At 35.9% G+C, this 42,241-nt stretch carries 40 protein-coding genes (1 of these 40 running past the window's edge); all 40 read left to right on the top strand.

Annotated features, from left to right (window positions below; translation table 11 throughout):
* Positions 1–141: hypothetical protein (locus tag BM157_RS13190; RefSeq protein WP_456361686.1), on the top strand; the 141-nt coding region annotated here is incomplete at its 5' end.
* Between the two features lie 600 nt (positions 142–741).
* Entirely contained in the window at positions 742–1,854 is a 1,113-nt protein-coding gene (glf, locus tag BM157_RS02360) for a UDP-galactopyranose mutase (protein WP_090139807.1), read from the top strand.
* Between the two features lie 69 nt (positions 1,855–1,923).
* Entirely contained in the window at positions 1,924–3,213 is a 1,290-nt protein-coding gene (locus BM157_RS02355; RefSeq protein WP_055174176.1) for an AAA family ATPase, read from the top strand.
* A 12-nt stretch (positions 3,214–3,225) separates the two neighbouring features.
* Complete coding sequence (locus BM157_RS02350) at positions 3,226–3,798, top strand: hypothetical protein (RefSeq protein ID WP_055174177.1); 573 nt, start codon at positions 3,226–3,228, stop codon at positions 3,796–3,798.
* Positions 3,799–3,915: 117 nt separating this feature from the next.
* Positions 3,916–5,145, top strand: a complete 1,230-nt coding sequence (locus BM157_RS02345) for a UTP--glucose-1-phosphate uridylyltransferase (RefSeq protein WP_055306098.1) — start codon at positions 3,916–3,918, stop codon at positions 5,143–5,145.
* 112 nt (positions 5,146–5,257) lie between these two features.
* Complete coding sequence (locus BM157_RS02340) at positions 5,258–6,058, top strand: zinc ribbon domain-containing protein (RefSeq protein ID WP_022502158.1); 801 nt, start codon at positions 5,258–5,260, stop codon at positions 6,056–6,058.
* On the top strand, positions 6,055–6,807 hold the full coding sequence (locus BM157_RS02335; protein ID WP_022502157.1) for a zinc ribbon domain-containing protein: 753 nt from the start codon (positions 6,055–6,057) through the stop codon (positions 6,805–6,807). The genes BM157_RS02340 and BM157_RS02335 overlap by 4 nt, the downstream gene beginning before the upstream one ends.
* Entirely contained in the window at positions 6,807–7,232 is a 426-nt protein-coding gene (locus tag BM157_RS02330; RefSeq protein ID WP_022502156.1) for a hypothetical protein, read from the top strand. The genes BM157_RS02335 and BM157_RS02330 overlap by 1 nt, the downstream gene beginning before the upstream one ends.
* Positions 7,233–7,290: 58 nt before the next feature.
* Positions 7,291–8,304, top strand: coding sequence for a UDP-glucose 4-epimerase GalE (gene galE, locus BM157_RS02325; protein WP_055306095.1), 1,014 nt, complete (start codon positions 7,291–7,293; stop codon positions 8,302–8,304).
* 174 nt (positions 8,305–8,478) lie between these two features.
* Positions 8,479–9,990: a DNA/RNA helicase domain-containing protein gene (locus BM157_RS02320; protein WP_318255754.1), complete on the top strand. Its 1,512-nt coding sequence runs from the start codon at positions 8,479–8,481 to the stop codon at positions 9,988–9,990.
* A 118-nt stretch (positions 9,991–10,108) separates the two neighbouring features.
* A complete protein-coding gene (locus BM157_RS02315) occupies positions 10,109–11,416 on the top strand; it encodes a GH25 family lysozyme (protein WP_318255753.1) in 1,308 nt (435 codons plus the stop codon).
* A gap of 132 nt (positions 11,417–11,548) precedes the next feature.
* Positions 11,549–12,238 carry an ATP-dependent Clp protease proteolytic subunit gene (locus BM157_RS02310; protein ID WP_090139801.1) on the top strand — a complete coding sequence of 230 codons (690 nt, stop codon included), beginning with the start codon at positions 11,549–11,551 and terminating at the stop codon, positions 12,236–12,238.
* Between the two features lie 54 nt (positions 12,239–12,292).
* Complete coding sequence (locus BM157_RS02305; protein ID WP_318255752.1) at positions 12,293–13,240, top strand: radical SAM protein; 948 nt, start codon at positions 12,293–12,295, stop codon at positions 13,238–13,240.
* 33 nt (positions 13,241–13,273) lie between these two features.
* Positions 13,274–15,172, top strand: coding sequence for a hypothetical protein (locus BM157_RS02300; RefSeq protein WP_090139798.1), 1,899 nt, complete (start codon positions 13,274–13,276; stop codon positions 15,170–15,172).
* Between the two features lie 32 nt (positions 15,173–15,204).
* The gene (locus tag BM157_RS02295) at positions 15,205–16,113 is read left to right on the top strand and encodes a hypothetical protein (RefSeq protein ID WP_055174186.1); all 909 of its coding nucleotides are present in this window, start codon (positions 15,205–15,207) and stop codon (positions 16,111–16,113) included.
* A 55-nt stretch (positions 16,114–16,168) separates the two neighbouring features.
* On the top strand, positions 16,169–16,840 hold the full coding sequence (locus tag BM157_RS02290) for an HAD family hydrolase (protein WP_318255751.1): 672 nt from the start codon (positions 16,169–16,171) through the stop codon (positions 16,838–16,840).
* 379 nt (positions 16,841–17,219) lie between these two features.
* Positions 17,220–17,912, top strand: a complete 693-nt coding sequence (locus tag BM157_RS02285) for a hypothetical protein (RefSeq protein WP_055174187.1) — start codon at positions 17,220–17,222, stop codon at positions 17,910–17,912.
* Positions 17,913–18,576: 664 nt separating this feature from the next.
* The gene (gene trpE, locus BM157_RS02280) at positions 18,577–19,992 is read left to right on the top strand and encodes an anthranilate synthase component I (RefSeq protein ID WP_090139796.1); all 1,416 of its coding nucleotides are present in this window, start codon (positions 18,577–18,579) and stop codon (positions 19,990–19,992) included.
* Positions 19,989–20,558 (top strand): anthranilate synthase component II, encoded by a 570-nt coding sequence (locus BM157_RS02275; protein ID WP_090139794.1) that lies wholly within the window; start codon positions 19,989–19,991, stop codon positions 20,556–20,558. The genes trpE and BM157_RS02275 overlap by 4 nt, the downstream gene beginning before the upstream one ends.
* 28 nt (positions 20,559–20,586) lie before the next feature.
* Positions 20,587–21,405 (top strand): indole-3-glycerol phosphate synthase TrpC, encoded by an 819-nt coding sequence (gene trpC / locus BM157_RS02270; RefSeq protein WP_090139793.1) that lies wholly within the window; start codon positions 20,587–20,589, stop codon positions 21,403–21,405.
* Positions 21,406–21,419: 14 nt separating this feature from the next.
* The gene (locus BM157_RS02265) at positions 21,420–22,067 is read left to right on the top strand and encodes a phosphoribosylanthranilate isomerase (protein ID WP_090139791.1); all 648 of its coding nucleotides are present in this window, start codon (positions 21,420–21,422) and stop codon (positions 22,065–22,067) included.
* 85 nt (positions 22,068–22,152) lie between these two features.
* On the top strand, positions 22,153–23,340 hold the full coding sequence (gene trpB / locus BM157_RS02260) for a tryptophan synthase subunit beta (RefSeq protein WP_090139788.1): 1,188 nt from the start codon (positions 22,153–22,155) through the stop codon (positions 23,338–23,340).
* Positions 23,340–24,134, top strand: coding sequence for a tryptophan synthase subunit alpha (trpA, locus tag BM157_RS02255; protein ID WP_090139786.1), 795 nt, complete (start codon positions 23,340–23,342; stop codon positions 24,132–24,134). The genes trpB and trpA overlap by 1 nt, the downstream gene beginning before the upstream one ends.
* 2 nt (positions 24,135–24,136) lie before the next feature.
* The gene (locus BM157_RS02250) at positions 24,137–24,448 is read left to right on the top strand and encodes a DUF3837 family protein (protein ID WP_055174192.1); all 312 of its coding nucleotides are present in this window, start codon (positions 24,137–24,139) and stop codon (positions 24,446–24,448) included.
* 79 nt (positions 24,449–24,527) lie between these two features.
* On the top strand, positions 24,528–24,782 hold the full coding sequence (locus tag BM157_RS02245; RefSeq protein ID WP_090139820.1) for an HPr family phosphocarrier protein: 255 nt from the start codon (positions 24,528–24,530) through the stop codon (positions 24,780–24,782).
* Between the two features lie 18 nt (positions 24,783–24,800).
* Positions 24,801–25,394: a DUF6465 family protein gene (locus BM157_RS02240; protein ID WP_055306086.1), complete on the top strand. Its 594-nt coding sequence runs from the start codon at positions 24,801–24,803 to the stop codon at positions 25,392–25,394.
* A 167-nt stretch (positions 25,395–25,561) separates the two neighbouring features.
* Positions 25,562–26,059, top strand: a complete 498-nt coding sequence (locus tag BM157_RS02235) for a CarD family transcriptional regulator (protein WP_022502137.1) — start codon at positions 25,562–25,564, stop codon at positions 26,057–26,059.
* Between the two features lie 357 nt (positions 26,060–26,416).
* Complete coding sequence (hypB, locus tag BM157_RS02230) at positions 26,417–27,088, top strand: hydrogenase nickel incorporation protein HypB (RefSeq protein ID WP_022502136.1); 672 nt, start codon at positions 26,417–26,419, stop codon at positions 27,086–27,088.
* Positions 27,089–27,158: 70 nt separating this feature from the next.
* Positions 27,159–29,906: an FAD-dependent oxidoreductase gene (locus BM157_RS02225; protein WP_022502135.1), complete on the top strand. Its 2,748-nt coding sequence runs from the start codon at positions 27,159–27,161 to the stop codon at positions 29,904–29,906.
* A 230-nt stretch (positions 29,907–30,136) separates the two neighbouring features.
* Positions 30,137–30,481 carry a hydrogenase maturation nickel metallochaperone HypA gene (locus BM157_RS02220; RefSeq protein WP_055306085.1) on the top strand — a complete coding sequence of 115 codons (345 nt, stop codon included), beginning with the start codon at positions 30,137–30,139 and terminating at the stop codon, positions 30,479–30,481.
* Positions 30,482–30,631: 150 nt separating this feature from the next.
* On the top strand, positions 30,632–33,283 hold the full coding sequence (locus BM157_RS02215) for a valine--tRNA ligase (protein WP_055174197.1): 2,652 nt from the start codon (positions 30,632–30,634) through the stop codon (positions 33,281–33,283).
* Between the two features lie 110 nt (positions 33,284–33,393).
* The gene (locus BM157_RS02210) at positions 33,394–33,747 is read left to right on the top strand and encodes a PAS domain-containing protein (RefSeq protein WP_022502132.1); all 354 of its coding nucleotides are present in this window, start codon (positions 33,394–33,396) and stop codon (positions 33,745–33,747) included.
* Positions 33,748–33,791: 44 nt separating this feature from the next.
* Complete coding sequence (locus tag BM157_RS02205; RefSeq protein WP_318255750.1) at positions 33,792–34,520, top strand: ECF transporter S component; 729 nt, start codon at positions 33,792–33,794, stop codon at positions 34,518–34,520.
* A gap of 153 nt (positions 34,521–34,673) precedes the next feature.
* Complete coding sequence (locus tag BM157_RS02200; RefSeq protein WP_022502130.1) at positions 34,674–34,949, top strand: hypothetical protein; 276 nt, start codon at positions 34,674–34,676, stop codon at positions 34,947–34,949.
* 133 nt (positions 34,950–35,082) lie between these two features.
* Positions 35,083–37,035 carry an NAD(+) synthase gene (locus BM157_RS02195; RefSeq protein WP_090139784.1) on the top strand — a complete coding sequence of 651 codons (1,953 nt, stop codon included), beginning with the start codon at positions 35,083–35,085 and terminating at the stop codon, positions 37,033–37,035.
* Positions 37,036–37,087: 52 nt separating this feature from the next.
* Positions 37,088–38,254 (top strand): peptidyl-prolyl cis-trans isomerase, encoded by a 1,167-nt coding sequence (locus BM157_RS02190; RefSeq protein ID WP_090139782.1) that lies wholly within the window; start codon positions 37,088–37,090, stop codon positions 38,252–38,254.
* A 162-nt stretch (positions 38,255–38,416) separates the two neighbouring features.
* Positions 38,417–38,983 carry a hypothetical protein gene (locus BM157_RS02185; RefSeq protein WP_090139780.1) on the top strand — a complete coding sequence of 189 codons (567 nt, stop codon included), beginning with the start codon at positions 38,417–38,419 and terminating at the stop codon, positions 38,981–38,983.
* A 33-nt stretch (positions 38,984–39,016) separates the two neighbouring features.
* Entirely contained in the window at positions 39,017–40,594 is a 1,578-nt protein-coding gene (locus BM157_RS02180) for a flotillin family protein (RefSeq protein WP_022502126.1), read from the top strand.
* Positions 40,595–40,689: 95 nt separating this feature from the next.
* Positions 40,690–41,424: an HAD hydrolase-like protein gene (locus BM157_RS02175; protein ID WP_055174202.1), complete on the top strand. Its 735-nt coding sequence runs from the start codon at positions 40,690–40,692 to the stop codon at positions 41,422–41,424.
* Between the two features lie 41 nt (positions 41,425–41,465).
* Positions 41,466–42,241, top strand: the start of a protein-coding gene (locus BM157_RS02170; protein ID WP_090139778.1) for an acyl-CoA dehydratase activase. Its footprint extends 3,610 nt past the window's final position; the window shows 776 of its 4,386 coding nt (coding positions 1–776); its start codon is at positions 41,466–41,468; its stop codon lies off the right edge, out of view.

Raw genomic sequence — 42,241 nt, 5'->3', positions numbered from 1 at the left:
TTTGACTTTACAGGAGTAGCCAGTAATGAGAACGGAGAATTCTATATTGAGAATGGAAAAGTAGATTTCTCAAAAAATGGCTCATATGTATACAATGGTGTAAGATATAATATTGTAAATGGACGGGCATACAGAGTATAATAATATATATATTTAAGTTCTGTATTTTTATAATATGTAAATATTAAGTCAGAGTGGATTAAATTATGCCAATATGACAATGAAACAACAGTTCTTCAAATTAATTGAGATGTGGATTTGTATTTGACATTTATAAAAAATAAATTGCTCAAATAATATAATCTAAAGATATAAGGCGAAATTTATCGGGTATTATATATGTTTATAATGCCCGATAAATTTTTAATATTTTTTAGCAGAATAATATTCAATTCAAATCAAGTGAATCTAATAGGCATATGTTTATTGGAACTGTAATAAGAGTTTTTTGTATATTATATTTTAATTTGTACTTTTGATAGGATGTAAAACATAAGAGTTATTATTTACGATTGAATAAAAAATATGCTATTATAACATAAAATGTATAAAGCTGTGCATATAATGGAGATTAATTTAGGCATGCTAAGAAAATTAAGAATTATAAAAGATGGAAAGATGCGGGGATGATAGAGTTCGTACCAGTTACGGTATTATAAAGGTATTCTTCAATGTAATAAGTTAGGAAATAACTGATAAATAAATGTCAATTGGGTTATTTAATGATAAGGAGATAATTATATGTACGATTATTTAGTAGTAGGTTCAGGTTTATACGGGGCTATTTTTGCACACGAGGCAAAGAAGGCAGGAAAGTCAGTGCTTGTAGTAGATAAAAGACCTAATATAGCAGGTAATATCTATACAGAGAAGCAGGAAGGCATTAATGTACATAAGTATGGTGCACATATATTCCATACTAATAATAAGAAAGTATGGGAGTATATCACACAGTTTGCTGAATTTAACAGATTTACTAACAGCCCTGTAGCTAATTATAAGGGTGAATTATATTCAATGCCTTTTAATATGTATACATTTAATAAAATGTGGGGCGTTGTTACTCCAGAGGAAGCTGCTGCAAAGATCGAAGAGCAGAAGAAAGAGATAACAGGCGAGCCTAAGAATCTTGAAGAACAGGCTATATCACTTGTTGGCCGTGATATATATGAAAAGCTTGTAAAGGGTTATACAGAGAAGCAGTGGGGAAGGGACTGCAAGGATTTACCAGCGTTTATTATTAAAAGACTTCCGGTAAGACTTACATTTGATAACAATTATTTTAATGCTTTATATCAGGGAATTCCAATGGGTGGATATACAAAGATGGTTGAGAATATACTTGATGGCATTGAAGTAAGATTAAATACAGATTATCTTGAGCATAAGGAAGAACTTGATGCACTTGCAGATAAGGTTGTATACACAGGTCCTATTGATGCTTATTTTGATTATAAGCTTGGAACACTTGAGTACCGTTCAGTAAGATTTGAGAATGAGACACTTGATAAGCCTAACTTCCAGGGAAATGCAGCTGTTAATTATACAGACAGGCAGACACCTTGGACACGTATTATTGAGCATAAGTGGTTTGAATTCGGCAAGGATGAAGCTGGCAATGACCTTCCAAAGACAATAATCAGCCGGGAATATTCATCAGAATGGAAGCCAGGTGATGAACCTTATTATCCAGTAAATGATGAGAAGAACGGAAAGTTATACGAGGAATATAAGAAGCTTGCTGATGCAGAGAATAAGGTTATATTCGGTGGAAGACTTGGCGAATATAAGTACTATGATATGGATGCTACAATTGCCTCTGTACTTAATAAATGTGAGAGTATTTTTGGATAAAAGTTGTTTGAATATATAAAACATATGTTATAATAAATAATATATTTTATTATTGAGAGGATATATTTAATGAAACTTAACATTAGTAATTTTGCTAAAATAGATAATGCGGATATTATTATAGATGGAATAACTGTTATTGCAGGAGAGAATAATACAGGAAAAAGTACAATAGGTAAAATATTATTTTCAATTTTCAATTCATTGTATGATATTAACGAGCAAATTCAAGGACAAAGAATATCGGAAATAAATGCCAATAATAGAAAAATAATTCAAAATCATATCAATGTACAAATGGATTTTAAAACATATAGACAGTATACATTATACGTTGAAAGGTATGTTAACAATATAATTTTTAATAATGAAACATTTAATAAAGATGAAATAGCAGCTGAATTAAATGAACAGTTTAAAGATAAGAATAATAGCATTTTTGACGATTATGATATAATGTTAGAAGAAATTGCTGATAATATAATTCGTGTTATGAATATATCTAATGACGTAATAAGAAAAGAAATAATATCACGTTATTTCAATAGTGTTTTTAATAGACAGATTAATTCATTATCTTCAGATAGAGATATTAATTTAGCAGATATTGATTTGCAGATAAAGGATAAGCATAATAAATTATCATTTTCTAATAATGAATGTAATGATTTTTTAGGAGAAATAAATATACTGCATAAGGCGGTATATATAGATAACCCGTTTATAATTGATGAATTGTCGAAATATCAGGATCTTAATATTATTAATGAAACATTAAAGGCACTTTTGCTTAATAAAAAGAACGATATATTCGATGGAGTTATAGGTGCAGTTATGGCAAAAGAAAAGATAAATGATATAATGATACTTTTGCGTAAGGTTGTTGATGGTGATATTACAAACGATCAAATGACCGGTGAATTTTATTTGCAGCTTAATGGATATAATGAACCAGTTGCGTTGTCGAATTTGTCGACAGGAATGAAATCATTTGTTATTTTAAAAATGCTGCTGGAAAAAGGAAGTTTGAGTGAGAAAGATGTGGTTATATTAGATGAACCAGAAATTCATCTTCATCCGCAATGGCAGATAGCATATGCCGAGTTATTAGTTTTACTTCAAAAGCAATTTGATTTGTCAGTGGTAGTTACAACACATAGTCCATATTTTGTTGATGCAATTAATTTATTTTCTTGTAAATATGCTACAGATAGTAGTGTTAATTATTATATATCTTCAGTTGATAATAATAGAGTGAATATGAAGAATGTGACAGATAATATTGAAGAGATATACAAAAAGATGGTTTCACCAATAGAGGCTCTAGATACATTAAGATATGAGCTGAATAATGGTTAAGGAAGAAAGTTTATGACAGATAAAGTGATAAAAGAGTTGCCAGATATTTTTATTGATAATATATGTACAATGAAAAAAGCTTCAACAGATTCTACGAACAAAGAAACTATGACAGAAAGTCTTATTAAAGTTATTAATTTTGATAAAATCCCTAATATTTATGCAAAAGGGAGAGGTTGGAAAGCAGTACCAAAGTCTAACGATGCGTTATATAAGGATATAAATGGCAGATGGTATTTCATTGAGTTTAAGAATGGCAGTTTTAAACAGAATGATATGTATAGAAAAATATATGATAGTTTGATTATGCTTATTGATATGAAAATAATTAACACATTTGAAGATATAAGAAATAATTTTTGTTATATATTTGTATACAATGATGAAAAGAATAATAAAGCACAAAAGACAGAGAGTTTAGGAAAGATTTATGCTAGTATTCAAAAAAATGCACAGCAGGAAGCGAAAATTATGGGGATTGGTAACTTAGAGGGGTATCTTTTTAAAGAAACTCATACATACTCGAAGGAACAATTTGAAAATAAGTTCATTCATCTGATGGAAAATCAAGAAACATGTAGTTAATTTTCATCAAGCAATTAGGTGATAAATAATAATTAACATTAGACAAATTTGAATAAATTATTAAAAAGTTGTATAATTAATAAGAATAATATTATGTACTGTATGAGGAGAATTACAATGAATAAGCAGGAAGCAATTAATGCGTTAAAAGAACACAATCAGGAGCATGTAATTAAAAGACTTGAGGCTCTTGATGAAGTTTCAGCTAAGAAGCTTATTGCACAGGTTGCAAGCATAGACTGGAGTGTTGTTGAAAGCATTAATCACAAAGCAGAGGACAATTCATCTGATAGAAAAGTAGAGCCTTTGGAAGCTGTTGAGATAAAGGATATTAAAGCTAATAAGGATAAATATACTGCTAAAGGTATAGAGGCTATCAAGGCTGGCAAGGTTGCCGCAGTATTACTTGCAGGTGGACAGGGTACAAGACTTGGACTTGATAAGCCAAAGGGAACCCTTAATGTAGGTATTAATAAGGATTTATTCCTTTTCGAGCAGTTGATTAATAACTTATTAGATGTAGTTAACCAGTCAGGTGCATATGTGCCACTTTATATTATGACAAGTGATAAGAACAATAATGATACAGTAGCATTTTTTGAAGAACACAACTTCTTTGGATATGATAAAGACTATGTTAAGTTCTTTATTCAGAGTATGGCACCATCTGTTGATTATAATGGTAAGCTTTATATGGAAAGCACTGACAGTCTTGCAATGTCACCTAATGGCAATGGCGGCTGGTTTACATCACTTATTGATGCAGGACTTGATAAGGATATGGAAAGCAAGGGCATTGAATTGGTAAATGTATTTGCTGTAGATAATATTTTACAGAGAATTGCAGACCCATCATTTGTAGGTGCAACAATACTTTCAGGTGCAGATTGTGGTTCAAAGGTTGTTAGAAAATGTGCACCAGACGAGAAGGTTGGTGTAATGTGTAAGGTGAACGGACATCCTTCAATTATTGAGTATTATGAGATGTCAGAAGAACTGGCCAATATGAGAAGAGAAGATGGCGAGCTTACATATGGATTTGGAGTTATTCTTAATTATTTATTCAGCTTTAACAAGCTTGTTGAGATAGCTAACAGAAAGCTTCCATTACATATAGTAGAAAAGAAGATACCTTATATAGATGAGAATGATAACCTTGTTAAGCCAGAAACACCTAATGGCTATAAGTTTGAAAAGCTTGTTCTTGATATGGTTGAGATGATGGACAATTGTGTTCCATATGAAGTTGAACGTAATTACGAATTTGCACCTATTAAGAATAAGACAGGTAAGGATTCACTTGAAAGTGCAAGGGAATTACTTAAGGTTAATGGAATAGAATTTTAAAAGGTTTCTATCTGTACATATATTAAATGAGGCTTCCGTATAATAGGGAGGCCTCATTTATTAATATTAACCTACACCCAGCTGACATTATTCTAATATAAGGGGGATATGTATGATATGCAGTAATTGTGGAGCAGATATTAGCAGTAAGGATATTAAGTGTCCGTATTGTGGTGCTATGCAGTACGAGGCTTCAGAGAAGAAGTATATGAACGACTTATATAAGATTAACAGTGATATGGATAATCTTGATAAGAATGTAAGAAGATATGCTTTATTAAGCATAGCCAAAAGTATAGGATATGTATTGATTGGAACGGCTGCTGCTTTAGTAATAGGAGTAGCTATAGGACGTTTTGATTATAAGCAGTATAACGATTCAAGAAAAGAACGTAATGAGATTCATAAAGCTATGGATTGGTACGATGACAATTCTGCTAAACTTGATGAATTGTATACACTTCAAAGATATTCAGAAGCCAGAGATATAATAAGAAATTATGATGGGAATACAAGCCTTATGGCAAGCTGGGAACATTATAATTTTATACAGCTATATGACTGGTATTATGATGCTTTTTCAAAGGTATACGAGAATGTTAAAGGACAGGATAAAGCAGAGGTAATGGAATACCAGTTTAAGAATGGCTATAGGCATGCTCTTGACCTTGTAAATATGAAAGAAAATAAAGGCTCATATGCTAATAGAAATTATATGACTTGTTCTAAAGAGGACAGACAGATAATAGATATGTGGGTAGAGAATGCCAGAGACTACCTGGTTAATTATGCTGGATTATCAGAAGATGATATAAGGCAGCAGATAGATGAATTATATCCAGATGGTTATTATGATTATAAGCTTGGACAATCATATGAAGATAAGTATTATGAAGAATGGAGTAGAAGATGAAATGTAATAATTGTGGTGCGCCGCTTCAGCTTAATCAAAAGTTCTGTCCTAATTGTGGTTCTCCTAATGAGCAGGCTTTAAAGCATGTCAATGATATGGAGAACTATGACAAGAAGTTTAATAGAACCAGAAGCAAAGTAATAAGCAATAGTAAGTGGTTTGTGAAGAATATAACACCAATTGCGGTTGTTATGTTATCTGCAATAGTTCTTGCAGCAGCTCTTATAGCTAATAATTCAATGCTGGGATATAGATTGGCGGAGAATTCCAACAAAAAGTATAACAAAGAACATAATGATGAAATTCAGATACAGCTTAGAGAGCTGCTTGATAATGAAGATTATGGAACACTTTATGAGCTGTATGAAACGGCAGACCGTATTATTATAACAGATGATTATAAATATGGCTGGAGCAGCTTCTATAGCATTTTATATGATTATCTTGAAATAAGAAGGGCAATATGTGGGATAAAAGAAGCAGAAGGCGATTCATCATCTTATTCGTGGGACGATAGTCTTAACAGAGCTGCAAGATCAATAGTGGATTTAGAGGACACCATGAACAGGCTGGTTTCTTTTGATACGAGCAGAAGTAAAGAAAGTCAGTCTTATGCAGAGAATATACTTGATAAGGCGCACTTATTTATCAAAGCTTACTGCGATTTCACAGATGACGATATTGCGAAATTGCCGGATATGAATCAGACAGAGGTGCTTACACTTCTAACAAGGAGGATATACGGATAATGAGAAAGAAAAAGTTTAATCCATTTGTGTTGTTATATATTATATCTGCAATATTGCTCATAATATCCATTGCTCCGATAGCAGATACAGCAGCCGAGATATATAGAGTCAAGGGAAGATATGCCGGATATGAAGAAGAGAGTCTGTTTAATGATTTTATAGAAAAAGATTATGCGGGACTTTCTAAGAAGGTTAATTATAATAAGGGGATTGGTAAAAGTATATCTGAAGATGAGAAGGATTATTATACGTTTGTAGAATGTTATAATATTGCAGTTGATTATAATATGTATGTCAGGCTGGGAGATATTAATAAGGCAGATGAACTGAAAGAGCAGTTTGAGGATAATACAAGGCTGCTTCAAAGAAAGATATTTAAAGAAGCATTAGAAACAGTAAAAAATACATATATAGTTGTTTCTTGACATTGATTACTGGCTTAGGTATGTTATAATAATTACAAAGAAAGATTGGGAGGTACATATGGTTGTTTTATTAGCAGGTGGAGCTGGATATATAGGTTCACATACAGCAGTTGAATTACTTAATGCAGGACATGATGTTGTTATAGTTGATGATTACAGTAACAGTTGTCCTGAATCTATAAAGAGAGTGGAAGAGATAACTGGAAAAAGTATTGTATCTTATGAGGCTGATGTTAAAGACAAAGAAGCTATGACTAAGATATTTGCTGATAATAAGATTGATTGTGTAATACATTTTGCTGGACTTAAGGCAGTTGGTGAGTCAACAAGACTTCCAGCCAAGTATTACCGTAACAATATTGATACAACACTTACACTTCTTGAGTGTATGAAAGAAGCAGGAGTTAAGAAGATTGTATTCTCATCTTCAGCGACAGTATATGGAGAACAGAAGCCTCCATATGTTGAAACTATGCCAAGAGGTGCATGCTCTAATCCATATGGATGGACTAAGGCTATGATGGAGCAGATTCTTACAGATTGTGCTAATGCAGATTCAGAGCTTACAGTTATACTTCTTCGTTATTTCAATCCAATTGGAGCACATCCATCAGGTAAGATTGGAGAAGACCCACAGGGAATTCCTAATAATCTTATGCCTTATGTATCACAGGTTGCGGCAGGAAGAAGAGAGCAGCTTACAATATTTGGCGGAGATTACGATACACCAGACGGTACTTGTAGAAGAGATTATATACACGTTGTAGATCTTGCCTGCGGACATCTTAAGGCTGTTGAATATGCACAGTCACATAAGGGTGTTGAGATATTTAACTTAGGAACGGGAACTCCTTACAGTGTACTTGAGATAGTTAATGCGTTTGAAAGTTCAACAGGTGTTAAGATTAATTATGTGATTGGTGACAGAAGACCGGGAGATTTACCTGATTCGTGGGCTGATGCCTCTAAAGCGGCTAAGGTTCTAGGCTGGGAAGCTAAGAAGACACTTGAAGATATGTGTAAAGACAGTTGGAACTGGCAGAGCCATAATCCTAACGGATACAGACAGTAGAATATATAGCGGCGTAATATAGTGTTAATATTAATATTGCTATTACAATATCGCGATAGTTATATAATTATTGGATATTGGAGAGTGTTAATATATACTATGTGCCGGAGTTGATAGAGCATACATATTATAAAGTATAGTATGCTCTATTTTACTATAAAGGCAGGTGAGTGTATGAACTCGATTAATATTTATAATCTCACAAGAGTTAGTGATAATGAGGATTTTGCTGAGTATGAATATATTTTGTCGGGGAGAAAAGATTTTCAGAGGACAAGGATAAGAGAGAAAGAGTCACTTATTATTCTTGTAAGGGAATTGATTAAAGCTGGTGCAAGGTTAGAGGATCTGGATAACTATTTCTATTCATATACGATTGCACATATAAGCAAGGAATTTGATTTATTAAGGATTTCATCTAACAGAAAATGTATTCTTAATATAGAGCTTAAAAGTGAAGATGTAGGAGAGGACAGAATAAAGCAGCAGCTTGTAAGAAACAGATATTACCTTAGTCCAGTAACTACTAATATATATTCGTATACATTTATTCTAAATACCAATACATTATATAGATTAGAACTTAGTGATGGTACATATACACTTGTTATGGCTGATTTTACAGAGCTTGTGGCTGATATAAGAATGATAAAGAAGTGTATGAAATACAATATCGAAAGTCTGTTCAAAGCTAAAGACTATCTTATATCGCCAGTTAATGCACCAGAAAGGTTTGCAAGACACCAGTATTTTCTTACGAACCAGCAGGAGGCTATGAGCAGGAAGTTCCTTAACAGCCTTATTAATAATAGTGAAGTAAGATATTATTCAATAAAGGGTGAAGCTGGAACAGGAAAGACACTTCTTCTGTATGATACAGTGCGTAAGCTTCCAAAAGAACTATCTAAATGTATAATACACTTTGGCAGAAGGACACCTAATATAGATATATTGCAGAATACCATTAGTAACACTACAATAATAACCTCTAAAGAATTTGTCAATGAAGATAATATCAAAGATTATGATTATGTGCTTGTAGATGAAACACAGCGAATGCACGATGACCAGTTTGAGTGGCTTAAGGAATGTAATGCCAGCAGGATTATTATGTTCTATGACTGTGACCAGGTATTATCAAGACATGAACAGTTAAGGGCAATGGACAAAAGAATAGAAGAATTATCAGAAGTGAAATATTTTCTTTCAGATAAGATAAGAACCAATCCAGAACTTGCGGAATTTGTGCGTAATTTATTTGATCTTACCAAGCACGGCAGGGGCTATGAGTATGATTGTGTAACAATTGCCTATGCCAACAGTATTAATGAATTTAAAAAGCTTAAAGCATATTACAGGGCAAAGCAGTACATTTACATAGATTATGAGAAGTCATATAAAGATATTAATGAAAGATATAAGACAAGGCAGTTCAATGCCTACCGTTATATAGGAAAAGAATTCGATAAGGTGCTTACAGTTATAGATGGCAAATTCCGTTATAACGAGTACGGGGAATTAGTTGCTGATGTAGAAGACAATACTGATGATATATTAGAAAAGCTTCTGTATCAGGGGGTTACAAGAGCAAGAGATAAGCTGTGCATAATTGTACTTGATAATAAAGAAGTATTTGAGAAGCTGCTTGAGATAAAGAGTGGAATTAACAGAGAATATATAGACTGATTAACAGGCACGAAGCCTTCCTTTAAGAATAACATATATTAAGGATATATCTTGCTTAAAGATGTATTCTTACACAAGGTATATCCTTTATATGTATATAAAGGAGGTGGTATGTCTTATGATAAAAAGTCCGAAATTTACACATAGCAAGAAGGACAATAATAAAGCACAGGGCAGAAGTACACATTTAACAGCTATTGTTGTATCGCTTGTTCTTAGTATAATAATGATTACCATAAGCGTGTTTAATGTAAGTGCAGTTGTGATAGATGTAAGCAGTCACGATGGTCTGATAGACTGGAACAGGATAGAGGAGCATATAGAAGGTGTCATAATAAGAATTGGTTATGGTAATGATATTGAAGGACAAGATGATAAGCAGGCAATCCGTAATATGAATGAATGTGAGCGGCTTGGAATACCTTATGGTGTGTATATATACAGTTATGCACTTACAAGTGATGAAGTTACATCGGAGATTAATCATACACTAAGAATGTTGCAGGGGCGAAGTCCTGTCCGTGGCGTATGGTTTGATATGGAAGATGCAGACGGATACAAGGAGCGTAATGGACTTGATGTATACAAAGATGGTGAGCTTTTAACGGATTTTTGTATACAATTTATTGAAGCTATGGATAAAGAAGGCTATACGACAGGCGTATATGCTAACTATAATTATTATAAAAATGTACTGAATCTTGAGCGGCTTGCGAATACCAGAGGTTTTAATATGTGGCTTGCACATTGGGGTATAGAAGAACCTGGTATGGATTGTATGATGTGGCAGTTTGGAGCATACTTAATAGATGGGCACAAATTTGATGGCAATATATTTTATGCAGATTACAGCTCACCATTTAAAGATAGACCAGATACAGACGATAACGGAGAGAATATAGAACGTATAGATAAAGCTGCTGGAAGTTCTGCAATTGAAGCAGTAAATGTTGATACCAATGTAAATGTAATCTACAGGGCACAGATTAGAGGCAGTTACTGGCTTCCTGAGGTAGTTAATGATGAAGATTATGCAGGAATACAGGGGACTGGAATAACTGGAATAACCTTATCAACTGATAAAGGTTATGCTGTATACAGAGTATATGCCGGTGGCAGGTGGCTTTCATATGTTGACAGCAGAAATTCAGATATTAATGACTATTATAATGGTTATGCAGGAAATGGAGCTGAGATTGAGGCGGTTGAAGTGTATTATTATACACCGGCATCATTGCTTATAAATGAAGCGACACCATATGCAACATTAAAAGACGGAAGATATCATTATGCGTACTACAGGGTAAGCAGAAAGAATATGGATTATTATTCTTATCAGACAGACAATGAAACAGACAATGGACAGGACGGTTATGCAGGCATTATAGGCAGGAAGATAGACCGGTTCCAGATAATTATAAAATAAATATTTGAGGATACAGAATATTTGGCATAATATTTACAATATTGGCAATATTATAAGATGATAAGTCAGTACATTCTTTAACAGAAGTGTTCTGGGGTGTGCTGACATAGTATTGTACAGGCCAGGATTTTTATGAAAGGTCAGGAATATTGTAAAGGAGTCAGCACATATATGAGTGAAGATAGTGATAATAAAGATGGACAGGTTGTGCTTGAGGATAAAAATGGAAAGAAGATTAAGCTAATTACAATAATAGGTGAGATAGAAGGACACGATAATCTTCCAGCTGCAAGCAAGACAACCAAGTATGAACATCTGCTTCCACAGCTTGCTGCGGTGGAAAATGATGATGCAATAGGTGGAGTATTATTTTTAATGAATACGGTCGGAGGAGATGTAAGTGCAGGGCTTGCATTGTCCGAAATGATTGCGTCAATGCACAAGCCAACGGTATCTCTTGTTATAGGAGATTCCCACAGTATAGGTGTTCCTCTTGCTGTAAGCACAGATTATTCATTTATTGTTCCAACAGCTACAATGATAGTACATCCGGTGAGAATGAATGGAAATATAATAGGTGCAAGACAGACTTATGATTATTTTGAACGCATACAGAAAAGAATTGTCTCATTTATTGCAAGAAAAAGCGACACAAAAGAAAAAGAAGTAGAGAATATGATGATGAATACAGAAATGCTTACAAAGGATTTAGGAACAATTCTTGTAGGAGAAGATGCAGTCAAAGCCGGGCTTATTAATGAAGTAGGCGGAATAAGCCACGCATTCAATAAGATAAAAGAGCTTATGAATAAAGAAGAGTAAATAGAAGAACAATAAAGATATGCAGAATAGTAAACATATGCAGAAATGAGGATTATGATGACACTAAGCACACAGCCAGATAACAAATGCAATATATGCCCAAGGCGTTGTAATATTGACAGAACACATAATAAAGGTTATTGTCTTATGAATGATAAAATTATGGCGGCAAGGGCTGCACTTCATATGTGGGAAGAACCCTGCATATCAGGAGAGCGTGGAAGTGGTGCTATATTCTTTTCGGGCTGTACATTAAGATGTGTATTCTGTCAGAATCACGATATAGCTTCTGCAAAGGTTGGAAAGGAATTATCTGTAGATGAGCTGAGCGATGTTATGCTTCGTCTGCAGGATAATAAGGCTGATAATATTAATCTTGTAACGCCAACACATTTTACAATTCCAATAATAAAGGCAATAGAAAAGGCAAGAAATAAAGGACTTAGAATACCGGTTGTATACAATACAAGTGCATATGAAAATGTTGAAACATTAAGAATGTTAGATGGCATAGTGGATGTATATCTGCCGGATTTTAAATATATGGACAGCAGGCTTTCACAGCAGTATTCATATGCTGCAGATTATACAGAAACTGCGAAGAAAGCATTAGAAGAAATGATAAGACAGACAGGTAAGCCGGTATTCTTTACAGCAGAAGATGAACTCGTAAAAGAGGGGTATGTTGAAGAGCAGATTATGAAGAGAGGTGTCATAGTAAGACATCTTCTTCTGCCTGCGTGTGTGAAAGACTCCAAGGCTGTAATCAAGTACCTGTATGATACATATAAAGATGACATATACATAAGCATTATGAACCAGTACACACCGATAAACAGAATTAAGGAATACGATAATCTTAACAGGAGGGTCACTAAGAAAGAATATGATGAGGTTGTAGATTATGCCATTGAATTAGGTGTTGTCAACGGCTTTATACAAGAGGGCGGTACAGCAGATGAAAGCTTTATTCCAGAATTTGATTATACTGGATTATTATGATAAAGTATAAGACAGTTGAAATGGAGGCATATTATGCGATGTGAGAGTGGTAACCCTTGTATTATGGGGTGTAACAGGATAGAAAATGGATATAATTTTGCTTATGATTGTAGTACGGATACGGATATAAAACTATGCTTTTTTGATAGGGATACTCTTGAATTAAAAGAGGAAATTCCGTTAAAAAAAAGAATGGGGACAGTACATTCTGTATGTGTGTGTGATGATAATATAGAGAGAATGCTGTATTGTTATAAGGCTGATGATGAATATATTGTTGATCCTTATGCCAAGGCGGTTACAGGCTGTGAAGTATTTGGAGTTGAGCAAGAAAATACATTACATTTAAGTCCGGTAAAGCTTGAAAGCTTTAATTGGGAAGGTGATGTGCCACTGCATCTGCCATATAATGACTGTGTTTTTTATAAGCTTAATGTGCGTGGATTTACAAAAAGCAGGTCATCAAAGGTAAAGTCAAAGGGGACATTCAGGGGGATTGTAGAGAAAATACCATATCTTAAAGAACTTGGTATTACTACGCTTGAATTTATGCCGGCATACGAATTTGATGAGGCATACAGATTTCCTCAATTCATAGACAGCAGTGAATATTTAAGATATGGTGTGATAAAAGGAAGCATTTATAATAATACTGTTACTAAAAAGGCAGAAAAGCTTAACTGCTGGGGCTATACCAAGGCATTTTATTATGCACCTAAGGCATCTTACAGTATACCAGCAGAGGATAATATTAGTGAAAAGGCAGGTAAATATAATGATTACACGACAGAATTCAAGAATATGGTAAAATGCCTGCATAATAACGGAATTGAAGTTGTGATGGAATTCTTCTTTGACGGTGTTAAAACGGCATATATTCTTGAATGCGTGAGGTACTGGGTAAGGGAATACCATATAGACGGAGTGCACCTGTACTGTGATGAACATTCCCTAAATGTGCTGGCAGCAGATCCACAGCTTGCAGATACAAAGATAATTACTGTCGGCTGGAATTCAGACAGGGGTACATATAAGCATATGGCAAGCTGTAATAATGATGCACAGAATACGATAAGGCGTTATTTAAAAGGTGATGAGGATATGTTAAGGCCATTTATTAATATGGCAGGTGCTAATCCATATAATGCTGCGGTTATCAATTATGTGGCAAGTAATAATGGCTTTACACTGTATGATCTGGTGAGCTACGACCGCAAGCATAACGAGCTTAATGGCGAGAATAATAGAGATGGTGAGAATTATAATTTCAGCTGGAATTGCGGCGAAGAAGGCAGTACGAGAAAGCTTAAGGTAAGACAGTTAAGAATTAAGCAGATTAAAAATGCTCTTGTTATGGTTATATTATCGCAGGGTACGCCGCTTATTCTTGCGGGAGATGAATTTATGAACACCCAGCAGGGAAATAATAACCCTTATTGCATAGACAGTGAGCTTTCGTGGGTGAACTGGAGAACAAGCAATGATTCAATGCAGATATTGGAATGGACTAAGAAGCTTATTGCCTTAAGAAAGAAATATGGTATTCTTCACAGCAGGGAAAGTCTTTCGTTAAGTGACTCCAAATCATTAGGCTATCCAGATATGTCATATCACGGAGGCAATGCGTGGTATGCTGATATGGAGAATTATTGCAGGCAGATAGGAATTATGTATTGCAATTCCTACTCAGATGATAAGTCGAGAAGTCTTATATACATAGCTTATAATATGCATTGGGAAAAGCACAATCTTGCCCTGCCAAAGGTTGAGGGAAGCAGCTTTAAGATAATAGCAGCCACGAATGATGTGCAGGATAAAGCATTTATTGATAAAGAAGCAAGAAGCGTCTGTGTACCGGAAAGAAGCATAGCAATCCTTGTGGCAGAATATCAAGAAAAGAAAAAAGCCAGAATTATTAAGAAAAGATACTAAAAGTTATAATATCCGGAAAGGAAAAAGTTAAAATGGATTACACAAAGCTTAATGAATTAAAGAGCCAGTATGGAGATTATGAGGAAGTATTTAATTCAGGAGATTATGATAAAGCGGCAGATATACTTATGAAGGTGTTAGATGTCATAGAGCTTGAATACGAAGATAAAAGAAAAGCTGGTATGCTGGATAATGATCTTAATGTAAGAAAGTCAGAAGGTACGGATAAAATATGGCTGTGTACTAATCATATTATGGAATATTATATATATGCGTGCTATTTTGAGCCACAGGAAGAAATACTTATGCCAGAGCTTCCAATTGCAGAATATTACAGGACTTATGCTGATTTATGCGTGAAGCTTCAAAAGTACAAGAGGGCAGAAGACGCCTACAAGAAAGCACTGTGCTGGAATCCGGTGGATTTGGATTCATATCTTGGGCTTGCAGAATGTTACAAATACCTTAATATGATGTCAAGATACCTTGATGTCACTAAGCAGGCATATAGATTTTGCTGTACAAGGGCAACTATGGCAAGGTATTACAGAAATATGGGCTTTTATTATCTTTCATCATACAACACAGATATGGCAAAGGCGTGCTACACATACAGTAATATCTATTACCACACAGATAATGCAGATTCAGAGCTTAATTATATAGAAAATGCACTTAAGGAAGCCAAAGATAAGGGCGTAACTAAGGATGATAAAGAATATGATATCCGCACAATGCAGGCAATGTTTGATAAAGAAAATGTTGAGCCGGGCCCGGACTCCAAGACGATCGGTATTGTATACAGGGTTGGAGAGTTAATGCTTCAGGATAAGGAATATGCACTTGCAAAGGATTGTTTTTCTATTGTATATGATATAACTAATGAACAACAGCTTGAAGGAGTACTTGCAGAGTTAGACAGATGTCTTGAAAATGCGTAATTTATGAATTAAGCTTATGAATTAAAATCGTTATGTGCACAAAGCAGGAACAGAAATGATGATTAAAATGGAGAAGAATATGGATTTAAAAAACAAGTATGACAGCATAATATTTGACCTTGACGGAACATTATGGAACTCATCAAAGCCTATATGTGAAGCGTGGAATATTATATTAGACAGACATAAAGAGATAGTAAGAGAGCCTATAACAATAGAAGAACTGGGACAGTGTATGGGACTTCCTATGTATGATATTGCGGCAAAGCTGTTTCCTGATGAGAAGGAAGAAGTAAGAAATGCACTTATGGACGAGCTGTGCGAATTTGAAAATGGATATCTTGAAAAGATGGGTGGAGTGTTATTTCCAGGGCTTGAGGCAACACTTAAAGAGCTTAAGACAAAATATCCATTGTATATAGTAAGCAACTGTCAGGACGGATATATTGAAGCATTTATAAAGGCACATAAGCTTGAAAAATATTTTAGTGATACAGAGTGCTGGGGCAGAACAAGAGCACCAAAGGCAGTAAGCAACAGAACACTTATAGAAAGAAATAATCTTAGCAATCCGGTATATGTCGGTGATACAGCAGGTGATGCCAATGCGGCAAGGGAAGCTGAAATAGACTTTATATATGCCGAGTATGGTTTTGGTGAAGTTGAACCTTCTTTATATGTTGGGGTAATAGACAGCTTTAAAGAGCTTAAAGATATTCTTTTGTAATTATATTACCTGAAAAGTAACCTTGAGTGGCTAAAGACTATATTTAAAAAAATTCTGCTATAATTATTTTATGTATTAATATTAAGGTATTATATATTTTGTACGATATATTATTCGTAAATAATAAGCCGTAAGCTTATACGGCTGACCAATGAAATATATAATAACACGGATGTTAAATATACGCTACGGATGGCACTTTTTATCAGTGCCATCTTTTTTATGTAATAGGTAATTCCGATAGAATTCCCTATTACATAAAAGGCACTATGTGCCGATAATGCGCACTCGCACGAAGATGTAGTATGTCGCAAGCGACCGCACTCGGCGCGAGAATGTGCTTTGCACATTCTTTTTTTAAATGTCCAGGGAGGTAAGTATGAATACACAAGATAAACAGATTAACTCAGCAGTAAATAGCTGCCGTATGGCATTGTACAACAATAATAAAGCCAAAAGCACTAATAAAACTACAAGACTTATCAATAATCTTTTTAAAAAGTACAGAAAAGATGACACCGAAAATGAAAATGAGGATGAGAACACAAAGCTTGATACATTATCAATAGGTTTGCAGTTAAAGGAAGCGGTTGATTCTATATTTGACCCGACAACCGGAATGAGTGAAGAAGAAAAAAAGAAATTCGTACAGAAGCTGTACCGTAAGTTAGAGTCAGGTAAGAAGCTTAGTGCAGATGAAATGCAGTATTTAAGAAAGAATGACCCTGTGACTTACGCCAAGGCGGCAAAGGTTCAGGTATTAAGAGAGTCGTTAAAGAAACAACTTAAAAGTGCTACGTCAAAGGAAAAAGCGGCAGACATATATACACAGGCTATGTCAAGAATAAGTGAGGATGACCCAGCCAGGAAAGAAATTATGGCAGCATATGATGATGTATATAAGGAGTTCAGAAAGTCTGACGAGTATAAAGCACTTCCTAATACAGAGAAAGAGGCAAAGGAAAAGGCAGCTAATAATAAAAATAAAAATGCACAGGGCTGGGAAGAAAAAGAAGATGATGATACAGAAATGTCAGTTGGAGAAATTGATGTAGTTGAGAAATTGATGTAGTGGAAAAATTTGATGTAGTTGAGAAATTAATGTAGTGGAAAATTTAATTTTTGGGGTTGACGTATTGGTTAGTTAGTGCTATCATAACTTCAACATTTTAATACACTAAAGTCTGCGAACAAGATAGTACTTTATGAAGGAACATTACAGAGAGCTGGCGGTGATGGAAAGCCGGTATGGGAGTCATAAAGGAATGGGCTTGGGAGATGCACAGATTAACAGCATAACAGCCTAGTAGTCTGTGACGTGTCCTCACGTTATAGAGGGAGGATATAATAGTATCCGATAATGAGATAAGTATATTTTAATAACATTATATGTATAACGGTTTATAATTATATTATAATTATAACACTGTATATGATTGCCATATATGCTGTATATACATATAATAGTAATATGAATTATTCGGTTTCACTTAAAGGCTTGTAAAGCATTTGATGTGTATATAATATGCACAGCATAAGTGATATAATATATTATGATATGTAGTTGAATGTACTTGTGAATAAGGGTGGCACCACGAGATTTATCGTCCCTGACAGGAATGTCCTGTCGGGGACTTTTTTGTGTGATAGGAATATCTGTTTACATAATAAGTTATAAGCGATAAGAAAAAGTCTGATATCTGACAGGAAGATTAATAAGAAGTGAGGATTGGTGTATGAGAAGATTAAAAGCATACAAAAAGACAGTAAGTATTGTTAATGAATCAGCTATTGAGCTTTATAAGGGGCTTGGAAGAGAAAAGAAGGGCTTTCTTATGGAGAGTAATGATAAGGAAAATGGCAGATACACATTTATGGGAGTTGACCCACAGGAGATTATCCAGTCAGATAAGGACAGTCTTGTAATTACTAAATCAGACGGAAGCAGGGAAGTAAGAAAAGGTAATCCGCTTGTAAGATTAAAGGAATATTTCGATGAATTTGAAATAATAAAAGATGCAGAAGAACTTGAATTCATGGGAGGACTTGTTGGAAGTCTTGGATATGATTATATAAGATATACAGAGAATCTCCCAGATGATAATGAAGATGAGATAGGCATAGAAACAATACAGCTTATGTTAGCTTCAAAGTTCATAGCAATCGACCACGAGGCAGAGACATTTACAGCAGTAGTTCTTGATGAAGATAGCAAAGAAGGCAGAGCAAGAGCATTAAAGGAAGCTGAGGAACTTATAAAGACAGCAAGAGAAGGCGTTGGTAAATATCATAACGAAGAGATTGATATGGAGCTTGATGGCCAGATTGTGAAAAAATCGGACACGATAGATGAATACAGCCAGAAGGTTGAGAAGATTAAGAATTATATAAAAGAAGGACACATTTTCCAGACAGTATTATCACAGAGATGGACAGTCAAGACAAAACAGACAGGTTTTAATCTTTACGAGAAGTTAAGAAAGCTTAACCCATCACCATACCTTTATTATTATAATTTTGGGGATTTTGAAATAATAGGAAGCTCACCAGAGATGATAGTAAAGCAGACAGATTCTAAAGTATATACCTGTCCTATAGCTGGAACAAGAAGACGTGGGAGAACTAAGGAGGAAGATATAGCATTAGAAGATGAGCTTCTTAGTGATGAGAAGGAAAGAGCAGAACATGTAATGCTTGTTGATCTTGCAAGAAATGACTGTGGTAAGATAAGTGAGTTAGGTTCAGTGAGAGTTTCAAAGTTTATGAATGTGCAGAGATACTCACACGTAATGCATATAGTATCGTTGGTAGAGGGAAGAAGAAATGGAGAATATCATCCTCTTGACCTTGTATCATCATTCCTTCCAGCAGGTACATTAAGCGGAGCACCTAAGATAAGGGCTATGGAGATTATAGATGAATTGGAAACTGTAAGACGAGGTCTTTATGGAGGAGCAACAGGTTACCTTGATTTTGGCGGTAATATGAATTTCTGTATTACAATAAGAACTATGATAAAGAAAGGTGACTATGTATATCTTCAGGCAGGAGCTGGAATTGTAGCAGACTCTAAGCCAGAGCTTGAATATATGGAGTGCTGTAATAAAGTTATGGCACTTGCCAAGACACTTGTTAAGGAGGAACAGTTATGATTCTTTTAATTGATAATTACGATTCATTTACATATAATCTTTATCAGTTTATAGGTATATTTAACAATGATATAAAGGTAGTAAGAAATGACAAGATAACAATAGAGGAGATTGAAGCGTTAGATCCAGAGTCAATAGTTATATCTCCCGGACCTAAGAGCCCTTTAGAGGCAGGCATAAGTGTTGAGGTGATAAAGCATTTTACAGGTAAGAAACCTATACTTGGCATATGCCTTGGACATCAGAGCATAGGTGTTGCATTTGGTGCAACAGTTTCATATGCCAGGCAGTTAATGCACGGCAAGCAGTCAGAGGTTATTCATAATGGAAGCAGTATATTTGAAGGGATTCCATCACCTGTAAATGTTGCAAGATATCATTCACTTGCGATTATAGAGGGTACACTTCCAGATGAGCTTGAGGTAATTGCAAGAACTGATGACGGAGAGATTATGGCAGTTAAGCATAGGAAATATCCGGTTGTCGGTTTACAGTTCCACCCTGAATCAATATATACTGAACACGGAAAAAGAATTATAGAGAATTTTGTTAATGGCAATATCTGACTGATAAATGTGTAGAAATGGAGATAATATGATTCTTGACGTTATTGTAGAAGATAAGAAGAAAAGACTTGTAGAACATAAAAATGCTATAAGTGAAGAGGATATGAAGCAGGAAGCACTTAATTTAAAAAGACAGAGCATAAGTTTTTATGATGCCTTAAGAAAGCAGGGTTTATCAATAATAGGAGAGTTTAAAAAGGCTTCTCCAAGCCACGGAAAGATGGATAATAAGATAGACCTGACTGAAAGAATAAGACAATATAGTGAGAGTGCAGATGCTATATCGTGTCTTACAGAGGAAGATCATTTTAATGGAAGCACAGAATATCTTAAGCAGATCAGAAGCCTGACTAATCTTCCGATTATAAGAAAAGATTTTATAATTGATGAATACCAGGTATATGAAGCTAAAGTTATAGGTGCAGATGCAATTCTTTTGATAGCCGCAATACTTGATGATAAGACATTCAAGAAGTTATATGATCTGGCATACAGTCTTGGACTTGATGTGCTGTGTGAAGTTCACGATGCGGAAGAAATGCAGCGTATGATAAATCTTGACGTTAAGATTATTGGAATTAATAACCGTAATTTAAAGACATTTGAAGTTAATCTTAATACAACTAAGAAGCTTTCAGATATGGTGACACCTAAGATGAGAGAAGAAGGAAAGATTCTTGTATCTGAGAGCGGGGTGGAAGGCAGTGAAGATGTTAAGCCGCTTGCTGACAGCAGGGCAGATGCGTTGCTTTGCGGAACAGTGCTTATGGAAGCACTTAATCCTAAAGAGCTTATAAGAGAATTTAAAGATACATACGATAAGGAGCTTTTAAAGGCAAAAAAATAGCTTCTCCTGTTGAAGTGAAGATATGCGGGCTTACAAGTGAAGCAGACGCGGGACTTCTCATAAAATATGGTGCTGATTATGGCGGTGTTGTTGTATTTTATCCAAAGAGCAAAAGAGATGTAACGATAAAAGAAGCTAAGATAATAGTTGATATATTGAAAAAATCAGACATAAAAGCTGTAGCTGTTACAGTATCACCAACAGTGGAACAGTTGTATAAAATACAGGAAGCAGGTTTTGATTATATTCAAATTCACGGCACACTTGAAAAGGCTGTATATGAGGCAGACACAATTCCAATTATAAGGGCAGTTAATATAGCAGATAACAATAATGCAGATAAAACTGACGACATAATTAATACAGTTAAGGAACAGGTTGAAAAAAGTCAGAAGCTTGATAAAGTTGCTGGAATACTTCTTGATGCAGGTGTTCCGGGTTCGGGTAAGACGTTTGACTGGAACAGTATTAAAGAGCTTGAGATAACAGAAAAGAAGTTATTTCTTGCAGGGGGGCTTAACAGTGGCAATGTTGCGGCGGCAGTTAAATGCGTACAGCCTGATGTTGTTGATATAAGCTCTGGTGTTGAATATGAAGATGTGCTTATTAAAGGCAAAGATGAAAGTAAAGTCAAAGCATTTATAAATGCTGTTAATAATTAACAGTGCAGATTTATGGTATAAAGCCAGAAAAGCTTATCAAAGCTTGCTGGGTGTAATATTTAATTAAAGGAAAAGAGGAATAATTATGCAGGATAACAGATATTATGGAGAGTTTGGCGGACAGTATGTGTCTGAATCATTAATGAATACACTTAATGAGTTAGAGAAGGCATTTGATGAGGCTATTAAAGATCCTCAGTTCATAAAAGAATATATGTACTATCTTAAAGAGTATGTAGGAAGAGAAACACCTTTATATTATGCAGAGAGAATAAGCGAGAAGTATGGTGCTAAGATATATCTTAAAAGAGAAGATTTAAACCATACAGGAGCACATAAGATTAACAATGTTATAGGTCAGATACTTCTTGCTAAGAGAATGGGAAAGACTAAGGTTATAGCTGAGACAGGTGCTGGACAGCACGGCGTTGCAACAGCTACAGGAGCAGCACTTTTTGGAATGGAATGTACAGTATATATGGGTGCTGAAGATATAGAAAGGCAGTCACTTAATGTATTCAGAATGGAAATGCTTGGTGCAAAGGTTCAGGCAGTAACGACAGGAAGTGCAACACTTAAGGATGCAACTAACGAAGCTATAAGAACGTGGGCTGAGAGAGCGGAGGATACATTTTATATAATCGGTTCAGCTGTAGGTCCTCATCCATATCCTAAAATGGTTAAAGAGTTCCAAAGAATAATATCAACAGAGGCAAGAAAACAGATATTAGAAAAGGAAGGACGACTTCCTGATGCAGTAGTTGCTTGTGTTGGCGGCGGTTCTAATTCAATAGGAATGTTTGCTGATTTTATAGATGATAAAGATGTAAAGCTTATCGGTGTTGAGGCAGGCGGACTTGGAATAGATACAGGAAAGCACGCTTCTGCTATGGCACTTGGAGAACCGGGCGTTCTTCATGGAATGAAGTCATATTTATTACAGGATGAGGCTGGTAATATCAAGCTTGCCCACAGTATATCAGCAGGTCTTGATTATCCGGGTGTAGGTCCGGAACATGCATATTTAAGAGACTCAGGAAGAGCAGAATATGTATCAATTACAGATGCTGAGTGTATGGATGCGTTAATGGAACTCTGCCGGATGGAAGGTATTATTCCAGCAATAGAGAGTGCCCACGCACTTGCCCACGTATTTAAAATGGCACAGGGAGAATACAAGGGAAAGATTATAGTAATGTGTCTTTCAGGACGTGGCGATAAGGACGTTCACACAGTAAAGAAATATCTTAATGGAGAGGAGACTAATAAATAATGAATAGAATAGAAGAAAAAATGACAGCCTTAAAGAATGAAGGAAGAAAGGCATTTATCACATATACAACAGCAGGGCTTCCAGATATGGAAACAACTAAGAAGATTATGTTCGCACAGCAGGAGGCAGGCATAGATGTTATGGAGCTTGGAATACCATTTTCTGACCCTGTAGCAGACGGACCGGTTATTCAGGCAGCATCTTATGAAGCAATACAGAAGGGGGCAACTTTAACAAAGATATTTACACTTATGAAAGAGGTAAGAAAAGAAGGACTTACTACACCTGTAGTGTTTATGATGTACTATAATACAGTTTACCATTACGGACTTGAAGAATTTGTCGAAATGTGTGCAGATTGCGGAGTGGACGGTCTTATTATACCAGACCTTCCATATGAGGAGCAGAAAGAGATTAATGCAGTGCTTGCAGAAAATGAGGCTGCACCAATTCTTATACAGCTCGTATCACCGGTATCTAAGCAGCGTATACCTATGATTGTTAATAATGCAAGAGGCTTTGTATACTGTGTATCACAGATGGGTGTTACAGGTAATGGTACTAATTTCCATAAGCAGATAAGAGAGTATCTTTTGGAAGTTAAGAAGAACAGCCCTGTTCCGGTTATGATGGGATTTGGAATAAGAACAGCCGGGGACGTAGAGCCACTTGAGGATATTATTGATGGTGCAATTGTTGGTTCACATTTTATCACTCTTATGAAAGAGAATAATTATGATGAAAATGTTATCAAAGAATATATAAGCTCTTTCAAGAAGGAGATGAATGAGTAAATATGGTTGTTAGTCTTGTAAGAACAGCGATACAGACAAAATGCAGATATGATAATGCCAGAATGACAGGAAATTATGAATGTGCGTATGCACTTGGTATTTTAACAAGTCAGGAGGGTGTTGAACCAGAAGGCACAATAACTGAATTAAAAAGCGTGTATGATAAGGTTATAAGTGGTATTTCAGCTATCCAGACTGACGATAAGAAGATACAGCAGTTAATTGCAATAACGTCTGATTATGAGGTTACAGATAAGTTTGATGAGCAGATGAATGAACTATATCATATGGGATACAACGATAAGAATATTTAAGCAGGTCTTGACTTATTAGGGTATATGAGGTATATTCTACAAATGTAATTAATTTATGAAGGATAGGTGGATGTTAACGATGACAGAATTGGTTAAGGTTGCAGACATTAACAAAGCACATAAGAATCCAATAGCTGAATTAGTTCAGATAGCATGTAAGTTTGACAGTCATATTGAGATTGAGGGCGAAGGAAAAAACATTAATGCAAAAAGTCTTATGGGGATTATGGCATTTGGATTGAAGGAAGGCATCGAGGTTAAAGTTACAGCTACTGGCAGTGATGAGAGTAATGCCACCGATGCAATTAGGAACTTTTTAACTTGTAATGATTAATTTATGGAGGATTTGATCATGGAAACTAAGGACATTTTTGGTAACGAGGCTAAGACAGAAGTTAAGACAGCAAAGAGTGCAGATGTTAAGAAGACCACTACAAGAAAGACACCTGCAAAGGCAGCAGCAAAAGAAACTGTTAAGGAAACTAAGAAAGAAGCAGCTAAGACTGTTGAGACAGTAAAGAAGGCAGCCGGGGAAACTAAGGAAGCAGCCAAGAAGGTTGAAGCTGATGTAAAGGCAACAGCTAAGAGTGTAGAGGCAGAAGTTAAGACAGCAGTCACAGCTAAGAAGGCAGCAGTTAAAAAGACAGCTTCTAAAGCAGCAGCTAAGACAACTAAGACAGCAGCTAAGGCTGTTAAGGAAGTAAAGGCAAAGAAGCCAGCCACTAGAAAGACAACTAAGGCAGCTAAGAATACTTTTGATAAGGAGTTATTCTTCCAGTATGCTAATAAACAGGTTGATGAGGAAACTCTTGTTGCAAGAATAGTTGAAGATGCTAAGGAACAGAATGTAGAGATTAAGGAACTGAAAATGTACTTAAAGCCAGAAGATAATGCATGTTACTATGTTGCTAACGGCAATGTTGCAGGACGTGTTAATCTCTATTAATTCCAATTGATACATAATGTTAAAGGACTGTGGTGTATGTATGATGCCACAGTTCTTTTTTGTTCTTTATAAAGAATTTTAAAAGAAAACATTTTGAAAAAATTGTCGAATTGATGTATAATAATACCCAAGTTGGTAAAGTAAAGTACACAGAAATGAGGAGTTATATGTTTGAAGTTAATGAAAAAGTTGTTTATGGAGTTGTAGGTGTATGTGAGATTGAACAGATAGGCAGACCACCTATAAAGGGAATTGACAAAGATTATTATTTTCTTCAGCCTGTATATGACACTAAAGGTATTATATATTCGCCAGTTGAGAATAACAAAGTTATGATTAGGAGCATAATTGGCAAGGATACCTGTATCAAGCTTATTGACCGTGCTAAGAATTGTAAGAAGGATGAGGCACTCAATGAAAAGATTCACCCATCCAGGTATGACGAGATGGTTAAATCACAGGACGTTATACAGCTTATGCACCTTGTAAGAGCTTTGTTTAACATAAAGAATGACAGAGCAAAGGAGTTAAGGAGAATGAAGTCGGCAGATAACCGTATGCTTGCAACAGCAAGAAAGCTTCTTTACGGAGAGATAGCAGCGGCTATGAATGAGGACTACACTGCAATGTCAGAGCAGATGGACAATTATCTGTCAGTGCTTTGATTTTAATCAGAGAAATCCTGTTTGATTAAATAATATATTTTATCCAGTGTTTTAGATAAATGTAATTAATGGTAACATTCAATGATTGCATTTTATCAATAACACTGTTTTTTTTATTTTAAAACATATATAATAATATTATTATGATAAAGCTTGATTTCGTGAATTGATAATTGACATTTTTTTAACATATTGCTATCATAGTGCAATACGCATAAAAGCAGGGACTGATTACGGCATAATTTAGTCAGACTTTTATTGACAATTAAATATTCACATAGTATGTAATAAGCTATTGTTATGGCTTGGCATATGTGAACAGCTTTATTAGCTCATATTAAATCAGGGAGGTTAGCAGTGAAGGACGTTAGGGTTATTGAAGTGAAAAAAAGCGTGTTTGAAAGCAACGATGAACGTGCCGCTCTTTTAAGAAAAGATTTAAAAGATAAAGGTGTATTTCTTTTAAATCTTATGTCATCACCGGGGGCAGGAAAGACAACAACTCTTACAAGAACGATTGAACAGTTGAAAGATGACTTAAGAATAGGCGTTATGGAGGCTGATATTGATTCAGATGTTGATGCAATAACAATTGCTGAGACAGGTGCTAAAGCAATACAGCTTCATACTGGTGGAATGTGTCATCTTGATGCTGATATGACAAGACAGGGAATTGATGAGCTTGACGATAGTGATATTGATCTGGTAGTTCTTGAGAATGTCGGAAATCTTGTCTGTCCGGCGGAGTTTGATACAGGTGCAGTAAAGAATGTTATGATTCTTTCAGTGCCAGAGGGTGATGATAAACCACTTAAATATCCCCTTATGTTTTCAGTGTGTGATGTTGTGCTTATCAATAAGATTGATGTTATGGAATATTTTGATTTTGATATTGAACAGTGCAGGGAATATATCAGAAGAAGAAATCCTGATGCTAAGGTGATACCTGTTAGTGCCAAGACGGGTGAAGGAATATTAGAATGGACAGACTGGTTAAAGAACCAGGTTATGGAATGGAAAGAAGCGTAACCACGGTAAGCATAATTATTTAACGTGAGCAACGAAGATAAAAGCCTTTATAAGGTGGAAAGGACAATTTATGGGTAAAGAAGAATTTAAAAATCCTCATCCGGAACTTCCGGTAAGAGAGCCAATACTTAAGCTTGGCAAGATGATAACAGACAGAGTGCCAATTAAGCTTGGCTTTGAGAAATTAACAGCAGATAGTCCGGAATACTGGGGACTTGCACCAATATGTACAGATGAACAGGCCAATATAGCATTAAAAATGGGTGTCCGTAAACCTAAGACACTTAAGCAGATGGTGCAGATTACAGGAATGGACGAGAAAGAACTTGAAAAGCAGCTTGAGCAGATGTCTTTTAATGGTCTTTTGGAATATAACTGGGAAAATCCACAGCACGAGAAGCAGTATGTTCTTCCAATGTTCGTACCAGGAAGTGCTGAATTTACTAATATGAATTCCACAGTTCTTGAAGAACATCCAGAGATGGGACGTTTCTTTGAGAGAATGAGCCGTCTTCCATTGGAAAAGATTACTCCTATGGTGCCACCAGGGGGTGCAGGAATTGGTATGCACGTTATTCCGGTAGAGAAAGCTATTGATATGAATAACGAGGCAATATCTTTAGAGAAGATATCATACTGGCTTGATAAGTATGATGGCAAATATGCAGCAAGCCCATGTTCATGCCGTAAGTCAAGAAAGACTTATGATGAAGGCTGTGCAGATGATCCAGAGGATTGGTGTATAGCTGTTGGTGATATGGCTGATTATGTTGTTGAAACAGGCAAGGGCGGTCATTATATCACTAAGGAAGAAGCACTTGAGATATTCAAGAAGGCTGAAGACAATGGTTTTGTTCACCAGATTACTAATATTGACGGACAGGACAAGATATTTGCTATATGTAACTGTAATGTTAATGTCTGTTATGCACTTAGAACATCGCAGTTATTTAACACACCTAATATGTCACGTTCGGCATATGTTGCCAAGGTAACTAAAGAGAACTGTGTAGCCTGTGGCAAGTGTGTTGAATACTGTCCGGCAGGAGCTGTAAAGCTTGGACAGAAGTTATGTACTAAGGACGGAAGCGAGATTAAGTATCCTAAAATGCCACTTCCATCAGAGCAGAAGTGGGGACCACATATGTGGACAGAAGATTACAGGGATAAGAACCGTATCAATTGTTATGATACAGGTACAGCACCTTGTAAGACAGCCTGTCCAGCACATATAGCGGTTCAGGGCTATCTTAAGATGGCAGCTCAGGGAAGATACAAGGATGCACTTGCGCTTATAAAGAAGGATAATCCATTCCCGGCAGTATGTGGACATGTATGTAACAGAAGGTGTGAGGATGCCTGTACAAGAGGAACAATAGATGAAGCTATTGCAATAGATGAAGTTAAGAAGTTTATTGCAATGCAGGATTTAAAAGCAGATACACGTTATATACCAGAACCTGTAGTTCCGGCAACTAAGGGATATTTTGATGAAAAGATTGCTATTATTGGTGGTGGTCCTGCCGGACTTTCGTGTGCATTCTATCTTGCACAGAAGGGTTACAAGCCAACTGTATTTGAGAAGAACAAGAAGGCTGGTGGTATGCTTGTATATGGTATTCCATCATTTAAGCTTGAAAAAGATGTTGTTGAGGCTGAGATAGATGTTATGCGACAGATGGGCGTTGACATTAAGACAGGTGTTGAAGTTGGTAAGGACATCACTATTGATGAATTAAAGAAGCAGGGTTATAAAGCATTTTATATAGCAATAGGCTGTCAGGGTTCAAGAAAAGCAGGAGTTGCAGGCGAAGATGCCAAGGGCGTTATGTCAGCAGTTGACTTCTTAAAAGAGGCTGGAAGCACACACGAATTCCCACTTGAAGGTGATGTTGTTGTAATCGGTGGTGGCAATGTTGCTATTGACGTTGCAAGAACAAGCACAAGAGTTGGTGATTACAATGTATCTATGTTCTGTCTTGAGGACAGAGCTAATATGCCAGCTTCAGAAGAAGAAATAGAAGAGGCTGTAGAAGAAGGCGTTAAGCTTGACTGTGGCTGGGGTCCTAAGGAAATCCTTACAGAAAATGGAAAGGTTACAGGAATTGTCCTTAAGAGATGTACATCAGTTAAGGATGCAGATGGAAGATTTAATCCTCAGTATGATGAGAATGATACTAAGACAGTTAAGTGCAGTCACGTATTCTTAAGTATAGGCCAGACAACAATCTGGGGCGATTTATTAAAAGGCACAAAGGTTGAGATAGATGGCGTAAGAGTTAAAGCTGACAAGCTTACATACCAGACAACAGATCCAGATGTATTTATCGGTGGAGATGTATACACAGGACCAAGATTTGCTATTGATGCAATTGCGGCTGGTAAAGAAGCTGCTATATCAATCCACAGATATGTACAGCCACACAGCTCACTTACAATAGGACGTAACAGAAGGGATTTCATAGAACTTGACAAGAATAACATCAAGGTAGAAAGCTATGATAATTCTTCAAGACAGATACCTGGAACAGATAATTCATTTGACCATAAGAAGTCATTCAGAGATGCTAAGCTTACATTTACAGAAGAACAGGTTAAAGCAGAGACAGCAAGATGTTTAGGCTGTGGTGCTTCTGTAGTAGACCCTAACAAATGTATTGGCTGTGGTATATGCACAACTAAGTGTGAATTCGATGCAATACACCTTAACAGGGATTTACCAGAATGTAGTACAATGAGAAAGAGTGAAGACAAGCTTAAGTATATACTTCCTTATGGAGCTAAGCAGGCTATAAAGATTAAGTTTAAGAAGAAATAAACAACCTTATAGCTGGATAACAGATAATGATAATTAGTAATAATTATATTAAGCTATAGTAATAATGACATAAGGATAATTTCCTATGTAGATAAGAACAACTGCAATATAATCAGGCTGTACAGCCTTTGCGGCTTTTGGCAGCGATTGTATTGTGGTTGTTCTATTTCTATCCTATAGTGTATTATGGTATAGATAGAAAAATCACAGAGAAAGGAGCAATCACCTCAATGCACGAATTAGGCGTAGTATTTCACATAATAGACGATTTAAAAGAAGTAGCCGCGAATAATGAAATATCCGAGATAACTAAAGTTGTATTAGAACTTGGCGAAGTATCCACCGTAATAGACTCATACCTTACAGACTGCTGGAAATGGGCGGTAAAGAAGGAAGATTTATTAAAGAATTCTGAGCTTGTTATAGAGAAGATAAATGCAGTTACTTACTGTGAGGACTGCAAGGCTGAATATGAAACGGTAAAATATGGAAAGATATGTCCTGAATGTGGAAGTACACATACATATCTTTTGCAGGGAAGTGAATTTAACATCAAAGAAATAGAGGCGTGTTGACATTTTTAGCTGGTAATATTATGATTAAGCAGATTGAGATTATAAGAAAATAATATATTATGCTATAATAAGATATGTTATGCTGATTAATGGCGGAATTTATATCGGTTAAATAGATTATTTTCTTAGGATATAGAAAGGATTACTACTATGAGTAAGGAATTGGAAAAGAACTACAATCCCTCAGAGATAGAGGACAGATTGTACCAGAAGTGGCTCGATAAGAAATATTTTCACGCAGAAGTAAACAGGGATAAGAAACCATTTACTATTGTAATGCCACCACCTAATATTACAGGAAAGCTGCATATGGGTCACGCACTTGATAATACAATGCAGGATATTATTATTCGTTTTAAGAGAATGCAGGGATATGAAGCATTATGGGTGCCAGGAACTGACCACGCAAGTATTTCGACAGAAGTAAAGGTAACCAATGCCTTAAAAGAAGAAGGAATTGACAAGCACGAGCTTGGAAGAGAAGGCTTTCTTAAAAGAACATGGGAATGGAAGAAAGAATATGGCGGAACCATCACAAGCCAGTTAAAGAAGATTGGTTCGTCTTGTGACTGGGACAGAGAAAGATTTACAATGGATGATGGCTGTTCTAAGGCAGTTCTTGAAGTATTCTGCAAGTTATATGAAAAAGGTCTTATATACAAGGGCTCAAGAATTGTAAACTGGTGTCCTGTATGTAACACATCTATATCAGATGCAGAGGTTGAACACGAGGAGCAGGCAGGACATTTCTGGCATATCAATTATCCTGTAGTTGGTGAAGAAGGAAGATATGTAGAGATAGCTACTACTCGTCCAGAGACACTTCTTGGTGATTCGGCACTTGCTGTTAATCCGGATGATGAAAGATATACAGATCTTATTGGAAAGGAAGTATACCTTCCACTTACAGATAGAAAGATACCTGTTATCGCAGACAGCTATGTTGATAAGGAATTCGGAACTGGTGTTGTTAAGATTACTCCGGCTCACGATCCTAACGATTTTGAGGTTGGTAAAAGACATAACCTTCCAGAGATTAACATACTTAATGATGATGCTACAATTAACAATCTTGGCGGAAAGTATGCCGGTATGGACAGATACGAAGCAAGAAAAGCTATGGTAGCTGACCTTGATGCACAGGGACTTTTGGTTAAGGTTGAAGACCACGTTCATAATGTTGGTACACACGATAGATGTAAGACAACAGTTGAGCCTATGATTAAACAGCAGTGGTTCGTTAAGATGGATGAGCTTATCAAGCCAGCAGTTGAAGGCGTTAAGAATGGTGATATTGAACTTGTTCCAGCTTCTATGGATAAGACATATTTTAACTGGACTGATAACATAAGAGACTGGTGTATATCAAGACAGTTATGGTGGGGACACAGAATACCTGCTTACTACTGTAAGGATTGTGGTGAGATGGTAGTATCTAAGGATAAGGTATGTACATGTCCTAAGTGTAAAAGCTCTAATATGGAACAGGATCCAGATACACTTGATACTTGGTTTTCATCAGCACTCTGGCCTTTCTCAACACTTGGCTGGCCGGATAATACACCTGAGCTTGATTACTTCTATCCTACAGATGTACTTGTAACAGGATATGATATTATATTCTTCTGGGTTATCAGAATGATATTCTCAGGATATGAGCAGATGGGTAAGAAGCCATTTGGCAAGGTATTATTCCACGGACTTGTAAGAGATTCACAGGGACGTAAGATGAGTAAGTCACTTGGAAATGGTATAGACCCACTTGAAGTTATTGATAAGTACGGTGCAGATGCTTTAAGATATACACTTATCACGGGTAATGCACCTGGTAATGATATGCGTTTCTACTGGGAAAGAGTTGAGGCAAGCCGTAACTTTGCTAATAAGGTATGGAATGCTTCAAGATTCATAATGATGAATGACCCGGATAACAAGATAAAGGCTACAGATGAGAAGCCGGCTAATCTTACAGCGGCTGATAAGTGGATATTATCAAAGATGAATTCACTTATTAAAGAAGTTACAGATAATATGGAAAAGTACGACCTTGGTATAGCAGTTGCCAAGCTTAACGACTTTATCTGGGAAGAATTCTGTGACTGGTATATAGAGATGGTTAAACCACGTCTTTACAATGACGAGGATACAACTAAGACAGCAGCTATATGGACATTAAAGAAGGTTCTTATAGATGCACTTAAGCTTCTTCATCCATATATGCCATTTATTACTGAAGAAATATTCTGTAATATTCAGGATGAGGAAGAGTCTATTATGATAAGTTCATGGCCTGTATACACAGAAGATAATAACTATTCACAAGATGAAAATGCCATCGAAACAATTAAGACAGCAGTCCGCAATATAAGAAATTTAAGAGCTGAAATGAATGTTGCACCAAGTCGTAAAGCACTTGTATATATTGTTTCAGAGAATGAGAATGTTAGAAATATATTCGCTAATGGTAAAGTATTCTTTGCGACATTAGGTTATGCGAGTGAAGTTGTAATCCAGTCTGATAAGTCTGGTATTCCAGAAGATGCAGTATCAACAGTTATTCCAGATGCAGTTATCTATATTCCATTTGCAGAGCTTGTTGATATTGATAAGGAAATCGAGAGATTAAAGAAAGAAGAAGATAAGCTTCATAAGGAAATCAGCCGTTGCAATGGTATGCTTAATAATGAGAAGTTCACATCTAAAGCACCACAGGCTAAGATAGATGAAGAAAAAGCTAAATTAGAGAAATATTCTAATATGCTTGCACAGGTTGAAGAAAGACTTGCAACACTTTCTAAGTAGCCAATAGTTAAAGTTATATGTGTTTCCTGCTGGGAAAGATTAATGCAGTATCCAGCGGGAAGTGCATAAAAGCAATAGACCAGAATATATAATTATGGAGGACAAAAGTTATGGCAGATAATTTAATGAGAAAACTCCCATTTACACGTTTTGCTATGGAGATGAGAAGTGGCAAGATAATTGAGATTGATGAAGGCTTTGTTAAAATGCTTGGCTACACAGAAGAAGATATGAAAAATGGTCTTGTGTTCAAAGATATTGTGCCGGATATTGATTATGAGGGCATAATAACAGAGCTTCGAGAGACATTTATTGATCAGAGATATGCCTGCTATGAGCATTATTTTCAGACTAAGACAGGTAAGAAGATAAGAGTTGTTGTATTCATAAGAATAGAGAATAAGCTTCTTGAAGGACACAGAGTATTACGTGTAAGTGTAGGTAATATTTCAGATCTTAAATAACTGTTGGTATATGTATAAATATTATTTAAGAGTGGAGAACAATAATGAGTAACTTACTAGATGTCATTCGTAAGAATATTGAATTTGTAGGTATATCACTTCTTCTTATGGTTATAGTATTTGTGATTGCAAGGGCAAGTGAAGTGCTTATTGAGAAAAGAAACGGAGTTAAATTCGCTTCAAAGAATACGAAAGTTAATAAAACAGTTATTATGGCTATGCTGTCAGCAATAGCGGTTATTCTTATGTACTTTGATTTTCCTATTCCAATTATAGCTCCGGGCTTTTATAAGATTGATTTCAGCGAAGTGCCTGTGCTTATAGGTTCATTTATGCTTGGACCTTGTGCAGGAGTCGTTATAGAAGCAGTTAAGGTAATACTTCATTTCTGTATGAAAGGAACTACAACAGCATTTGTTGGCGATTTTGCTAACTTCATACTTGGCTGTATGTATGTTGTGCCGGCTTCTATAATTTATCACATTAAAAAGACAAGAAAGATGGCTGTAGTATCACTTGCAATAGGTGGAATAATACTTGTAATAGCTGGTATGGCACTTAATGCGTGGTATCTGCTTCCTAAGTATTCAGAACTTTACGGTCTTCCTATGGATACATTGATTGCTATGGGAACAAAGGTTAATGCTTCAATTAAAGATGTATTCTCATTTGTCGCATTGGCGGTTGCACCATTTAATGTGATTAAAGCTGTTATTGACGGCGTTATAACAGTTGTGTTATACAAGTATTTAAGTCATCAGTTAAAAGCCTGATGATGAATAATAGATTTTAACAGGGACATAATATTATATGAATATAAGCGTATATACCATTATTAATGATACCATTATCAATGGCTGTATACGCTTATATTGGTTTATTTCATAAATATAATATTATGCGGCAGGCATAAGAATGGAGGATTTATGTCTAAGTTAAAATGGTTCATTATCGGAGCTATGATGGTTACAGTTATGGCAGTTCTTGTTGGCTGTGGAGCAAAGAATGACTCTGAAAGCGGGAGTAATTCTGGTTCAGGAAATAATAACAAGAGTACAGTAGAAAATCTTATGACAGAAGCAGCCACAGGAGCAAAAGAGATGATGACAGAAGCGGCAACTGGTGCAAAAGAGATGATGTCAACAGCAGAAAATGGAATGAAGGAAATTGCAACAGAGATTTCATCAGCATTCCACGAATAATAAATACGGTGTCAAAAAGTCCAGCAGACGTGTAATCAGCATTATAAATGTCGGTCTCTGGACTTTTTTGCGTTGTAAATAGTTGTTAGTTTTGATATACTAATTAAAAATTGTATAAGGGAGAATTATACCAGTGAAGGATGGATATATAAGAGCTGCGGCAATGACACCCAAGATAAAGGTTGCAGATTGCCGTTATAATACAGAGCAGATTAAAGAACTTATCACTAAAGCATATGATAATAAAGCTGCAATTGTAGGCTTTCCTGAATTGTGTATTACAGGATATACTTGCAATGATTTGTTCTTACAGGATACATTGATAGATGAAGCATATAATTCATTGATTGATTTAAAGAAATATACCGGACAGTATGAAGGAATGGCTGTTGTTGTCGGACTTCCATATATGTATATGGGAAAGCTTTATAATGTGGCGGCAGTGCTTATGAATGGACATATTATTGGACTTGTGCCTAAGATGAATATACCTAATTATGCGGAATTCTACGAGAGAAGACAATTTAAAGAAGGCTTTAAGGGCAATGTGTCTGTTAATATAGATGGAGAAGATGTTGATTTTGGTGGAAGCCTGATATGTCAGTTTGGAAGCAGTAATAAAGTTAAACTTGCAATTGAGATATGTGAAGATTTGTGGACACCAGCACCACCAAGCATAAGACACGCACTTAACGGAGCGACAATTATTGTCAATCTTTCTGCAAGCAATGAGACTATAGGAAAGTCAGCTTACAGAAGGGAGCTTGTTAAAGGACAGTCGGCAAGACTTGTATGCGGATACATTTATTCAACAGCAGGTGATGGAGAGTCGACACAGGATATAGTATTCGGTGCACATAATCTAATATGCGAGAATGGCACAGTGCTTGCAGAGGCTAAGAAGTTCACCAATGAAGCAGTGTATGCGGATATTGATGTTGACAGAATATGTTCGGAAAGAAGAAGAATGTCTACATTTGATGTGAATGTAGATGAAAATATGAAGGAAGCATATAAATATGTTACCTGCCCTGAATTAAAAAAACGTACTTTGGAATTAAAAAGATATTTTGATAAAGCACCATTTGTTCCAGATGATAAGAAGGAAAGAGATGCAAGATGTGAGGAAATACTTGACATACAGACATATGGACTAAAAAAAAGGTTAGAGCATACTAACTGTAAGAGTGCAGTTATAGGAATATCAGGGGGACTTGATTCAACACTTGCACTTCTTGTAACTGTAAGGGCATTTGATATTCTTAATCTTGACAGAAATGGCATTAACTGTATTACGATGCCTTGCTTTGGAACAACTGACAGAACATATAATAATGCAGTTAAGATGACAGAAAAGCTTGGCTGTACATTAAGAGAGATTAATATAAAGAAGTCTGTAAGACAGCATTTTGAAGATATCGGACATAATGAAGATGTTCATAATGTAACATATGAGAATGGACAGGCAAGAGAGAGAACACAGATTCTTATGGATATTGCCAACCAGACTAACGGAATGGTAATAGGAACAGGTGATATGTCAGAGCTTGCATTAGGCTGGGCAACTTACAACGGCGACCATATGTCAATGTATGGAGTTAATGCTTCTGTTCCAAAGACACTTGTAAGACATCTTGTAAGATATTATGCTGATACCTGTGCTAATAAAGAATTATCAGAGGTGCTTATTGACGTATTAGATACACCTGTAAGTCCAGAGCTTCTTCCACCTAATGAAGATGGAACAATACATCAGAAGACGGAAGACCTTGTAGGTCCATACGAACTTCACGATTTTTTTATGTATCATATGTTAAGGTTTGGAGTCGGACCAGAAAAGTTATTCAGAATAGCTAATATTGCATTTGCAAATGATTATAGCCCTGCTGTAATATACAAATGGTTAAGAACATTTATCTGGAGATTTTTTGCACAGCAGTTCAAGCGTTCCTGCCTGCCAGACGGACCAAAGGTCGGTTCGGTTGCAGTATCTCCAAGAGGAGATTTAAGAATGCCAAGTGATGCAAGTCCTGCTGCATGGATGGAAAAGCTTGACAGAATTAAAGAAGCTAATGGCTTTGAATAATATTTAATAATATATATAAATATTAATAATCAAATAATCAGGAGGATTAAAAATGGCTGGCAATAACAATACAAAGAATGACAGCACACAGAAGATAGTTACAAAATACGATAAGAAGATGGCTAAAAGAAAGGCTGAACAAAGAAAACAGGAAAGAGAAAGCTTTATATTTAAGGTTGTAGGAATTGGCGTTCTTGCTGGAATAGTATTAGCTTTAGTAATAACACTGGGAACAAGATATTCAAGAATACATAACAAGTTTATAAAAGTTGATTCAGAGAATATAAGCCAGATAGAATTTGATATGTATTATAATATTTCTAAAAATGCACTGTTATCACAGACATTTTACGGAAATACGACAATGGCAGACTATTTCTCTTATATGGGATATAAAAGCTCTGAGAATGATAAGTCACAGACTAATTCACAGACAGGTGGAACATGGTATGCTTATTTTGCGGATAATGCAGTTAATACAATTAAGGAAACTAAGGCATTGTTAAAGGATGCTGCTGACAATAATTACGAATACACAACAGCAGATGAGGATTACAACAAGCTTGTAGAACAGGCTGAAAGTGCAGCTGCCTCCGCATCATTAGATGAAAAGGCATATTATAAGCAGAACTTTGGTAATTATGCTACCAAGAAGAATATAAAGAGCTATTTAATGGAATATCTTAAGGCAGATGCTTATAGAACAGAACTTACAGACAGCTTAAAGGCTACAGATGATGAAGTTAAACAGTATTATGAAGAACATAAGGATACATATGATCAGGTTGATTATCGTGAATTTACAATAAAAGCTGTAGATACAACTGACGGTGAGATGCAGGCAGCCAAGGCAAAGGCAGATGAGTTTGCGGCAGGAGCTGTGAGCGAGCAGGCATTTAATGATTTATGTAAGAGATATGCAGATGATGGTGACACTAAATATGATGACATCAATGGTTCGCTCTTTAGCAAGGTAGTAAGTTCTAATATGGACACAGGAACATCAGACTGGCTTCTTTCAGATGACAGAAAGGCTGGAGATGTAACAGTTATAGAGAATTCATCATCAGGCTGTTATTATGTACTGTATTTTATTAATAAGTCATATGATGGTTCATCAGATGAAACAATTGCGTCAAATGTACTTAACAACAAATATTCAGAATATATTTCTAATATAACTGACAGTATGCAGGTGGATATATATAACAGATTTTAGTTAAGTATATCAGATTTTGATTAAGTATATTAGATTTTAATTAAATTGAATATGCGTAAGACAATATAAAATATAAGACAATGTAAAAGGTGTAATATCCTTGCATTTAAGAAATACTGCTGTAATCAGATGATTGGATTGACCTTATATGGGGGAGGTTCTATGTTTAATACGATATGTATAGCGTGTATTATAATTGGAATTCTTATTCCATTTTGTAGTATAGTGCTTAATTTGTTTGATGGATTTGTTGATTTTATATCAATAGATATATTTCAGTTAGAATTCGGCTCTGATATGGTTCTTGATTTTCTGCCATTTTCAATTAACAGCCTGTGTTTATGGGCGTTAATATTTGGTTGTACAGGAATGATATTTAATGGAAAGCTTTCTGAACCGGCTCTTATTGTGATTGGTATTGTGGCAGGCTACATATGTGCTGTTATATTACAGTCAATTATTAAAAGACTGAAAAAGGTTGAGAATTTTGCCGCAGAGAAGAGTGAAATATTGTTAAGCAGGGGAACAGTGAGTAATGCGATTCCCAAAGGTGGTGTCGGGGCTGTGAGCATATTATTAAGCACAGGCTCAAATGTCACATATCCTGCCAAGGCAGAAGATGGTGAGTCTATTAAGCAGGATAAAGAAGTTAATATCTTAAGATTTGATGGTGATTATATAATAGTAGAGAGCACATCACGTCTTGAAGATAAATATTCTGGCAGATAAGCCAGAAGCCGGAATGGCAGAATGGAGGTTTATATGGGATATGGCACAGAGTCAAGTCTATTTGGCATTGTAGCTGCAGTACTGGGAATTGTATTAATTCTCACAGTTGTACTTAGAATGTGGAAAAAAGTACCACAGGACAAGGCAGGAGTTGTAACTGGTATGAAGAAAAGGGTCATCACCGGTGGTGGTGGACTTGTAATTCCAGTATTTGAAAGAATTGATTATATTTCGCTTGGAAATATACCGCTTAGTGTTGCGACACGAAGCAGTCTTTCAAGCCAGGGTGTACCAATTAGTGTAATTACAACAGCGGTTATCAAAGTAAGAAATGAAAAGAACAGTATTCTTACAGCAATTGAACAGTTTACGGGACGTAACGAGAAAGAGATTATTGATAACATTCAGGGTACAGCAATAGCAGTTCTTGAAGGTAAGCTTCGAGAGATTATTGCAACTATGACAGTTGAGGAGCTTTATCAGAAGAGAGAAGAATTCTCTTCAAGGGTACAGGAAGTTGTAGGTACAGAGCTTGGCAATATGGGTCTTGAGGTTAAGAACTTCACTATCACAGATATATCTGATGAGAACGGATATATCAAGGCACTTGGTGATGGTATGATTGCCCAGAGAAAGAAAGATGCTGAAATCCAGAAGGCAGAAGCTGCAAGAGATATGCAGATTAAGACTTCACAGGCACGTCAGGAAGGTGAGTCAGCCAAGTTAAAGGCAGAGGCAGATATAGCTCAGGCGGCTAAGGATAAGGCAGTCCTTGAAGCCAATTATATGCAGGAACAGCAGACAGCACAGGCTAAAGCAGAATTAGCACACGATATCCAGTCTAATATTACACAGAAAGATGTAATACAGGCACAGATGGATGCAGAGCTTCTTAAACAGCAAAGACAAAAAGAGATTGCAGAAGCACAGATTCAGGTTCAGATTGCATCAGAGCAGAAGAATATAGAACTTGCACAGAAGCAGGCTGAAAGAACTAAAGAGAGTTTAAGGGTTACTATAGTTGAACCAGCTAATGCTGAGAAGGCAAAACAGATGGCAGATGCAGATGCAGAAAAGTACCGTCAGATTGCACAGGCACAGGCGAGAGCTGAGTCCAAGAAAGTTGAAGCACAGGCAGAAGCAGAAGCGATTGCAATTAAGGCACAAGCAGAAGCAGACGCTATTGCTAAGACAGGTATAGCAGAGGCTGAGGCAACTAAAGCCAAAGGTATAGCAGAAGCTGAAGCCATGGAGAAGAAGGCAGAAGCTTATGAGAAGTACGGTCAGGCAGCTATGATGGAAATGCTTGTAAAGGTACTTCCACAGATGGCAGAACAGGTAGCTAAGCCGCTTCAGAGCATAGATAAGGTTACAATTATTGACAGCACAGATAGTTCTAATGGCTCTGGTGTAGGACAGATGGGCGGTTATGTTCCATCGGTGCTTGCAAAGACAATAGAATCTATTAAAGAAACAACAGGCTTTGATATAACAGATGTTATGAAAGCTAATACAATACAGGCAAAGACAGACAGAAATATATCTGTTGATGGTGTAGACGGAGTTTCTAATATTACTATAAACAATGACAAATCAGAGTTGTCAAATTAATTTAAAATAGTATAATTGATTATCAAAAGAGGTGGACGTAAAAGGTGCACCTCTTTTGTATTTGTATAACATATAAAGAATTGAAAGGATAATCTATGAGAAAGAAATATATTTTATTTGATTTGGACGGAACACTTACAGATTCAAGTGAGGGAATAACAAAGAGTGTGCAGTATGCACTTGATAAGCTTGGGATAACAGAGAATGACGAGGCAGTGCTTAAAAGATATATAGGACCTCCGCTTGATGAAAGCTTTGCTAAATTTCACGGCTTAAGTAGAGAGGATGCGTTAAAGGCGGTTAATTATTACAGGGAAAGATATAAAGATACAGGAATATATGAGAACAGATTATTTGATGGAATAAAAGAACTGTTAAGCAGTTTAAAGAAAGAAGGTTACATAACAGCACTTGCAACATGTAAGCCTGAAATATATGTTCCTACGATACTTAAGTATTTTGATATAGAGCAATATTTTGATATAGCTGTAGGAAGTGAATTAGAGGGCGGTGCAAGAAGACATAAGGATGATGTGATTAATGAGGTATTTAACCAGATTATAAAGCTAAATAAAGCTGATAACGCGGATATTACTAATGCTTCGGATACAACAAATGTATCAGATACAGCAGATATTTTAAATGATATCAAGGCTGATTCAATTATGATTGGTGACAGAAAAGATGATATTCTTGGAGCTAAGAACTGCGGAATAGAGTCTATCGGTGTCAGATATGGATTTGCTGAAGAAAATGAGCTTGAGAATGCAGGAGCAGATTACATAGTTGAGAATGTGCAGGATATTATTACTACACTTGATGAAATGTAAATGATATATATAAATATATAAGTATATATAAAGGTAAGGCAATGAAGATGGAAGAACTTGTAAAGAACAGATTATCAGATAATAGTGATATAAGGGTAGGAATAGATGTAGGTTCAACAACAGTTAAGCTTGTAATAACAGATATTAATACCAATGATGTTGTGTATTCCAAATATGTAAGACATAACGCAAGGCAGATTGACACAGCAAGAACTCTTCTTAGTGAGGTAAAGGAGCTCCTTAGTGGGAAAAACTTTAAGGCAGCAGTATGCGGTTCAGGTGGAAAGCCGGTGAGCAGGGCATTGGGAATACATTATATTCAGGAAGTTGTTGCTAATGCGGCGGCAGTACAAAGACTGTATCCGGATATACGAACAGCGATTGAACTTGGTGGACAGGATGCTAAGGTAATCTTCTTTTATTTTGATGATAATACAGGCAGGCTTATGACATCTGATATGCGTATGAATGGAAGCTGTGCAGGCGGAACGGGTGCATTTATAGACGAGATAGCAACACTGCTTGGCGTTAAGACAGAAGAATTTGAGAGCCTTGCGGCAAAAGGTACAACTGTATATGACATATCAGGAAGATGTGGTGTATTTGCAAAGACAGATATACAGCCATTATTAATACAGGGAGCTGACAGGGCTGATATTGCTTTGTCAACATTTCACGCCATAGCCAAGCAGACAATAGGTGGATTGTCACAGGGACTTGAGTTAAAAGCACCTATAATATTCGAGGGAGGACCTCTTACATTTAATTCTACACTTATAAGGGTATTTGCAGAAAGGCTTGGACTATCAGATAAGGA

It is taken from the genome of [Lactobacillus] rogosae (assembly GCA_900112995.1).
Lineage (GTDB): Bacteria > Bacillota > Clostridia > Lachnospirales > Lachnospiraceae > Lachnospira > Lachnospira rogosae.
This window is presented reverse-complemented; position numbering and strand designations above follow the sequence as displayed.

Excerpts from the sequence above, each read along its gene's own strand:
- BM157_RS02310 (WP_090139801.1), top strand. The coding sequence starts at position 11,549 with ATGAAAGGTCAGGAATATTGTAAAGGAGTCAGCACATATATGAGTGAA.
- BM157_RS02190 (WP_090139782.1), top strand. The coding sequence starts at position 37,088 with ATGGCTGGCAATAACAATACAAAGAATGACAGCACACAGAAGATAGTT.
- BM157_RS02210 (WP_022502132.1), top strand. The coding sequence starts at position 33,394 with ATGGCAGATAATTTAATGAGAAAACTCCCATTTACACGTTTTGCTATG.
- trpA (WP_090139786.1), top strand. The coding sequence starts at position 23,340 with ATGAATAGAATAGAAGAAAAAATGACAGCCTTAAAGAATGAAGGAAGA.
- BM157_RS02340 (WP_022502158.1), top strand. The coding sequence starts at position 5,258 with ATGATATGCAGTAATTGTGGAGCAGATATTAGCAGTAAGGATATTAAG.
- BM157_RS02320 (WP_318255754.1), top strand. The coding sequence starts at position 8,479 with ATGAACTCGATTAATATTTATAATCTCACAAGAGTTAGTGATAATGAG.
- BM157_RS02200 (WP_022502130.1), top strand. The coding sequence starts at position 34,674 with ATGTCTAAGTTAAAATGGTTCATTATCGGAGCTATGATGGTTACAGTT.
- BM157_RS02215 (WP_055174197.1), top strand. The coding sequence starts at position 30,632 with ATGAGTAAGGAATTGGAAAAGAACTACAATCCCTCAGAGATAGAGGAC.
- BM157_RS02240 (WP_055306086.1), top strand. The coding sequence starts at position 24,801 with ATGGAAACTAAGGACATTTTTGGTAACGAGGCTAAGACAGAAGTTAAG.
- BM157_RS02350 (WP_055174177.1), top strand. The coding sequence starts at position 3,226 with ATGACAGATAAAGTGATAAAAGAGTTGCCAGATATTTTTATTGATAAT.
- BM157_RS02245 (WP_090139820.1), top strand. The coding sequence starts at position 24,528 with ATGACAGAATTGGTTAAGGTTGCAGACATTAACAAAGCACATAAGAAT.
- BM157_RS02185 (WP_090139780.1), top strand. The coding sequence starts at position 38,417 with ATGTTTAATACGATATGTATAGCGTGTATTATAATTGGAATTCTTATT.
- BM157_RS02205 (WP_318255750.1), top strand. The coding sequence starts at position 33,792 with ATGAGTAACTTACTAGATGTCATTCGTAAGAATATTGAATTTGTAGGT.
- BM157_RS02295 (WP_055174186.1), top strand. The coding sequence starts at position 15,205 with ATGGATTACACAAAGCTTAATGAATTAAAGAGCCAGTATGGAGATTAT.
- BM157_RS02180 (WP_022502126.1), top strand. The coding sequence starts at position 39,017 with ATGGGATATGGCACAGAGTCAAGTCTATTTGGCATTGTAGCTGCAGTA.
- trpB (WP_090139788.1), top strand. The coding sequence starts at position 22,153 with ATGCAGGATAACAGATATTATGGAGAGTTTGGCGGACAGTATGTGTCT.
- BM157_RS02235 (WP_022502137.1), top strand. The coding sequence starts at position 25,562 with ATGTTTGAAGTTAATGAAAAAGTTGTTTATGGAGTTGTAGGTGTATGT.
- BM157_RS02220 (WP_055306085.1), top strand. The coding sequence starts at position 30,137 with ATGCACGAATTAGGCGTAGTATTTCACATAATAGACGATTTAAAAGAA.
- glf (WP_090139807.1), top strand. The coding sequence starts at position 742 with ATGTACGATTATTTAGTAGTAGGTTCAGGTTTATACGGGGCTATTTTT.
- BM157_RS02175 (WP_055174202.1), top strand. The coding sequence starts at position 40,690 with ATGAGAAAGAAATATATTTTATTTGATTTGGACGGAACACTTACAGAT.
- BM157_RS02290 (WP_318255751.1), top strand. The coding sequence starts at position 16,169 with ATGATGATTAAAATGGAGAAGAATATGGATTTAAAAAACAAGTATGAC.
- trpE (WP_090139796.1), top strand. The coding sequence starts at position 18,577 with ATGAGAAGATTAAAAGCATACAAAAAGACAGTAAGTATTGTTAATGAA.
- BM157_RS02330 (WP_022502156.1), top strand. The coding sequence starts at position 6,807 with ATGAGAAAGAAAAAGTTTAATCCATTTGTGTTGTTATATATTATATCT.
- BM157_RS02275 (WP_090139794.1), top strand. The coding sequence starts at position 19,989 with ATGATTCTTTTAATTGATAATTACGATTCATTTACATATAATCTTTAT.
- BM157_RS02285 (WP_055174187.1), top strand. The coding sequence starts at position 17,220 with ATGAATACACAAGATAAACAGATTAACTCAGCAGTAAATAGCTGCCGT.
- BM157_RS02315 (WP_318255753.1), top strand. The coding sequence starts at position 10,109 with ATGATAAAAAGTCCGAAATTTACACATAGCAAGAAGGACAATAATAAA.
- BM157_RS02335 (WP_022502157.1), top strand. The coding sequence starts at position 6,055 with ATGAAATGTAATAATTGTGGTGCGCCGCTTCAGCTTAATCAAAAGTTC.
- trpC (WP_090139793.1), top strand. The coding sequence starts at position 20,587 with ATGATTCTTGACGTTATTGTAGAAGATAAGAAGAAAAGACTTGTAGAA.
- BM157_RS02250 (WP_055174192.1), top strand. The coding sequence starts at position 24,137 with ATGGTTGTTAGTCTTGTAAGAACAGCGATACAGACAAAATGCAGATAT.
- BM157_RS02300 (WP_090139798.1), top strand. The coding sequence starts at position 13,274 with ATGCGATGTGAGAGTGGTAACCCTTGTATTATGGGGTGTAACAGGATA.
- BM157_RS02345 (WP_055306098.1), top strand. The coding sequence starts at position 3,916 with ATGAATAAGCAGGAAGCAATTAATGCGTTAAAAGAACACAATCAGGAG.
- BM157_RS02225 (WP_022502135.1), top strand. The coding sequence starts at position 27,159 with ATGGGTAAAGAAGAATTTAAAAATCCTCATCCGGAACTTCCGGTAAGA.
- BM157_RS02305 (WP_318255752.1), top strand. The coding sequence starts at position 12,293 with ATGATGACACTAAGCACACAGCCAGATAACAAATGCAATATATGCCCA.
- galE (WP_055306095.1), top strand. The coding sequence starts at position 7,291 with ATGGTTGTTTTATTAGCAGGTGGAGCTGGATATATAGGTTCACATACA.
- BM157_RS02355 (WP_055174176.1), top strand. The coding sequence starts at position 1,924 with ATGAAACTTAACATTAGTAATTTTGCTAAAATAGATAATGCGGATATT.